Source organism: Mesorhizobium delmotii, from assembly GCF_900149755.1.
GTDB classification, from domain to species: Bacteria; Pseudomonadota; Alphaproteobacteria; order Rhizobiales; family Rhizobiaceae; genus Mesorhizobium; species Mesorhizobium delmotii.
This window is the reverse complement of the sequence record NZ_FUIG01000018.1, coordinates 87,803-145,344: the sequence shown is the minus strand read 5'-3', so window position 1 is coordinate 145,344 and position 57,542 is coordinate 87,803. Positions and strand designations below refer to the sequence as shown.

Annotated in this window: 49 protein-coding genes, 1 tRNA gene and 1 pseudogene; 28 read left to right on the top strand and 23 right to left on the bottom strand. The window is 62.5% G+C overall.

The genetic code is table 11. The features are described 5' to 3' along the window. Positions 1 to 551, top strand: a 551-nt coding sequence (locus tag BQ8482_RS10870) for a zinc-binding dehydrogenase (RefSeq protein WP_165848510.1), incomplete at its 5' end; no start/stop codon positions are given. 4 nt (positions 552 to 555) lie between these two features. Here BQ8482_RS10870 and BQ8482_RS10865 read toward each other — a convergent pair. Then, positions 556 to 999, bottom strand: a complete 444-nt coding sequence (locus tag BQ8482_RS10865; RefSeq protein ID WP_165848509.1) for a MarR family winged helix-turn-helix transcriptional regulator — start codon at positions 997 to 999, stop codon at positions 556 to 558. 144 nt (positions 1,000 to 1,143) lie between these two features. On the opposite strand from BQ8482_RS10865, the gene hmgA reads away from it, so the two are divergent. From hmgA to BQ8482_RS10830, 6 genes are all read left to right on the top strand, one after another. After that, on the top strand, positions 1,144 to 2,457 hold the full coding sequence (hmgA, locus tag BQ8482_RS10860; protein WP_123147624.1) for a homogentisate 1,2-dioxygenase: 1,314 nt from the start codon (positions 1,144 to 1,146) through the stop codon (positions 2,455 to 2,457). After that, positions 2,454 to 3,344, top strand: a complete 891-nt coding sequence (locus BQ8482_RS10855) for an MBL fold metallo-hydrolase (protein ID WP_123147623.1) — start codon at positions 2,454 to 2,456, stop codon at positions 3,342 to 3,344. Before hmgA ends, BQ8482_RS10855 begins: the two co-directional genes overlap by 4 nt. A gap of 87 nt (positions 3,345 to 3,431) precedes the next feature. Beyond that, complete coding sequence (locus BQ8482_RS10850; RefSeq protein ID WP_123147622.1) at positions 3,432 to 4,445, top strand: fumarylacetoacetate hydrolase family protein; 1,014 nt, start codon at positions 3,432 to 3,434, stop codon at positions 4,443 to 4,445. Between the two features lie 344 nt (positions 4,446 to 4,789). After that, positions 4,790 to 5,338, top strand: coding sequence for a DinB family protein (locus BQ8482_RS10840; RefSeq protein ID WP_123147620.1), 549 nt, complete (start codon positions 4,790 to 4,792; stop codon positions 5,336 to 5,338). Positions 5,339 to 5,389: 51 nt separating this feature from the next. Beyond that, a complete protein-coding gene (locus BQ8482_RS10835) occupies positions 5,390 to 5,635 on the top strand; it encodes a BrnT family toxin (protein ID WP_123147619.1) in 246 nt (81 codons plus the stop codon). Further along, positions 5,632 to 5,943, top strand: coding sequence for a BrnA antitoxin family protein (locus BQ8482_RS10830; protein WP_123147618.1), 312 nt, complete (start codon positions 5,632 to 5,634; stop codon positions 5,941 to 5,943). Before BQ8482_RS10835 ends, BQ8482_RS10830 begins: the two co-directional genes overlap by 4 nt. A 66-nt stretch (positions 5,944 to 6,009) precedes the next feature. Here BQ8482_RS10830 and BQ8482_RS10825 read toward each other — a convergent pair whose 3' ends face one another. Both BQ8482_RS10825 and hppD read right to left on the bottom strand, forming a co-directional pair. Next, positions 6,010 to 6,252, bottom strand: a complete 243-nt coding sequence (locus BQ8482_RS10825) for a type II toxin-antitoxin system Phd/YefM family antitoxin (protein WP_425294089.1) — start codon at positions 6,250 to 6,252, stop codon at positions 6,010 to 6,012. A gap of 33 nt (positions 6,253 to 6,285) precedes the next feature. Next, on the bottom strand, positions 6,286 to 7,398 hold the full coding sequence (hppD, locus tag BQ8482_RS10820) for a 4-hydroxyphenylpyruvate dioxygenase (protein WP_123147616.1): 1,113 nt from the start codon (positions 7,396 to 7,398) through the stop codon (positions 6,286 to 6,288). A 141-nt stretch (positions 7,399 to 7,539) separates the two neighbouring features. On the opposite strand from hppD, the gene BQ8482_RS10815 reads away from it, so the two are divergent. Then, positions 7,540 to 8,007 (top strand): Lrp/AsnC family transcriptional regulator, encoded by a 468-nt coding sequence (locus BQ8482_RS10815; RefSeq protein ID WP_029354039.1) that lies wholly within the window; start codon positions 7,540 to 7,542, stop codon positions 8,005 to 8,007. A gap of 1 nt (position 8,008) precedes the next feature. On the opposite strand, the gene BQ8482_RS10810 is transcribed toward BQ8482_RS10815, so the two are convergent. The 4 genes from BQ8482_RS10810 to aztA all read right to left on the bottom strand — a co-directional run bounded on the left by BQ8482_RS10810 (position 8,009) and on the right by aztA (position 11,194). Beyond that, positions 8,009 to 8,347 (bottom strand): protein tyrosine phosphatase family protein, encoded by a 339-nt coding sequence (locus BQ8482_RS10810; protein WP_123147635.1) that lies wholly within the window; start codon positions 8,345 to 8,347, stop codon positions 8,009 to 8,011. A 222-nt stretch (positions 8,348 to 8,569) separates the two neighbouring features. Next, positions 8,570 to 9,490: a zinc ABC transporter substrate-binding protein AztC gene (gene aztC / locus BQ8482_RS10805; RefSeq protein ID WP_123147615.1), complete on the bottom strand. Its 921-nt coding sequence runs from the start codon at positions 9,488 to 9,490 to the stop codon at positions 8,570 to 8,572. A gap of 22 nt (positions 9,491 to 9,512) precedes the next feature. Continuing rightward, complete coding sequence (aztB, locus tag BQ8482_RS10800) at positions 9,513 to 10,388, bottom strand: zinc ABC transporter permease AztB (RefSeq protein WP_123147614.1); 876 nt, start codon at positions 10,386 to 10,388, stop codon at positions 9,513 to 9,515. Then, positions 10,388 to 11,194, bottom strand: a complete 807-nt coding sequence (gene aztA / locus BQ8482_RS10795; RefSeq protein WP_095496141.1) for a zinc ABC transporter ATP-binding protein AztA — start codon at positions 11,192 to 11,194, stop codon at positions 10,388 to 10,390. The genes aztB and aztA overlap by 1 nt, the downstream gene beginning before the upstream one ends. A gap of 222 nt (positions 11,195 to 11,416) precedes the next feature. Here aztA and BQ8482_RS10790 point away from each other — a divergent pair, with 222 nt between their 5' ends. After that, positions 11,417 to 11,761 carry a RidA family protein gene (locus BQ8482_RS10790; protein WP_123147613.1) on the top strand — a complete coding sequence of 115 codons (345 nt, stop codon included), beginning with the start codon at positions 11,417 to 11,419 and terminating at the stop codon, positions 11,759 to 11,761. Positions 11,762 to 11,928: 167 nt separating this feature from the next. Here BQ8482_RS10790 and hutC read toward each other — a convergent pair whose 3' ends face one another. Together hutC and BQ8482_RS10780 are read right to left on the bottom strand one after the other, a co-directional pair. Further along, positions 11,929 to 12,675 carry a histidine utilization transcriptional repressor HutC gene (hutC, locus tag BQ8482_RS10785; protein WP_165848508.1) on the bottom strand — a complete coding sequence of 249 codons (747 nt, stop codon included), beginning with the start codon at positions 12,673 to 12,675 and terminating at the stop codon, positions 11,929 to 11,931. Beyond that, a complete protein-coding gene (locus tag BQ8482_RS10780; RefSeq protein ID WP_123147611.1) occupies positions 12,672 to 14,024 on the bottom strand; it encodes a formimidoylglutamate deiminase in 1,353 nt (450 codons plus the stop codon). Before BQ8482_RS10780 ends, hutC begins: the two co-directional genes overlap by 4 nt. Before the next feature lie 100 nt (positions 14,025 to 14,124). Between BQ8482_RS10780 and hutI the strand changes: the two genes are divergently transcribed. From hutI to BQ8482_RS10740, 8 genes are all read left to right on the top strand, one after another. Further along, complete coding sequence (gene hutI, locus BQ8482_RS10775) at positions 14,125 to 15,360, top strand: imidazolonepropionase (RefSeq protein ID WP_123147610.1); 1,236 nt, start codon at positions 14,125 to 14,127, stop codon at positions 15,358 to 15,360. Continuing rightward, positions 15,357 to 16,892, top strand: coding sequence for a histidine ammonia-lyase (gene hutH / locus BQ8482_RS10770; RefSeq protein ID WP_123147609.1), 1,536 nt, complete (start codon positions 15,357 to 15,359; stop codon positions 16,890 to 16,892). The genes hutI and hutH overlap by 4 nt, the downstream gene beginning before the upstream one ends. Positions 16,893 to 16,956: 64 nt before the next feature. Further along, the gene (gene hutG / locus BQ8482_RS10765; RefSeq protein WP_123147608.1) at positions 16,957 to 17,775 is read left to right on the top strand and encodes an N-formylglutamate deformylase; all 819 of its coding nucleotides are present in this window, start codon (positions 16,957 to 16,959) and stop codon (positions 17,773 to 17,775) included. A 40-nt stretch (positions 17,776 to 17,815) separates the two neighbouring features. After that, complete coding sequence (hutU, locus tag BQ8482_RS10760; protein ID WP_123147607.1) at positions 17,816 to 19,486, top strand: urocanate hydratase; 1,671 nt, start codon at positions 17,816 to 17,818, stop codon at positions 19,484 to 19,486. An 8-nt stretch (positions 19,487 to 19,494) separates the two neighbouring features. After that, the gene (locus BQ8482_RS10755; RefSeq protein ID WP_123147606.1) at positions 19,495 to 20,082 is read left to right on the top strand and encodes a HutD/Ves family protein; all 588 of its coding nucleotides are present in this window, start codon (positions 19,495 to 19,497) and stop codon (positions 20,080 to 20,082) included. 246 nt (positions 20,083 to 20,328) lie between these two features. Then, positions 20,329 to 28,890, top strand: coding sequence for a glycoside hydrolase family 94 protein (locus tag BQ8482_RS10750; protein ID WP_123147605.1), 8,562 nt, complete (start codon positions 20,329 to 20,331; stop codon positions 28,888 to 28,890). Between the two features lie 360 nt (positions 28,891 to 29,250). After that, the gene (locus BQ8482_RS10745; RefSeq protein ID WP_123147604.1) at positions 29,251 to 31,023 is read left to right on the top strand and encodes a glucan ABC transporter ATP-binding protein/ permease; all 1,773 of its coding nucleotides are present in this window, start codon (positions 29,251 to 29,253) and stop codon (positions 31,021 to 31,023) included. 220 nt (positions 31,024 to 31,243) lie between these two features. Then, positions 31,244 to 32,008 (top strand): heme ABC transporter permease, encoded by a 765-nt coding sequence (locus tag BQ8482_RS10740; RefSeq protein WP_123147603.1) that lies wholly within the window; start codon positions 31,244 to 31,246, stop codon positions 32,006 to 32,008. Between the two features lie 94 nt (positions 32,009 to 32,102). Here BQ8482_RS10740 and BQ8482_RS10735 read toward each other — a convergent pair whose 3' ends face one another. Then, entirely contained in the window at positions 32,103 to 33,161 is a 1,059-nt protein-coding gene (locus tag BQ8482_RS10735) for a D-TA family PLP-dependent enzyme (protein WP_123147602.1), read from the bottom strand. A 150-nt stretch (positions 33,162 to 33,311) separates the two neighbouring features. Between BQ8482_RS10735 and BQ8482_RS10730 the strand changes: the two genes are divergently transcribed. Beyond that, a complete protein-coding gene (locus BQ8482_RS10730; RefSeq protein WP_123147601.1) occupies positions 33,312 to 33,998 on the top strand; it encodes a D-lyxose/D-mannose family sugar isomerase in 687 nt (228 codons plus the stop codon). A 19-nt stretch (positions 33,999 to 34,017) separates the two neighbouring features. On the opposite strand, the gene BQ8482_RS10725 is transcribed toward BQ8482_RS10730, so the two are convergent. Genes BQ8482_RS10725 through BQ8482_RS10695 form a run of 7 tightly spaced genes read right to left on the bottom strand, consistent with a single transcriptional unit; the run spans position 34,018 to position 40,279 of the window. Continuing rightward, positions 34,018 to 34,293 (bottom strand): hypothetical protein, encoded by a 276-nt coding sequence (locus BQ8482_RS10725; protein WP_165848507.1) that lies wholly within the window; start codon positions 34,291 to 34,293, stop codon positions 34,018 to 34,020. Next, positions 34,290 to 35,186 carry an RDD family protein gene (locus BQ8482_RS10720; RefSeq protein ID WP_123147599.1) on the bottom strand — a complete coding sequence of 299 codons (897 nt, stop codon included), beginning with the start codon at positions 35,184 to 35,186 and terminating at the stop codon, positions 34,290 to 34,292. The genes BQ8482_RS10725 and BQ8482_RS10720 overlap by 4 nt, the downstream gene beginning before the upstream one ends. Continuing rightward, positions 35,173 to 36,204, bottom strand: a complete 1,032-nt coding sequence (locus tag BQ8482_RS10715; RefSeq protein ID WP_123147598.1) for a stage II sporulation protein M — start codon at positions 36,202 to 36,204, stop codon at positions 35,173 to 35,175. The genes BQ8482_RS10720 and BQ8482_RS10715 overlap by 14 nt, the downstream gene beginning before the upstream one ends. Beyond that, positions 36,201 to 37,511 (bottom strand): DUF58 domain-containing protein, encoded by a 1,311-nt coding sequence (locus tag BQ8482_RS10710; protein WP_123147597.1) that lies wholly within the window; start codon positions 37,509 to 37,511, stop codon positions 36,201 to 36,203. The genes BQ8482_RS10715 and BQ8482_RS10710 overlap by 4 nt, the downstream gene beginning before the upstream one ends. Further along, positions 37,508 to 38,464 (bottom strand): AAA family ATPase, encoded by a 957-nt coding sequence (locus BQ8482_RS10705; RefSeq protein ID WP_123147596.1) that lies wholly within the window; start codon positions 38,462 to 38,464, stop codon positions 37,508 to 37,510. Before BQ8482_RS10705 ends, BQ8482_RS10710 begins: the two co-directional genes overlap by 4 nt. Continuing rightward, positions 38,451 to 39,656: a DUF4350 domain-containing protein gene (locus tag BQ8482_RS10700; RefSeq protein WP_123147595.1), complete on the bottom strand. Its 1,206-nt coding sequence runs from the start codon at positions 39,654 to 39,656 to the stop codon at positions 38,451 to 38,453. Before BQ8482_RS10700 ends, BQ8482_RS10705 begins: the two co-directional genes overlap by 14 nt. Beyond that, the gene (locus tag BQ8482_RS10695; protein ID WP_244602730.1) at positions 39,653 to 40,279 is read right to left on the bottom strand and encodes a DUF4129 domain-containing protein; all 627 of its coding nucleotides are present in this window, start codon (positions 40,277 to 40,279) and stop codon (positions 39,653 to 39,655) included. The genes BQ8482_RS10700 and BQ8482_RS10695 overlap by 4 nt, the downstream gene beginning before the upstream one ends. A gap of 47 nt (positions 40,280 to 40,326) precedes the next feature. Between BQ8482_RS10695 and BQ8482_RS10690 the strand changes: the two genes are divergently transcribed. Both BQ8482_RS10690 and BQ8482_RS10685 read left to right on the top strand, forming a co-directional pair. After that, entirely contained in the window at positions 40,327 to 41,196 is an 870-nt protein-coding gene (locus BQ8482_RS10690; protein ID WP_244602729.1) for a glycerophosphoryl diester phosphodiesterase membrane domain-containing protein, read from the top strand. Between the two features lie 54 nt (positions 41,197 to 41,250). Continuing rightward, positions 41,251 to 41,829 carry a hypothetical protein gene (locus BQ8482_RS10685; RefSeq protein ID WP_244602728.1) on the top strand — a complete coding sequence of 193 codons (579 nt, stop codon included), beginning with the start codon at positions 41,251 to 41,253 and terminating at the stop codon, positions 41,827 to 41,829. Between the two features lie 156 nt (positions 41,830 to 41,985). On the opposite strand, the gene BQ8482_RS39105 is transcribed toward BQ8482_RS10685, so the two are convergent. After that, entirely contained in the window at positions 41,986 to 42,393 is a 408-nt protein-coding gene (locus BQ8482_RS39105; RefSeq protein ID WP_244602727.1) for a hypothetical protein, read from the bottom strand. Between the two features lie 67 nt (positions 42,394 to 42,460). On the opposite strand from BQ8482_RS39105, the gene metH reads away from it, so the two are divergent. Then, positions 42,461 to 46,270, top strand: a complete 3,810-nt coding sequence (gene metH / locus BQ8482_RS10675; protein ID WP_123147592.1) for a methionine synthase — start codon at positions 42,461 to 42,463, stop codon at positions 46,268 to 46,270. Between the two features lie 251 nt (positions 46,271 to 46,521). Here metH and BQ8482_RS39100 read toward each other — a convergent pair whose 3' ends face one another. Beyond that, entirely contained in the window at positions 46,522 to 46,680 is a 159-nt protein-coding gene (locus tag BQ8482_RS39100; RefSeq protein WP_244602726.1) for a hypothetical protein, read from the bottom strand. Here BQ8482_RS39100 and BQ8482_RS10670 point away from each other — a divergent pair. The 4 genes and pseudogenes from BQ8482_RS10670 to BQ8482_RS10650 all read left to right on the top strand — a co-directional run bounded on the left by BQ8482_RS10670 (position 46,606) and on the right by BQ8482_RS10650 (position 52,115). Beyond that, on the top strand, positions 46,606 to 47,376 hold the full coding sequence (locus tag BQ8482_RS10670) for a class I SAM-dependent methyltransferase (RefSeq protein WP_342210940.1): 771 nt from the start codon (positions 46,606 to 46,608) through the stop codon (positions 47,374 to 47,376). The two genes, BQ8482_RS39100 and BQ8482_RS10670, sit on opposite strands and share 75 nt — an antisense overlap. A gap of 508 nt (positions 47,377 to 47,884) precedes the next feature. After that, positions 47,885 to 50,497, top strand: a complete 2,613-nt coding sequence (locus BQ8482_RS10665) for a bifunctional diguanylate cyclase/phosphodiesterase (protein ID WP_123147590.1) — start codon at positions 47,885 to 47,887, stop codon at positions 50,495 to 50,497. A 75-nt stretch (positions 50,498 to 50,572) separates the two neighbouring features. After that, positions 50,573 to 50,950, top strand: a pseudogene (locus tag BQ8482_RS10660) (vitamin B12 dependent-methionine synthase activation domain-containing protein); the annotation flags it as partial. Positions 50,951 to 51,854: 904 nt separating this feature from the next. Next, positions 51,855 to 52,115 carry a hypothetical protein gene (locus BQ8482_RS10650; protein ID WP_133254740.1) on the top strand — a complete coding sequence of 87 codons (261 nt, stop codon included), beginning with the start codon at positions 51,855 to 51,857 and terminating at the stop codon, positions 52,113 to 52,115. Positions 52,116 to 52,218: 103 nt separating this feature from the next. Here BQ8482_RS10650 and BQ8482_RS10645 read toward each other — a convergent pair whose 3' ends face one another. Continuing rightward, complete coding sequence (locus tag BQ8482_RS10645; RefSeq protein ID WP_123147588.1) at positions 52,219 to 52,443, bottom strand: hypothetical protein; 225 nt, start codon at positions 52,441 to 52,443, stop codon at positions 52,219 to 52,221. A gap of 206 nt (positions 52,444 to 52,649) precedes the next feature. Next, the gene (locus BQ8482_RS40535; protein WP_425294092.1) at positions 52,650 to 53,138 is read right to left on the bottom strand and encodes a hypothetical protein; all 489 of its coding nucleotides are present in this window, start codon (positions 53,136 to 53,138) and stop codon (positions 52,650 to 52,652) included. Between BQ8482_RS40535 and BQ8482_RS40530 the strand changes: the two genes are divergently transcribed. Next, complete coding sequence (locus BQ8482_RS40530) at positions 53,022 to 53,261, top strand: DUF982 domain-containing protein (protein ID WP_425294091.1); 240 nt, start codon at positions 53,022 to 53,024, stop codon at positions 53,259 to 53,261. The two genes, BQ8482_RS40535 and BQ8482_RS40530, sit on opposite strands and share 117 nt — an antisense overlap. Before the next feature lie 149 nt (positions 53,262 to 53,410). On the opposite strand, the gene BQ8482_RS10630 is transcribed toward BQ8482_RS40530, so the two are convergent. Both BQ8482_RS10630 and BQ8482_RS10625 read right to left on the bottom strand, forming a co-directional pair. Further along, positions 53,411 to 53,484 (bottom strand) — tRNA-Gln (locus BQ8482_RS10630). 328 nt (positions 53,485 to 53,812) lie between these two features. Continuing rightward, the gene (locus BQ8482_RS10625; RefSeq protein ID WP_123147585.1) at positions 53,813 to 54,745 is read right to left on the bottom strand and encodes a lysylphosphatidylglycerol synthase domain-containing protein; all 933 of its coding nucleotides are present in this window, start codon (positions 54,743 to 54,745) and stop codon (positions 53,813 to 53,815) included. Positions 54,746 to 55,263: 518 nt separating this feature from the next. Here BQ8482_RS10625 and BQ8482_RS10620 point away from each other — a divergent pair. Further along, entirely contained in the window at positions 55,264 to 56,670 is a 1,407-nt protein-coding gene (locus BQ8482_RS10620; RefSeq protein WP_123147584.1) for a Ppx/GppA phosphatase family protein, read from the top strand. A 79-nt stretch (positions 56,671 to 56,749) separates the two neighbouring features. Beyond that, positions 56,750 to 57,460 (top strand): RlmE family RNA methyltransferase, encoded by a 711-nt coding sequence (locus BQ8482_RS10610; RefSeq protein WP_123147583.1) that lies wholly within the window; start codon positions 56,750 to 56,752, stop codon positions 57,458 to 57,460. Positions 57,461 to 57,542: the final 82 nt, after the last annotated feature.

The following is a 57,542-nucleotide window of genomic DNA, read 5'->3' as shown; positions in this document are numbered from 1 at the left end:
TGTCCTTTGATCTCGTCGGCGAGGACGTGCTGGTCACCGGCGCCGGGCCGATCGGCATCATGGGTGCTCTGGTGGCGCAGTGCGTCGGCGCGCGAAAAGTGGTCATCACCGACATCAACCCGGTGCGGCTGGCGCTGGCGAAAAAGCTCCGCGTTCAGCATGTGGTCGACGCGTCGAAGGAGAAGTTGCGCGATATCATGCCGGCGCTCGGCATGACCGAAGGTTTTGACGTCGGCCTCGAAATGTCGGGTGCGGCACCCGCCTTCCGCGACATGATCGACGCCATGAACAATGGCGGCAAGATCGCCATTTTGGGCATCGCGCCGACCGGCTTCGAGATCGACTGGAACAAGGTCATCTTCAAGATGCTGCATCTCAAGGGCATCTATGGCCGCGAAATGTTCGAGACCTGGTACAAGATGATCGCACTGGTGCAGGGACCGCTCGATGTCAGCGGCCTGATCACCCACCGCATCGGCATTGACGACTTCCAGATGGGGTTCGACGCGATGCGCAGCGGCAATTCGGGCAAGGTGGTGATGGACTGGTGAGCGCCTAATCCTTGCTCAGAGCCTTCTTGAGCGCAACCAATCCGTTTGTGATCGCGGTGCGCTCGCCAGCGCTGAGTTTTGCCAGCAATTCCCGCTCGAACGCCTTCGCCAGCGGCACCATTTCGCGATAGGCGGCAAGGCCCGCTCCAGTCAGCGTCAGATGCTCGATGCGGCGGTCTTTTTCATCCGGTGTTCGCGTGATCCAGCGGCGCCGTTCGAGCTCGGCGACGGCGCGCGAAACCTTGGTCTTGTGCATGGCCGACTGTTCGCCGAGCGCTGTTGCGGTCATGCTGCCGTGCTGGCCGAGACCGGCCAGCGTTCGCCATTCGGGCCGCGTCAGGCCGTGGCGATCTTTGTAAATCCTGGAGAATTCGCGGCTGACAGCGTCGGCGAGCCGGTAGAGCCTGTAGGGCAGGAAGCTTTCAAGTTCGAGGATTTCCGGTTCCATGTTCCGCGTCCGCGCAGCATGCATTGCTGGTTGATAGTTACATTTTCGATGGTTACAAATGAAACCAGTTTGGTCAATTCCGGAGCGCCGCGCGTCCTCGTGGACGCAAAAGACGCTCTGGCAGTGTGAATCCGGGAGGAAATCATGGCCTTTTCCTACATGCCGGGGTTCGGCAACGACTTCGAAACTGAAACCTTGCCTGGTTCGCTGCCGCAAGGGCGGAATTCGCCGCAGCGGCCGGCCTACGGTCTCTATGCCGAGCAGCTTTCGGGCTCGCCCTTTACCGCGCCGCGCGGCACCAACGAGCGTTCCTGGCTCTATCGCATCAGGCCGAGCGTCAGGCACACCGGCCGCTTCAAGGCGGCGACCTATCCGCTGTGGAAGAGCGCGCCGAATATCGGCGAACACGAACTGGCGCTCGGCCAATATCGCTGGAATCCGGTGCCGATGCCGAAGGAGCCGACCAACTTCATTGCCGGCATGCGCTCGATCACCACCGCCGGCGACGTGCTTGGCCAGACCGGCATGGCGGCGCATGTCTATGTCGCCAACCGCTCGATGGTCGACGACCATTTCTTCAACGCCGACGGCGAGTTGCTGGTCGTGCCGCAGGTGGGGGCGCTGCGCTTCGTTACCGAAATGGGCGTCATCGAATTGCGACCCGGCGAGATCGCGGTGCTGCCGCGCGGCCTCGTGTTCAAGGTCGAACTGGTCGATGAAACAGTGCGCGGCTATGTCTGCGAGAATTACGGCGCGAAGCTGACGCTGCCGGATCGTGGCCCGATCGGCGCCAATTGCCTGGCCAATCCGCGCGATTTCAAGACGCCTTGCGCCTGGTTCGAGGACAAGGAGACGCCGTGCCGGCTGATCGTGAAATGGTGCGGCCAGTTTCATGTCGCCGAACTCGACCATTCGCCGCTGGACGTGGTGGCGTGGCACGGCAATTATTCGCCCTATAAATATGATCTTGCAACGTTTTCGCCGGTTGGCGCGATCCTGTTCGACCATCCCGATCCGTCGATCTTCACGGTGCTGACCGCGCCGAGCGGCGAGGAGGGCACCGCCAACATCGACTTCGTCATCTTCCCGCCGCGCTGGCTCGTGGCCGAAAACACGTTCCGTCCGCCCTGGTACCACCGCAACATCATGAGCGAGTTCATGGGCCTGATCCACGGCCAGTACGACGCCAAGGAGGAGGGCTTCATTCCCGGCGGCATCAGCCTGCACAATCTGATGCTGGCCCACGGGCCTGACGCGTCTGGCTTCGAAAAGGCCTCGCGCGCCGAGCTGAAACCGGTCAAGCTCGACAACACCATGGCTTTCATGTTCGAGACGCGATTCCCGCAGATGCTGACCCGCTACGCCGCCGAGGTTGAGACCCGGCAGGAGAATTACATCGACTGCTGGGCCGATCTGAAGAAGCGCTTCAACGGCACGCCCGAGGGCGACTGGTCTTGAGCGCTGATCCTACGCGAGATCGGCTGGTGCTGCTGGGCTCGAAGGGCGGCCCGGCGCTCCGGCCGGGCGGGCCGTGGCCAAGTTCGTCGCTGCTGGAGATCGGCGGCCGCACCATCGTCGTCGATTGCGGGCTTGGTGTGACGCGCGGCCTGGCCGACGCCGGCATCAGCCTGAAGGCGCTCGACCTGGTCTTCATCACGCATCTGCATTCCGACCATGTGCTGGAACTCGGTCCGCTGATCCACACCGCATGGACGGCGGGTCTGGCGACACCGGTCAGTGTGTTCGGCCCGCCCGGCACCGGCCACTACTGGCAGCGTTTTTGCCAGGCGATGGAATTCGACATCGAGATACGCATCGCCGACGAAGGCCGGCCGGATATTCTCGACATGGTTTCGATCATCGAATTCGGCGAAGGCCGGGTGGTGGAGGAGCGTGGACTGAAGGTTTCGGCGCTGCGCGTCGACCATCCGCCGGTGACCGACTGCTTTGCGCTGCGCTTCGAACATGCCGGACAAAGCGTCGTGTTCTCCGCCGATACGGCGTTCTTTCCGCCATTGGCCGATTTTGCCAAAGGCGCCGACATCCTCGTCCACGAGGCCATGTTGGAAGAAGGCATCGAGCGGCTCGTCGCGAAAACCGGCAACGGCGCGCGGCTGAGGGAACATCTGCTCGCCAGTCACAGTCTTGCCGGTGAGGCGGGGCGCATCGCCACCGACGCCGGGGTCAGGCGACTGGTGCTCAACCACCTCATTCCGGCCGACGATCTCGAGATCGGCGAGGCCGATTGGATCGCCGCCGTCAGGAAAACATGGGCCGGCGACTTGACGATCGCCCGCGACGGCCTTGTTGTGGGGCTGGAGGATGATCCCGAACCGGACCGCTAGCGAAAGTGAGAACCGGTTTTCGGAAGAGATCAGGCGTAGAACAAAAATTCAAAGCGGCACCAAAGCCGCACCAGGAGAGGAAACCGCATGAAGCTTGCCACATTGAAGGACGGGTCGCGCGACGGAAAGTTGGTCGTCGTCTCGCGCGACCTGACGCGCTTTACCGATGCCTCGTTTCTGGTGCCGACGCTGCAAGCGGCGCTCGACGACTGGAGCCGGATCGCGCCGCATCTCGCCGCCATGGCGGAATCGCTGGAGAACAATGCGGTGCCGTCAGCGCGCTTTCACGAGCATGACGCCCATTCGCCGTTGCCGCGCGCCTATCAATGGGCGGATGGCTCGGCCTATGTGAACCATGTCGAACTGGTGCGGAAGGCGCGCGGCGCCGAGATGCCGGCAAGTTTCTGGACCGATCCGCTGATTTATCAGGGTGGTTCGGACAGTTTCATCGCGCCACGTGATCCGATCCGGGCGGCCGACGAGGCTTTCGGCATAGACATGGAAGGGGAGGTCGCCGTCATTGTCGATGATGTCCCGATGGGAGCAAGCCTGGATGAGACGCGGGCCGCGATCCGGCTGGTCATGCTGGTCAATGACGTCACGCTGCGTTCCCTTACCGCGCCAGAGCTTGCCAAGGGTTTTGGCTTCTTCCAGTCGAAACCGTCCTCGGCCTTTTCGCCGGTCGCGGTAACGCCGGACGAACTCGGCGATGCCTGGGATGGCGGCAAGGTCAGCCTGCCGCTGCTGGTCGACCTCAACGGCAAGCCGTTCGGCCGGGCTAACGCCGGCGTGGACATGACTTTCGATTTTCCGGTGCTGATCGCGCATGCCGCAAAAACCCGGCCGCTGGCCGCCGGCACCATCATCGGTTCGGGGACGGTCTCCAACAAGCTCGACGGCGGTCCGGGCAAGCCTGCCTCGGCGGGCGGCGCCGGCTATTCCTGCGTTGCCGAACTGCGCATGATCGAAACGATCGAGGCCGGCGAACCGACAACGCCGTTCCTGCGCTTTGGCGACACGGTACGCATCGAGATGAAGGACAGGACCGGACATTCGATTTTTGGTGCGATCGAGCAGAAGGTCGAGAAATACGCAATTTGAAGCAATTCTATATCTAGCGTCGTTCCGAAACGCTGGCAGGATCAGGATGCCGTACACTGCTACTTATCTCTGGTTTGTGGGAATTTGCGGCATCGCTACTGCCTGGCTTCTAATTTCGGCAATCCGACGTTGCCATCAGGTTGAGGACCGATCTGAAAGACTCCGCAACTTCAGCAGCGTTGCGCGTCGGGCGAAGCTTATTTACGTCGCTTTGAACCGGGACGTTGGAAGCGATGTTGAAACGCAAGCGCTGCGGCGTGGCATGATCGCTCGTCTGCTAGCCATAGGTGCTATCGGTATTGCTGTGAACTTGATTGCCTGGGCTGGTTGGGCGAGTATGTGACGTGGACCTGCTGGACCATAATCGCCGCATGGCACGCAACAATCTCTGGTCGAACGACCGGCTCTACCGCGCCGTGCTACAGCTTGAGCCCGGTGAATTCGAAGCCGAGCGAACCAGCTTCTTTCCCTCGATCAAGGCAACGCTCAATCACATCCTGGCTGTCGATCATCTCTATCTCGATTTTCTCGAGCAGGGTGGCGTTGGCGCCGCGGCCCATGACGATTTCGTGCCTTTCGATGAACCACCAGCGCTGTTTGCCGCCCAGGTCGCGGCCGACCGGGGGCTGATCGCCTTCTGCGACGGTCTGTCGGCGGCCGATCTAGACCGCCGTGTCGTCACTGACCGGCGCGAGGACGGAAAAATACCGGAGCGGATCGGCGATCTGCTCGCCCACCTCTTCATCCACGACATCCATCATCGCGGCCAGGTGCACGCCATGCTGTCCGGCACATCGGTGAAACCGCCGCAGCTCGACGAATTCTTCCTCGACTATGATCTGCAACTCAGGAAAGCCGAGGTCGAGAGGTTGGCAATTAATGGCGGCAATTAATTGTAGTTACGAAAATTCTTGACTTAATTATTGTAGGTACATAAATTTCGGATGAAGATCGTCTGGGACGAACCGAAACGGTTGGCCAACATCGAGAAACACGGGTTGGATTTTGCCGCGCTGGATGACGAGTTTTTTCTTGCCTCGACAATCCGGACGGCAAAAGCTGGTCGTCTCATCGCAATTGGCCGGATCGTCGATGGCGTCGTTGCCGTGGTGTTTGCCCGGCTCGGCTCCGAGGGCATCTCGATAATTTCGATGCGTCCCAGCCCGGCTGAAGGAAGGGCTGTTCGATGACAAAACGTAAGTTGCAGACAAAGTTCGAACCGGGGCGCGGCTATAGCAAGGAAGATTGGGATGCCGTTTCGGACAATCCGGAATGGACAGAGGAGGATTTTCGAAACGCTCGTCCCTTCGCTGAAGTTTTTCCGGACCTCGCCGAAAGCATTCGCCGTTCGCGCGGGCGGCCGGCGCTCGACAATCCGAAGAAGCAGGTGACGCTTCGGCTCGATAGTGACGTGGTCGCACGCTTTCGTGCCGGCGGACCCGGCTGGCAGAGCCGGATCAACGACATTCTTCGCAAAGCCGCCGGCCTCACCAAGTAAACTTCGGCGCTTGGAGCTTGCTCCTCCGCTTACCGGTGCGACGTCACTGATTGGCGCACGTGTCCATCATTTGTCGTAGTCGCCCCATTCAGGGCCGAGTTCGTCAAAGTCGTCAGCGATGCGGATCTTGCCTTTCAAGGCGCCAATGCGAGGCAGGTGTTCGGCGGTTGCCGGCGGCACGAGGCGAGCCGCGACTTTGCCGTAGCGCGTGAGCACGATCTCCTCACCGGCTTCCGCACGCCTAACGAGTTCCGACAATTTGGCCTTGGCCTCGGCGACAGGAATATTCATGGCTAGAATCTGAGCCACAACTGCTCCAACCGCAAGAGGTTAGGCCGCTGCCTATTCCGCCGCCTGCACCTTCAGCACGCCGCGTCTGATCTGGTCCTGCTCGATCGATTCGAACAGCGCGCGGAAATTGCCCTCGCCAAAACCTTCGTCGCCCTTCCTCTGGATGAATTCGAAGAAGATCGGGCCGATCACGGTTTTTGAAAAGATCTGCAGCAGGATCTTGGTCGTGCCGCCGTCGACCACGCCTTCGCCGTCGATCAGGATGCCGTGCTTTTTCATGCGCTCGATCGGCTCGTCATGGCCGTGCACTCTGTTATGGGACATGTCATAATAGGTTTCGGGTGGGCCGGGCATGAACTTCAGCCCGTTGGCGGCCAGCCTGTCGGTGGCGCCGTAGATCTCGTCCGTACCGACGGCGATGTGCTGGATGCCTTCGCCATTATACTTCTTCAGATATTCGGCGATCTGGCTGGTCTCGTCCTTGGATTCGTTCAGCGGGATGCGGATCTTGCCGCAGGGCGAAGTGATGGCGCGGCTGACCAGTCCGGTGATCTTGCCATCGATGTCGAAGAAATGGATCTGCTTGAAGCCGAACAGGTCGCGATAGAAATCCCACCATTTGTCCATGTTGCCGCGGTAGACATTGTGGGTGAGGTGGTCGAGATAATAGAAGCCGACGCCTACCGGCTTCGGGTCGCGCGCGCCCAGCCAGTCGAACTCGGCATCGTAGGCCGAGCCCTTTTCCCCATAAGTATCGATGAAATAGAGCAGTGAACCGCCGATGCCGACGATTGCCGGCACGTCGAGCGTTTTATCGGCGCCCTCATAGGGCGTCGCGCCCTTGGCGACGGCATGGTCGAACGCATGCTTGGCATCGACGACCCGCCAGGCCATGGAGGAAGCGCAGGGGCCGTGCTTGTCGGCGAATTTCATCGCATGCGAGCCGGGTTCGGCATTGACGACATAGTTGATGTCGCCCTGCCGCCAGACGGTAATGTCCTTGGTGCGGTGCTTGGCTACCGGCACATAGCCCATGCGGGTAAAAAGCTCGGCGAGCTTTTCCGGTTCGGGATGCGCGAACTCGACGAATTCGAAGCCGTCGGTGCCGGCGGGATTGGCCTTGCTGATCTTTGCGGGCGGTGCGTCGTGTGGGAAGGGGCCCATGGTGTTGTCCTCCAAAAAGCTCTGTGGCCGGAAAGGGCCATTTCCGCATAATCATAGCGCGGAACGGGCGCATGGTGCTTGCATTCAAACGCTTTAAATGATCGAGTGATGCGCCAACTGTGCACGTATGGAGAAGATTCTATGGATGATGCGCGCATCGACCAGTTTGACCGCAAGATAATGGCTCTATTGCAGGGCGACGCACGGCTGACCAACAACGATTTGTCGGAACGGGTGAACCTGTCGGCGTCGCAATGTTCGCGCCGCCGCCAAAGGCTGGAGGAGGACGGCTACATCAGGGGTTATCGCGCGGTGCTCGACCGCGACAAGCTCGGCTTCTCGCTGGTCAACGTCATCTCGGTGACGCTGGCCACCCACAACCGCGACAATGCGCAGCGCTTCGGCGAACTGGTGGCGCGGCTGCCGGAAGTGCAGGAGGCGCACGCGCTAACCGGCGAGATGGACTATATCCTGAAGGTGGTGACGCCGGACCTGAAGTCGCTGTCGGAATTCGTCAACGGCGTGCTTCTGCCGCACGAATCCGTGCAGCATGTGAAGACGGCGATCGTACTCGAAACGCTGAAGGAAACCGGCGCGCTGCCGATCTAAATTAGCCCTTCGACTGCCGGATCAGCCCGTAAAGATTGGTGCAGCGTGCGCCGGAACGGCAATAGGCGAAGATCGGGCCTTCGAGTTCGTCGAGCGCCTTGGCCTGGTCCCCGACATTCTCCGCCGTGATCTGGCCGCTGATGACCGGGATGTAGCGGAAAGCAAGCCCGGCAGCTTCGACCGCTGCCTTGACACTGTCCGCTGATGGCTGGCCGGGCTGCTCGTCATCCGGCCTGTTGCAGATGACGCTCTTGAAGCCGGCGGCCTTGATGGCGGCTACCTCGTCGGGCTGAATCTGGCCCGAGACCGAATAGTCCTCGCTGATCTGACGGTATTCCATGGTGGTCCTCGCAATGTTCGATGCCTGCTGGCCAGGGGCGGAGTTTTGCCACTCCCAGGCCTGGGCGGCAATCCGCGCAAAAAGAATTCCCGCTGCGCAGATAGACATTCTCATGCGGGAAATCCAGCCGGGCTACCTACAGCACCGCGTCCTTGGATCCACAAAGGACGCTGTAGCATTTTGTTGCCTACACGTGCGCAAGCCGACCAAGTGGACGGCGTCTCAGCCTCCGAGTATCGCGCCTTTGATCTGGGCGATGTTGTTGTGCATCAGGTCGATATAGGTCGAAGCCGGGCCGTCGGGCTGCGACAGCGCGTCTGAATAGAGCGTGCCGCCCACCTTGACCCCGGTCTCGCTGGCGATCTGCTCGATCAGCCGCGCGTTGGCGATGTTCTCGACGAAGACCGCCGCCGCCTTGTCCTGCTTAACCTGGCTGACCAGCTTGGCGACGTCCGCAGCAGACGGCTCCGACTCGGTCGACACCCCTTCGGGGGCCAGGAAGGTGAGGCTATAGGCCTTCTCGAAATAGCCGAACGCGTCATGCGAGGTGATGACGACGCGTTTCTCTTGCGGGATCGACTGGATCGCCGTCTGCACTTCGCGCTCGAGCGCGTCGAGCTTCTCGGTGTATGCGGCTGCATTGGCCTTGTAGCTGCCGCAACCCTCGGCGTCGGCGGTGCAGAAGGCGTCGGCGATGTTCTTCACATAGATCTTGGCATTGGCGACCGATTGGAAGGCATGCGGATCGGTGTCTTCGCCTTCAGCGGCGTCGGCATCGGCGAATTCGGGTTTGAAGTTGATCGGCGTGACGCCTTTGGTCAGAACGGCGATTGTTGCGTTAGTGGCGCTGGCGTCGACCAGGCGCTGCAGAAAGCCTTCGAAATGCAGGCCATTGACCAGCACCACATCCGCACCCGCCATGGCCACCGCGTCGGCCGGACTCGGCTCGTAGACGTGGGCATCGCCGTCCGGCCCGACGATGGTGGTCAGATTGATCCGGTCGCCGCCGACATTTTTGGCAAAATCGGCAATGACCGTGAAGCTGGCGACCACTTTCAACGGCTCCGCGAGGGCCGATGATGCGCCAAAGGCGCTTAATGTTATAACGCCCATTGCCAAGGCGGTGCGGATCGATTTCAGCATGGAGAGCTCACCTCTGTTGGGATCAGGCGGTTCTGTGGCGGTGATGGATAATACGGGCGCGCAGGATGCCGCGCGTGCCGAACAGGATCGAGGCAAAATAGACGACGCCCGCAGACAGGATGATCGCCGGGCCGGATGGCAGCGACACGTGGTAGGACAACAGCAGCCCGGCGACGCAGGAGGCAAAGCCGATCAGCACCGCCAGCACGCACATCGGCTCGACGCGCATGGTCCAGAAGCGGGCGGCGGCCGCAGGCAGCATCATCAGCCCGACGGATAGCAGCGTGCCGAGCGCCTGGAATCCGCCGACAAGGTTGAGCACGACAAGGCCGAGGAAGATGAAATGCACCGGGCTGCCCAGCCGGCTGACCGAACGCAGGAACAGCGGATCGAGACATTCGGCGACCAGCGCCCGCCAAAAAATGGCGAGGTTGACCAGCGTGACCAGCACGATGCCGCCGATCAGCGTCAGCGCTTCATTGTTGAGCGCCAGCACGGTGCCGAACAGCACATGCATGAGATCGACGCTGGAGCCGCGGATCGATACCATCAGCACACCGATGGCGAGCGAAATCAGGTAGAAGGCCGCCATCGAGGCGTCCTCGCGCTGGATGGTGAAACGCGAGACGGCGCCGGCGCCAAGCGCGACGATGATGCCGGCAATCAACCCGCCGATGGTCATCGGCAGGATCTCCAGCCCATAGAACAGGAAACCGGCGGCAGCACCCGGCAGGATGGCGTGGGCCATGGCGTCGCCGGAAAGGCTCATGCGCCGCAGCATCAGGAAGACGCCGACGGGGCAGGCGCCGAGCGACAGCATCAGCGACCCGGCAAGCGCCCGCTGCATGAAGGCGAAATCGGCGAACGGAGCGATGAGAAGACCGTAGAGCGTTTCCATCATGCTGCCCGCGGCCCGGAGCCGTGATGATGGTCGTGCCCATGGTCGTGAGCGTGACCACCATGCTTGTGGTCGTCGGGCTCGCACCAGGGCGCGTTCTCCTCCCAGGCTTCGTGGAAGCGGCGCGCGCGCAACAGGTTTTCCGGCCGCAGCGTTTCCTTGGTCTCGCCCCAGGCGATCGGCTGGCGCGCCAGCAGCAGCGTCTCGGGGAAATTCTGGCGCACCAGATCCAGGTCGTGAACGACCACCATGATAGTGCGCTCCTCACCATGCCAGCGCTTGATCAGTGCGATCAGGTCGCCGACGGTCTTGGTGTCGACGGCGTTGAACGGCTCGTCGAGCAGGATGAGATCGGCATCCTGCAGCAGCACGCGGGCAAACAGCGTACGCTGCAACTGGCCGCCCGACAGCGTGTCGATCGGGCGCTTCTCGAAGCCGCCGAGGCCGACGGCCATCAGCGCCTGGCTGACCGAATCGCGATCTTCCCTGGTGTAGCGGCCGAGCAGCCCGCGCCGTGGCCACAGCCCGAGCGAAACCAGATCGACGACCCTGGCCGGAAAGGAGCGGTCGAGCTCCGACTGTTGCGGCAGATAGGCGGCGCGCACGCCGGGCGCCCGGACAACCGTTCCGGCCATCGGCTTCAACACGCCGACGATACCCTTCATCAGGGTCGACTTGCCCGAGCCGTTGGCGCCGACGACGGCGGTCAGCGATCCCCGGTGGATCGTGCCGTCGAGATGATGGATTGCCGGATGGCTGTTGTAACCCAGAGTCAGGTCGCTGAAGGTCAGGCAGGTTTTGGTCATGTGACGATCCGGGGGCACGACTGGTACGGCGGCGGCGATTGGATATGTGATGTTATTACATTAGTCAACAAGTCAATCGGGCGGAATTGCGGCGACTAAACCATTTGGCGTGTCCTGTTTGGCCCCATGCCCTGCTGGCTCAAGAGGATTCACTCAGTCGACCTTGCCCCCGGCAGACGGCGACTCTAAAGAGGCGCAACCGACAAGAGAAGGAAACATCCCATGAGCATTCGTCGCATCGATGTTGGCCCGCGCATGAGCCAGATCGTCATCCACGGCAATACCGTCTATCTGGCCGGTCAGGTCGGCGAGCCGGGCGGAAACGTCGGCGCCCAGACGAGGGACATTCTGGCGGCCATCGACGAATTGCTGGCCAAGGCCGGCACCGACAAGACCAAGATCCTGCAGGCGATCATCTGGCTGGCCGACATGAGCACCTTTCCAGAGATGAACGCGGAGTGGGACAAGTGGGTGCCGCAGGGCCATACTCCGGCCCGCGCCACCGGCGAGGCCAAGCTTGCCGGGCCGGAATATCTGGTCGAGATCATCGTTACCGCTGCCATCTGAGATGCGGCTCTTAACCCTCCCCCTTGAGGGGAGGGTCGCGGAGCAAATGCCGCAGGGCGGCATTTTGCGAAGCGGGGTGGGGTCGGTGCAACCTCGCCGACCCCACCCCGTCTCGCAGTCTCTGCTTCGCTCCGACTGCTCGCCGACCCTCCCCTCGAGGGGGAGGGTTACCCCTGCGACGGCGTGAACCGCGCGACCAGCGTGTGGCTCTCGGCCGCATAGGTGAAACGGACATGGGTGACGGGGTGCTCGGCGCTCCATGTCCGCCGCTCGACCACCAGGCACGGTGCGCCGGCCTCGATATCGAGTGCGGCGGCAATGTGTCCGTCGGCGGCAATAGCGCGGATGCGGTGCTCGGCGGCACTCCACGGCACCCGGGCGATCAGCCACGGGCCGGGCGCTATGGCATGAAACTCCTCGTTGGCGGCCTCGGCCACGGCGGCCAGGTTGATCAGCCGCTGTTCGTGGGCGAACGGCCGCTTGCCGGCGAAATGCCGGCATTCCAGCGCCAGCACCGGTCCGTTGGAGTCGAGTTCCAGCAAGGCGCGATCCTCGGCGTTGCTGCGCCTTTTGTGGCGCGCCACACGCTCGTAGCGATAGAGCAGACCGAGCGCCTCGACCTCGATCCTGATGTCGTGGATTTCCAGCACCGCGGCTTGCGACTGCGGCCGCCGGACAAAGCTGCCAGAGCGGCGGCGGCGCTCGATCAGCCCGGCTTTGGCAAGCTGCGACAGCGCCTTGTTCACCGTCATGCGCGAACATTTGTACTCGGCCGTCAGTTCGTGCTCGAACGGGATGCGGTGGCCAGGCGCCCAGGCGCCGGACAGGATCCGCTCGCTGATGTCGGACAGGATGCGCTGATGCAGCGAGAGAGATTCGCCGAGGTCCACATCCAATGCCTCAGTCATGCTCATCCCGAAAGCGCCGTCATCACTTTGCGAAAACGCTCGGCAATGGCATCGCGCCTTGCATGCCTGCCGCCGCTGACCAGTTTCTTGCCATGCACCCAGACGCAATCGATATTGGCGCCGTTGGCGAAGATCCAGGCATCGAGCACCGCATCGCCCGTCTTGCTGGCCAGCGAGGGATGCTTGCCATCGAGCGACACGAAATCGGCTGAGGCACCAGCGGCGATCTGCGAGGGCCCGGCGCCAAGCGCCGCACTGCCGCCGTCGAGCGCTGCATCGAATAGCGCGCGGCCGGTCGAACCGCCCGCCACCGCCAGCACGTTGCGGGCGCGGTGGGCGAGGCGCTGCGAATATTCGAGCTGCCGCAATTCGTCCGCCAGGCCGATCAGCACGTTGGAATCGGAGCCGACGCCGAGGCGGCCGCCATGTTGCTTGAACAAAGGTGCGGCAAAGGTGCCGTCGCCGAGATTGGCCTCGGTGATCGGGCAGAGGCCGGCGACTGCTCCGCTTTTCGCCATGGCCGCCGTCTCGGTCTCGGTCATGTGGGTGGCGTGGATCAGGCACCAGCGGTCATCGACCTTGGCATTGGCGAGCAGCCATTCGACCGGCCGCGCCCCGGACCAGGCAAGGCAGTCCTCGACCTCCTTCACTTGCTCGGCGATATGGATGTGGACCGGTCCGCCCGGTACCATTGTCGCGATGTTTTCCAACTCCTCCCGTGTCACCGCGCGCAGACTGTGTGGGGCGACGCCAACGACGCCTTGATTCAAGGTGCGAACGGATTCGCGGCATTTCTCAACAAGCCGCGAGAACCGATTCACATCGTTGATGAATCGCCGCTGGCCTTCGTTCGGCGCGGCGCCGCCGAAAGTGGAATGCGCATAGAAGACCGGCAGCAGCGTCAGCCCAATGCCGGTGTCGGCAGCTGCGGCAGTGATGCGTTCGGCCATTTCGGCGATGTTGGCGTAGGGCTGGCCGTCGCGGTCGTGATGCAGATAGTGAAACTCGCCGACGCGTGAGAATCCAGCCTCCAGCATCTCGACATAGAGCTGCGCGGCAACCGCCTCGACCTGGTCCGGCGTCATCGACAGCGCAAATCGGTACATCACCTCGCGCCAGCTCCAGAAACTGTCGGCGGAAGGGCCGCGCAGCTCGGCAAGGCCGGCCATGCCGCGCTGGAAGGCGTGGCTGTGCAGGTTCGGCATGCCTGGCAGGAGGATGGCATGGCGTTCGTCGCCGGGCTGGGATGCAGTGTTCGGCTCGACAGTAGCGATGCGGCCTTCACTGACGACGATCCGGGCATTGGAATGCCAGCCGTCGGGCAGAAGCACCTGTTCCGCAAAGATCGCCGTCACGTTTTTCTCTCCGATTCCCTGTGTCCCGTGCAATGATATCACTTGCAGTGTGTTTCAATATGTATATACATAATTGCCGCCGATTGAAACGGAAAAGATAATGGCTGGAGAGAGCAAAAGCCGGGCAGGGGAGGTTCGCCTCTGGCGCAATGCGCGCCTGGCAACCATGGCTGAAAGCGTCGCCGGACTTGGCATCGTCGAACACGGTGCAATCGCCGCACGCGATGGCGTGATCGTCTATGCCGGCCCGGAAGCCGACATGGCGGCAGCACTTTTGCAAGACGCCGAGATTGTCGATTGCAGGGGCCGCTGGATCACGCCCGGCTTGATCGACTGCCACACCCATCTGGTCCATGCCGGCAACCGTGCCAACGAATTCGAGATGCGGCTGGCCGGCGCCACCTATGAAGAGGTCACCAAGGCCGGCGGCGGCATCGTCTCGTCGGTCAAGGCGCTGCGCGCTGCCAGCGAGCACGAACTGGTTACGCAGTCGCTGCCGCGCCTCGATGCGCTGATCGCCGAGGGCCTCACCACCATCGAGATCAAGTCGGGTTACGGGCTCGATCTCGAAAACGAGCAGAAATCGCTGCGTGCCGCGCGGCTCCTGGGCGAACATCGTCCAGTCACAGTAAGGACGAGCTTCCTCGGGGCTCACGCGCTGCCGCCCGAGGCGAAAGGCGACAAGGACGCTTTTATCGACCGGGTCGCAAAAGAGATTTTGCCGGCCGTCGCTGCCGAGGGCCTGGCCGATGCCGTCGACGGCTTTTGCGAAGGCATCGCCTTTTCGCCCGAGCAGATTTCTCGCGTGTTCGACGCGGCGAAAGCAGCAGGCCTGCCGGTCAAGCTCCATGCCGAACAGCTGTCCAATCTGCATGGCGCGGAACTCGCCGCACGATATGGCGCGCTATCGGCAGACCATCTCGAATACACTGACGAAGCGGGTGCGGCGGCGATGGCGAAGGCAGGAACCGTGGCGACGATCCTGCCCGGCGCCTATTATTTCATCCGCGAGACCAAGAAGCCGCCGATCGGCCTGTTTCGCCAGCACGGCGTCAGAATGGCGGTCGCCACCGACTGCAATCCCGGCACTTCGCCGCTGACCTCGCTACTGCTGACCATGAACATGGCGGCGACTCTGTTCGGTCTGACCGTCGACGAATGCCTTGCCGGTGTCACCCGCGAGGCCGCACGCGCGCTCGGACTGCTCGGAAAAACCGGCACGCTGGAGGCTGGAAAATCAGCCGACATGGCGATCTGGGACATCGAGCGCCCGGCCGAGCTCGTCTACCGCATGGGCTTTAACCCGCTGCATGCCCGCATCTGGAGAGGACGATGAGCGAACTCAAACTCAAGCCGGGCAACACGACGCTGGCCGACTGGCGCGAAATCTATCGTGGCGCCGTGCCGAAGCTGGACGCTGCCTGCCGGCCAAAAATCAAGGCCAGCGCCGAGGCGGTTGCGCGGATCGTCGACCGGGGTGAGCCGGTCTATGGCATCAACACCGGCTTCGGCAAATTGGCCAGTGTCCGCATCCCCGCCGCCGACCTCGAGACCCTTCAACGCAACATCGTGCTGTCGCATGCTGCCGGCGTCGGCGAGCCTATGCCGGTTGCGATCACCCGGCTGATGATGGCGCTGAAGCTGGCCAGCCTGGCGCAGGGCGCTTCCGGCGTGCGGCCGCAGACGATCGAATTGCTGGAAGCAATGCTGGTCAATGACGTCATTCCGGTGGTGCCGGCGCAAGGCTCGGTCGGCGCCTCCGGCGACCTTGCTCCGCTGTCGCATATGACCGCGGTAATGATCGGCGTCGGCGAATGTTTTACCCCGCATGGCCGGTTCCCGGCCAAGGTCGCCTTTGTCTCGCACGGGCTGGAGCCGGTCACGCTTGGCGCCAAGGAAGGGTTGGCGCTGCTCAACGGCACGCAGTTCTCGACCGCCTACGCGTTGGCCGCCCTGTTCGACACCGAAGTGCTCTACCAGTCGGCGCTCGTCACCGGTGCGCTTTCGACCGATGCCGCCAAAGGCTCCGACGCCCCCTTCGATCCGCGCATCCATCTCCTCAGGAAGCATCCTGGCCAGATCGAGGCGGCCGAGGCGCTGCGCAACCTGATGGCCGGCAGCGCCATCCGTGAATCGCACCGGGTCGGCGACGAGCGCGTGCAGGATCCGTACTGCCTGCGCTGCCAGCCGCAGGTGATGGGCGCTGCGCTGAGCGTGCTGCGCCAGGCCGCCGACACGCTGGGCACCGAGGCCAACGGCGTCACCGACAATCCGCTGATCTTCGCCGAGGACGACACCGCGCTTTCCGGCGGCAATTTCCATGCCGAGCCGGTGGCCTTCGCCGCCGACATGATCGCACTCGCCGTCTGCGAGATCGGCTCGCTGTCGGAGCGGCGCATCGCCATGCTGGTCGACCCGGCGCTGTCCGGCATGCCCGCATTCCTGACGCCGAAGCCCGGGCTGAATTCAGGTTTCATGATCCCGCAAGTGACGGCGGCAGCACTCGTCTCGGAAAACAAGCAGAAGGCGTATCCGGCCAGTGTCGATTCGATCCCGACCTCGGCCAATCAGGAAGACCACGTCTCGATGGCAGCACATGGCGCGCGCCGGCTGATCGGCATGGTCGAGAATGCGACGGCGGTCGTCGGCATCGAATTGCTGGCCGCCGCGCAAGGCTGCGATTTCCATGCGCCGCTGGCGTCGAGTGCGCCGCTCGAAGCGGTGCGCAGGCTGGTCAGGGCCGAGGTGCCGCATCTCGACAATGACCGGCATTTCCACCCCGACATGGAAAAGGCCATCGCCATGGTGCGCAGTGGCGCTGCGGTGAAGGCAGCGGGCGCGGTGGCACTGCCGGGAATTGCGTCGTGAGAGCGCACACGTCGATAGGTCGCGATCCTTCGCGCCGCAGAGCGCCAGCGCGGGGGGATTTCTCATGACTTTACCCTCCTGGCTCACCGTCACCCAAGGCACGGCACCCCTGCTGGTCTCGATCCCGCACACCGGCATCGATCTCGCCGGTCTTGAGGACCGGCTGGTGTCGCCCTGGCTCGGCCGCCGCGACGCCGACTGGTGGATCGACAAGCTCTATGACTTTGCCGAAGACCTCGGCGCGACGGTGGTGCATACGGCGATCTCGCGCACCGTCATCGACGTCAATCGTGACCCGTCCGGCGCATCGCTCTATCCCGGCCAGGCGACGACCGGGCTCTGCCCGACCGAAACGTTCGATGGCGATCCGCTTTATCGCGCCGGAGAGGAGCCTGGACCGCCGGAGGTCGACGAGCGCCGCGAAAAATACTTTGTGCCTTACCATGCCGCCTTGCAGGCCGAGATCGACAGGCTACGCGCCCTGCACCAGAAGATCGTCGTCTATGACTGCCACTCGATCCGTTCGGTGCTGCCGCGGCTGTTCGAGGGCACGTTGCCGGTGTTTAATCTCGGCACCAATGACGGCAAGAGCGCCGATCCGGCCTTGCAGGCAATGGTCGACGAGATCCTCGCCGGAACCGGCGAGACATACGTGGTGAATGGCCGCTTCAAGGGCGGCTGGATTACGCGCAATTTCGGCCAGCCGCAAAACGGCGTCCATGTGCTGCAGATGGAACTCTCCAACCGCGGCTATATGCGCGAGCCCGAGGGCAAGGGGACGCCCGACAATTGGCCGGTGCCTTACGACCCCGCTTTCGCCGCGCCGATCCGCGCTACGCTGAAGCGGATCCTGGAAAGCGCGATTGCCTGGGTCGGGCGCTGACGCTCCGCCGCACAGCTCATTCGAAAGGAAAAGTGACGCCATGACCGATCCTCGTCATAACATCCGCGAAGTCCGCAGCCCGCGCGGCAGCCAACTCAACGCCCGCACATGGCTGACGGAAGCGCCGTTGCGCATGCTGATGAACAATCTCGATCCCGACGTCGCCGAAAACCCCAACGAACTGGTCGTCTATGGCGGCATCGGCCGGGCGGCGCGCACCTGGAACGACTTTGATCGCATCGTCGCCTCTCTGAAGACGCTTGGAGATGACGAGACGCTTCTGGTGCAGTCCGGCAAGCCGGTCGGGGTGTTTCGGACTCACACCGATGCGCCGCGCGTGCTGATCGCCAATTCCAACCTCGTGCCGCACTGGGCGACATGGGAGAAGTTCAACGATCTCGATAAGAAGGGCCTGATGATGTACGGCCAGATGACGGCCGGCTCGTGGATCTACATCGGTACGCAAGGCATCGTGCAGGGCACCTACGAGACCTTCGTCGAGGCCGGCCGCCAGCATTATGGCGGCAATCTCAGGGGCAAATGGATCCTGACCGGCGGCCTCGGCGGCATGGGCGGCGCCCAGCCGCTGGCCGCGGTGATGGCCGGCGCCTGCTGCCTGGCGGTCGAATGCGATCCCGACCGCATCGATTTCAGGCTGCGCACCCGATATGTCGACGAACGCGCCGACACGCTCGACGAGGCGCTGGAAAAGATCGAGCGCTGGACCAGGGCCGGCGAGGCGAAATCGGTCGGTCTGGTCGGCAACACCGCCGACATCGTGCCGGAACTGGTGCGGCGTGGCGTGCGCCCCGACTTGGTCACCGACCAGACGTCGGCGCATGATCCGCTCAACGGCTATCTGCCCAAGGGCTGGTCGCTCGCCGAATGGCGCGAGAAGCGCGCCAGCGACCCGAAGGCGGTCGAAAAGGCGGCGCGCGCGTCGATGCGCGAACATGTCGAGGCGATGGTGGCGTTCTGGAACGCCGGCGTGCCGACGCTCGACTATGGCAACAACATCCGTCAGGTGGCGAAAGAGGAAGGGTTCGAGAACGCCTTTGCCTTCCCGGGTTTCGTGCCGGCCTACATCCGACCGCTGTTTTGCCGCGGCATCGGCCCGTTTCGCTGGGCAGCCCTCTCAGGCGATCCCGAGGATATCTACAAGACCGACGCCAAGGTCCGCGAATTGACGCCCGGCAACACCCACCTGCACAACTGGCTCGACATGGCGCGTGAGCGCATCGCGTTCCAGGGTCTGCCGGCGCGCATCTGCTGGGTCGGTCTCGGCGACCGCCACCGGCTCGGCCTCGCCTTCAACGAGATGGTGGCGAAGGGCGAGCTCAAGGCGCCGGTGGTCATCGGCCGCGATCATCTTGATTCCGGCTCGGTTGCCTCGCCGAACCGCGAGACCGAATCGATGAAGGACGGCTCCGACGCCGTGTCCGACTGGCCGTTGCTCAATGCGCTGCTCAACACCGCCTCCGGCGCAACCTGGGTATCGCTTCATCATGGCGGCGGCGTCGGCATGGGTTTTTCGCAGCATGCCGGCATGGTCATCGTCGCCGACGGCACACGCGAAGCGGCCAAACGCCTGGAGCGGGTGCTGTGGAACGACCCCGCAACCGGCGTCATGCGCCACGCCGATGCCGGCTATGACATCGCGATCGACTGCGCCAGGGAGCACCAACTCAACCTGCCAGGCATTCTCGGCTGAGCCGCGCCTTGCGCATTCTCAGGGCAGCCGAATACCGGTCTATGCCGTGGAAGAACGGCGGCGGGGTGACGACGGAAATCGCCGTCTCGCCCGCAGGTGCTGCGCTCGACGATTTCGACTGGCGCATCTCCATGGCTCGCGTTGAAAGCGGCGGGCCATTCTCCGGGTTTGCCGGAGTGGACCGAACCTTGGCCGTGCTGGAAGGCGAAGGGATCATCCTTGATATCGCCGGCCGCCCGGCGGCTACGGTGACCAAAGCTTCCGCCCCACTTTCCTTTCCGGCCGATGTGCCGACGCAAGCGGCGCTGATCGCCGGTCCGATCACCGATCTCAACGTCATGACGCGGCGCGGACGGATGACCCACGCCGTCGAACGGGTTGTGATTTCCGCTCCGATGGACATCCAGTCGGCGGCCGATACGACCCTCATCCAGTGTTTTGACGGCGAGATCACGATTGCCGGCGCGGCGCCTGTCCGCATCGGGCCGCGCGACACGCTGTTGCTCGGGCCGGACGCCCTAAAATGGCGCCTGGAGCCTGCCCGAACGGCGACGCTGTTCGTGATCAGCATCGAACGGGTTGCTGCAAACGATTAACGCCTGTTTCGAAACATGATCGCAACACCGGCGAAATTTGCCGTAAGCTCAAGCCCACATCACGAAAAAGCCCGAATCCTTCCGTCGATCAAGTCCCGACGGCAGCGAGGGGATGATCGTCTGAAAGTTGTGGTGGGAAAACAAACTTTCGGCCCATGTTTCGATGCAACCAATTGCATTTGAATCGGTTTTAGGGACATTGCCGTGGCGGTGACGCTGCTACGCGTCCCCCATACGGAATTTTCAATGAATATCCAGACGAATCCCACCCAAATGGAAAAAACGAGCGCGGGCTTCCCGGCCATTACAGAAGAGCCGATACGCTCCAATTTCCTGCCGGAAGAGCGCCTGCGCACGTTGGGTGCAAGCCTCGCCAAGGGTGACGTCAAGGATCTGTTCGGCCTGGAGTCGTTCGATTTCCAGCCACGCGTCCGCGACAGCGCCAGCAAGATCCTCGAAGTCTACCGCTCGACCAATGCCGCGCAGGCGAGAGGCGAGACGATCACGCCGGCGGCGCAATGGCTGCTCGACAACAACTATCTGGTCGAAGAAACCATCTTCCAGGTCAAGCGCGACCTGCCGCGCCGTTTCTATCGGCAGTTACCGACCCTGAAACTGTCCGACGGCGCCAGCGTGCCGCGCGCCCTTGCGCTGGCCTGGACCTATGTCGCGCATTCGGACAGTTCCGTCTCAGCGACCATGTTCAAGGCGATCGTCGAAGGCTTTCAGTCCGTCGAGCCACTGAAGATCGGCGAACTCTGGGCGCTGCCATCGCTTCTGCGCTTCGTTCTGATCGAAAATCTTCGCCGGATCGCGGTCCGGGTCAGTCGTACCCGCCAGATGCGCCAGATTGCCAACGAGGTCGCCGACCGCGTGCTGGCGATCGACGACAGCGCCGACCGTCAGGCGATCCTGTCGAACTACGTCGCCCATGCACAGGACACCACCTTTGCCACCCAATTGCTCTACCGCCTGCGCGACGGGTCGCAAAATGCCGGCAGGGCGTTGGAATGGCTGGAGGGCGAGCTTGAAAAGTCCGGCTCCGATGCCGAGGAAATCATCATTAGCGAGCATCGCACGCTGTCCGGTGGCAATGTAACTACCGGTAACATCATCCGCGGCCTCAGGCTCATCAACGATATCGACTGGACGGTTTGGTTCGAAGGTGTCAGCCGCATCGACACCTTGCTGCGCGAGCGCACCGATTTCGCCGCACTCGATTTCTTCTCGCGCGACCAGTACCGGACCGCGATCGAGGAGTTGGCGCGCCGCTCCGATCGTTCCGAATTCCGCGTCGCTGAAAAGGCGATCGAACTCGCCGGCCATGCCGCTGTCGCCGATACCACCGTCACCGGTCCGACCGTTCACACCGACGTCGGGTTCTTTCTGGTCGGCCCGCGCCGCCTGGAACTGGAAAGGGCGATCGGCTATCGGCCGACCATCAGCGTCACGACCAAACGGGCGTTCCGCAAGACCGGATGGCTGGGCATTGTCGTGCCGGTGTTCGCGCTGACGGTCCTGCTTCTGGTCCTCTCCGGCAACGCCCTTGCCAATCTCGGCCTGGCCATACCGTCGATCGTCTTGATGCTGGCGCTGTTTGCCGTGCCGGCCAGCGAAGGCGCGCTTGCCTTCTTCAACACCGTCGTATCGTTGTTCCTGAAGCCCACCCGCCTCGTCGGCTACGACTACAGACGCGGCATGCCGCCCGAGGCGCGCACGCTGGTGGTGGTGCCGTCGCTGATCGGCTCGCGCGACGACGTCGAGGAGAACATCCGCAACATCGAAGTGCATCACCTGGCCAACACCGCGGACGAAATCCATTTCGCTCTGCTTTCGGACTGGCCGGACAGCAAAACCGAAATCGATGCGGCGGATATTGAGATCCTCCAATATGCTCGCGACGAGATCGCACGGCTGAACGCCCGCTATCCCAGCGAAGGCGCGCCGCGCTTCTACGTCCTGCATCGCCGGCGGCTCTACAATGAATCCCAGGGCGCCTGGATGGGCTGGGAACGCAAGCGCGGCAAGTTGCACGAACTGAACCTTCTGCTGCGCGGTGACAGCGACACCACCTTCCTGCCGCTGGATGTGTCGTTGCCTGAAAACGTCATCCATGTGATGACGCTGGACGCCGACACGCGCACCACCCGCGATGCCGTCGCCAGTTTGGTTGGCAAACTTTGCCATCCGCTCAACCGCCCGCATTACGATACGGCAAAGCGCGTTGTCACCGCCGGCTACACCATCCTGCAGCCGCGCATCACCGCCTCGCTGACCAGCGGCGACGACGCGTCCTTCTTCCAGCGCGTCTTTTCCGCCAATCGCGGCCTCGATCCCTACGTATTTGCCGTCTCGGATATCTACCAGGACGTCTTCGGCGACGGCTCCTTCACCGGCAAGGGCCTCTATCACGTCGACGCCTTTGAAGCGGCGCTGAAGGGCCGCATCGAAGAAAACACCATCCTCAGCCACGATCTGCTCGAAGGCGCCTTGGCACGCGCGGCGCTGGTCACGGACGTCGAACTGGTCGAGGACTATCCGACCCGCTATTCGGTCGACGCGTCGCGCCACCATCGCTGGGCACGCGGCGACTGGCAGCTTCTGGGCTTCATTTTCGATCCACGCTCCGGCGTGCCGGCGCTGTCGCGCTGGAAGATGATCGACAATCTGCGCCGCTCGCTGACGCCGATCTTCTGGGTGATGGCGGCGATCGCCGGCTGGACGTTGCTGCCTTTCACGCAGGCCGCGCAATGGCAGGCGCTGTTGATCCTCACACTGTTCATGGCGCCGACATTCGACATCGTCCACGCCATCCTGCCGAAAAGCGGCGACCAGACGCCGCGCGGCCATTTCTCGGCGCTGGCGCGCGACGTTGTGTTCGGCACCGCCCTGGTAGCGCTGAAGATCGTGCTGATGGCGCATCTGGCCTGGATGATGGGCGATGCCATCATTCGCACGCTTTACCGTTTGTTCGTCACTCGGCAGAACCTGCTCGAATGGCGCACTGCCTCGCAGGCGCACAAGAACGGCGACAACGATCTCGGCTCCTATTACGGCATAATGTATGGCGCAGTGATTGTCGGCGTGGTCGGTCTTGCCATCCCGGTTCTGGCCGATTCCACCGGAGCTTTCGTTGCCTTCTTCTTCGCGCTGTTCTGGATCGGTTCGCCGGCCTTCGCCTTCTGGATCAGCCGCTCAGCCGAAACCGAGGACCGTTTGCGCATATCGGCGGCTGACATCCATGCGCTGCGTACGGTTGCGCGGCGCACATGGCATTATTTCGAGACCTTCGTGACGGCCGAGCATCACAATCTGCCGCCCGACAATTTCCAGGAAAGTCCGGCGCCTGTCGTGGCGCCCCGCACCTCGCCGACCAATATCGGCGTCTATCTCCTGTCGGTGATTTCGGCGCGCGATTTCGGCTGGATCAGCCTGTCCGACGCGACCACCCGCATCGACGCGACGATGTCGACTATCGAGAGCATGCCGCGTGAGCGCGGCCATCTCTTCAACTGGTATGACACGACGACGCTGAAACCGCTCTATCCGCTCTACATTTCCGCCGTCGATAGCGGCAATCTTGCCGGCCATCTGGTGGCGGTGGCGGCCGCCTGCGCCGAATGGGCGGAAGCGCCTGCGGTCCACCTTCAGGGCGACTTCGAGGGTATCCTCGATACGGTGACGATCCTCGACGAAAGCCTGGCGGAGTTGCCTGACGACCGTCGCCAGTTGCGGCCGTTGCGCCAGCGGCTCGCCGATCGCCTCGACGGCATGCGGCGGGCGGTCGAATCGATCAAGGCACAACCCGAGATGGCATCGATCCGAACCATCAACCTGGCCGTTCTGGCCGGCGAGATTCGCAAGCTCGCCATCGCCATCCATACCGAGGCCGTATCGACACAGAGCGACACCATCGCCGACTGGGCGGCGAGACTGGAAGCCACCTGCGAAGCGCATGTCCATGACGCGCATAGCGACGACAATGCCGTCGAAGCCTTGCGGGCCAAGCTTCTTTCGTTGCGCGAGCGCACGCGTCGCTTCGCCTTCGAGATGGATTTCTCTTTCCTCATGCGGAAGGAACGCAAGCTTCTGTCGATCGGCTACCGGGTCGAGGAGCATCAGCTCGACGAAAGCTGCTACGACCTCCTGGCTTCCGAGGCGCGGCTGACCAGCCTGTTCGCCATCGCCAAGGGCGATCTGCCGACGGAGCACTGGTTCCACCTCGGCCGGCCGATCGTCGAGATCGGGTTCAAGGGCGCGCTGATGTCCTGGTCAGGCTCGATGTTCGAGTATCTGATGCCGCCGTTGGTGATGAAGGAGCCGCAAGGCAGCATCCTCAACCAGACCAGCAAGCTCATCATCAAGCGTCAGATCCAGTACGGCCGCTCGAAGAACGTGCCCTGGGGGATTTCGGAAGCGGCCTACAATGCCCGCGATCGCGAACTGACCTACCAGTACACCAATTTCGGCGTGCCCGGGCTGGGCCTAAAGCGAGGTCTTGGCCAGAACACGGTGATTGCGCCTTATGCGACCGTGCTGGCGGCGCAGTTCACCCCGCGTGAATCGGTGCAGAACCTGGCCAGGCTGAGGCGGCTCGGCGCCCTTGGCCGGCACGGCTTCTACGATGCGGTCGATTTCACGCCGCAGCGCGTGCCGGAGGGCACCGACCATGTCGTTGTGCTGAACTACATGGCCCACCATTCCGGCATGTCGATCGCCGCCGTTGCCGACGCCATCTTCGAAGGACGCCTGCGCGACCGCTTCCACAGCGATCCGGTGATCGAGTCGGCCGAGTTGCTGCTGCAGGAAAGGGCGCCGCGCGACATCCCGACCGCCACCGTCAGGACCGAGGCCGACGAACGGTCGAAGGACGAAACGGAAGTCGAGAGCCCCGATACGCGCATCGTGCTCGATCCGCTCAAGGCGCTGCGTTCGACCAGCGTCATGTCCAACGGCCGCTACTCGGTCATGGTCACCGCGACCGGCTCCGGCTATAGCCGCTGGGGCGAGCTTGCCGTCACGCGCTGGCAGCCGGATCCAACCGAGGATCGGCTTGGCTCCTATATCTTCCTGCGCGACGCCGGCACCGGCGACTGGTGGTCGGCCACCGCCGAGCCAAAGCGTGCCACCGACGAAGAAGTGCAGACGCTGTTCTCCGACGACAAGGCGAGTTTCATCAAGTCGGTGGGATCACTGCGTTCGGAGGTCGAATGCATCGTCATCTCGGAAGGAAACGGCGAAGGCCGGCGGGTGACGCTCTACAATGACGGCCCCGTCGATCGGCATATCGAAGTGACCTCCTTTGCCGAACTGGTGCTGGGCTCCGACGCATCCGACAATGCGCACCCGGCCTTCTCGAAAATGTTCGTGGAAACCGAAATCGCTGCGAATAACGGGGCGATCTTCGCCACAAGACGCAAGCGGGAAACGGACGAGCCTGATGTCACCATGGTGCATTTCGTCACCGACCCGTCTGGGTCGACGCGCGACGCCGAAGCCGAGACCGACCGGCGAGCCTTCATCGGCCGCGGCCGCACCATTGTCGCGGCCGCCGCCTTCGATCCCGGCGCCAAGCTTGGCGGCCATTCCGGCTTCACGCTGGATCCGGTCGCAGCACTTCGCCGACAGGTGCGCGTGCCGGCCAACAAGAAGATATCGCTGACCTTCTGGACTGCCGTCGGCGCCAACCGTGCCGAACTCGAAGATGCCATTGCGCGGCTCGATCATCCGGAAGCCTTCGCCCGCCAGGCGATGCTCGCCTGGACCCGCTCACAGGTGCAGACCCGTCATCTCGGCCTCAGCCTTGCCGATGCCGCCAATGTGCAGAACCTGGCGCGCTATCTGATCTATCCTGATCCGTTCCTGCGCCTTCCGGCCGAATCGATCGCTTCCGGGCTCGGCAAGCAGTCGGGCCTGTGGCCGACCAGCATATCCGGCGACTTTCCGATTTTCCTGGTCAGGATCGGCGATGTCGCCGATCTCGAAATCGTTGCCCAGGCGCTCCGCTTCCAGGAATATATGCGCGCCCGCGGCATGATGATCGACTTTGTCGTCGTCAACGAGCAGGCTTCATCCTACGTGCAGGATCTGCAACGGGCAGTCGAGACGCTGTGCGAAAACAGCCGCCTGCGCGGCAAGGAACTCGGACCCCGCCAGCACATCTTCGCGGTGCGCCGCGATCTGATGGACGAGACGACCTACAAGACGCTGCTCGCCGTCGCCCGCGTCGCCCTGCACACGCGAAACGGCACCATCTTCGATCAGATCGAGCGCGCCGAGGCCGCTGCGCTGCAAGCGCGGGACGCTTTGCAGCCGACAGGTGCAGCAGCGCTTCGTGAACCGTCTCCGCCGGCGCCACAGACATGGGCTGCCCAGGCCTCGGTCGAAGGCGGCGCCGACGGCAGCGGGCTCAACCAGTGGAACGGCTTTGGCGGCTTCGAAGGCGATGGACGCCACTATGTCGTGCGCCTTGCTGGCCGGCGCATGACGCCGCAGCCCTGGATCAACGTCGTCTCCAACGCCTCGTTCGGTTTCCATGTTTCGGCTGAAGGCGCTGCCTTCACCTGGAGCCGAAACAGCCGTGACTATCAACTGACGCCGTGGGCGAACGACCCGGTCACCAACCGGCCCGGCGAGGGCATCTATATTTACGATCATGCCAACGGCCGGGCGTTCGCGCCGCTGGCCGCAGTGGTGCGCGATCCCGCCATGACCTACGAAACATGGCACGGACAGGGTTTTTCGACCTTCCGTTCGAAGCGCGGACCGCTGTCGATGGACCTGACCCATGTGGTGGATCCTGTCGATCCGGTGAAAATCTCCCGATTGCGCATCCAGAATTCGGGTTCGGTGCCGGCGCGCCTGCGCGTTTATGCCTACGCGGAATGGGTTCTTGGCAGCCATCGTTCGCGCACGGCGGCGACCATCGTTCCATCCAGGGATGCTGCGACGGGCGCGTTGCTGGCGCAAAATCCCTACGGGCTCGACTTCAGCGAGCGGGTCGCCTTCCTGGCCGCCGACGGCGCGGCACACTCGGTGACGGCCGACCGCGGCGAGTTCATCGGTCGCCACGGCACCAGCGAACTTCCGCATGCCGTGCTCAGCGGCGCAAGCCTGTCGGGCCGCGTCGAGGCGGGCGACGATCCTTGTGCTGCAATTGCACGCGACGTCGACATCCCTGCCGGCGGCGACGTGACGCTGCTGTGGCTGCTCGGCGATGCAGCCTCTGCCGAGGAAGCCAGCGCGCTGGTACAGCATCATTGCAGCAAGGATTTCGATCAGCGGCTGGCTGACAATGAACGCACCTGGCGAGGGTTTCTCGACACCATCCAGGTCGAGACGCCGGACAAGGCGCTCAACGCAATGGTCAACCACTGGCTGCCCTATCAGAGCCTCGCCTGCCGCATCCGCGCTCGCTCGGCGTTTTACCAGGCGAGCGGCGCCTTTGGCTTCCGCGATCAGTTGCAGGACACGCTGGCCCTGCTTGTCCATGATCCGAAACTGGCGCGCGACCAGATCATTAACGCGGCGCGGCGGCAATTCCCCGAAGGCGACGTGCAGCATTGGTGGCTGCCGCGAACCGAGGCAGGCGTCCGCACCATGATTTCCGACGACGTGGTCTGGCTCGCCCATGCCACGGCACACTACTTGCAGGTGACCGGCGATACCGCGATCCTCAGGGAACAACTGCCCTTCATCGACGGGCCGCCTCTGGAAGAAGGCGAGCACGACGCCTTCTTCACTCCGGAGATATCGAAGAAGACCGCTTCACTCTATGATCATTGCGCACGCGCACTTGACCTTGCCATCAAGCGCAGCAGCTCCGCCGGACTGCCGCTGATCCTCGGTGGCGACTGGAACGACGGCATGAACCGTGTCGGCGAGCACGGAAAGGGCGAGAGCGTCTGGCTGGGCTGGTTCCTGCTGAAGACGCTGGGCGACTTTGCACCTGTCGCCAAGGCGGAAGGCGATACCAAGCGCGCGCAAGCCTGGACAAAACACGCCGACGTGCTGAGGCGGGCGCTGGAAAGCACCGCCTGGGATGGTGAATGGTATCGTCGCGGCAGTTTCGACGATGGCACGCCGCTGGGGTCGCGCGGTTCGCAGGAGTGCAAGATCGACTCGATTGCCCAGTCGTGGAGCGTGCTGTCGGGAGAGGGCGATCCGGCGCGGTCGACGACGGCGATGCAGCAGGCATTGAAAATGCTCGTCGACGACGAGCTCAAGATCGTCAAGCTTTTCACCCCGCCCTTCTCCAGGACGGAACAGAACCCAGGCTACATCAAGAGCTACCCGCCGGGTGTCCGTGAAAACGGCGGCCAGTACACCCACGCGGCGACATGGTTCGTCATTGCGCTCGCCGAAATGGGGCGCACCGACGACGCCTACCGCTGTCTCTCGATGCTCAACCCGGTCAACCACGCGCTCGACGAAGCCGCTGCCGAGCACTACCGCGTCGAGCCTTATGTCGTCGCGGCCGACGTCTACGCCGGGCAAGGCAAGGGCGGCCGCGGCGGCTGGACCTGGTATACCGGCTCGGCCGGCTGGCTTTACCGCGCGGCGGTCGAGGGCATCCTCGGCATTGAGCGCAGGGGCGAGCGCATCCAGTTCAGGCCGAAACTCCCCAGCCATTGGGATGGTTATACAGCAACGCTCAAGGTGCTGGGGGCCGAACTCAGGGTTCGCGTTGTCCGCGACGCCAAGGTCAAAGCCATCTCGCTTGAGGTAGATGGTAAAAAGACGAAGGCTTCGTCTTTCGAACCGAAAGCCGGCGACAATGCTGAGGTGGTCGTCAGGATACCGGCGTAGTTTCAAGGATTTGGAGCGTCTTTGCACGTCTTGGGGGCGCGCGTTGTTTAAGCGTGCTCTAGAAATTCTATTGCGCATGAGCTCTCCAAAAAGCCGATGCAGGCTTTTGTGATCCGTACATAACCAGTTGCTGATTAAAATTGCGGCAGTGCTTGCAGCCTGCCACGATTCTGCCGCAAGGCTGACATTTTACCTTTTTTCTCAAACCGTTAGGTGATCACGACAGATTTCGCAGCGTCGCCATCTTTTGTTCGCGAATTGGGAACTGAAGGGGTACACGAGCATTGTTTCGCGACACGTCAACAGGTACGAGTCAGAAAATGATGCAGTGCACAATAACAATTTGCCGGAGTAGCTGAAGTGTCCCTTCTGCAGATCTACTGGAGAGCGCTTGGTTATCTCGCCGCCGACAGGAAACGCGTAGCGTTTATCTGCGGAGCGAATGTCGCGCTTGCCATTATCGCCATCCTTGAGCCGATCATGTTCGGACGGGTGATCGATGCTATTTCGGACGGCGGCTCGGTCTTTTCGACGCTCGCCGTATGGGCCGGTATCGGCGTCTTCAACGTCGTCGCCTTCGTTCTGGTGGCGCGCGGCGCTGACCGCTTTGCCCATGCACGGCGCAGCGAGGTTCTTTGCCAGTCATTCGAGCGCGTGATCACCATGCCGCTTGCTTGGCATCATCAGCGCGGCACCTCCAATTCCCTGCATACGCTTCTGCGCGCGGTCGAGACCTTGTTCAGTCTCTGGCTCGAGTTCATGAGGCAGCATTTGTCCACCGTTGTCGCACTGGTTCTGCTGGTGCCGACGGCGCTCAGCATGGATATTCGCATGTCGATGGTCCTGCTGGCGCTGGGCGCGCTGTACGTCGGGATCGGGCGGCTGGTGATGCGTCGTACCAGGGAAGGCCAGGCGTCCGTGGAACGGCACTTTCACCAAGTGTTCGCACATGTGAGCGACTCGGTCAGCAATGTCGCCGTGCTGCAGAGCTACAATCGCATCGGCCACGAGACCGACGCCCTGAAGCGTTATGTCAAGAATCTGCTTGATGCCCAGTATCCGGTGCTCGACTGGTGGGCACTGGCCAACGCTCTGCACCGCCTGTCGTCGACCATTTCGATGATGGTCGTGCTGTTAATCGGCTCCTATCTGGTCATGCATGGCCAATTGCGTATCGGTGACGTCATCGCCTTTACCGGCTTTGCCACGCTGCTGATTGCCCGGCTCGACCAGATGTCGGCCTTCGCCAACCAGATTTCGGAAGCCAGGGCCAAGCTCGAGGAATTTTACCGCCTTGAGGACTCCGCGGCCGACGCCGCCGAGCCGGACGGGTTGCGTGATCTGGTCAACGTCACTGGTCATGTGCGTTTTGAAAACGTCAACTTCGAATTCGCCAATTCGGGGCAGGGCGTGAACGACGTGTCATTCGAGGTCCATGCCGGCCAGACCGTGGCCATCGTCGGTCCGACGGGCGCAGGCAAGACCACGCTCATCAATCTTTTGCAGCGCGTCTTTGCGCCGTCGAGCGGCCGTATCCTGATCGATGGCATCGATACCCGCACGGTGACCCGCAAGTCGCTGCGCCACTCGATCGCCACCGTTTTCCAGGATGCGGGCCTGCTCAACCGCTCGATCGAGGACAATATCCGGGTCGGGCGCGCCGAGGCGACCTATGATGAGGTCCACGCCGCCGCCAACGCCGCTGCCGCGCAGGATTTCATCCTGTCGAAGAGCAACGGCTACGATACGGTCGTCGGCGAACGCGGCGGACAGCTTTCGGGCGGCGAGCGCCAGCGTATCGCGATCGCGCGCGCCGTTCTGAAGGATTCGCCCATCCTGGTGCTCGATGAAGCGACCAGCGCGCTTGACGTCGAGACGGAAGACCGCGTCAAGGAAGCGATCGACGAATTGCGTCGCGGCCGCACCACCTTCATCATCGCCCACCGCCTGACCACCGTTCGCGATGCCGATCTGGTCGTGTTCATGGACAAGGGCAAGGTGGTCGAAATGGGTGGGTTCGCCGAATTGTCGATGCGCAATGGCCGCTTCGCCAGCCTGCTGCGCGCCGGCGGCCTGCTCAACGACGAGGAAGTCCGCCGCCTCAGCCGCACCATCACCGACGAGGCCGCCTGAGCGGCCAGGCTCGCCCTTCTCCCCTTGTGGGAGAGGGCGGCCGCGAAGCGGCCGGATGAGGGGTGCTCCAGCTTGGCACGGACGGCACTCCGTCCAGCACCCCTCAACCGTCTTGGCGCTGCGCGCCAATCCACCTTCTCCCACAAGGGGAGAAGGAAAGGCTTGGTGCGACACCGCCACTCGATTGCCCCAAACGCGTCGCCGGTTTATGTAAAGCCGCATGAGTGACCTGACTTCACGCCTCAGCGGCTGGATGGATTTCGCCAACCCGACGCGGTTTGTCGGTTTGGCCGACAAGGTGGTGCCGTGGCTTGCGACCATCGCCACACTCATCCTGGCCGCCGGGCTCTATATGAGCTTCACTGCGCCGGAGGATTTCCAGCAAGGCATCACCGTGCGCATCATGTATATCCATGTGCCCTTCGCCTGGCTGGCCATGATGTGTTTCACGCTGATGGCGGTTTTCGCGTTAGGCACGCTGGTATGGCGCCATCCGCTGGCCGACGTCGCGCTGAAATCGGCGGCACCCATCGGCGCCGTCTTTACAGCGCTCGCGCTGATCACCGGTTCGATCTGGGGCAAGCCGATGTGGGGCACCTGGTGGGTGTGGGACGCGCGGCTGACGTCGGTGTTCGTGCTGTTTCTGATGTATCTCGGCATCATCGCGCTGACGCGGGCACTCGATGACGCGGCGCGCGCCGCCTGGGCCGCCGCAATCATCACCCTGGTCGGCTTCATCAACATCCCGATCATCAAATTCTCGGTCGACTGGTGGAACACGCTGCATCAGCCGGCTTCGGTGCTCCGGCTCGGTGGGCCGACGATCGATCCCAGCCTGTTGCGGCCGTTGCTGGTGATGGCTCTGGGCTTTACCGTGCTGTTCTTCGCGCTGCACCTGATGGCGATGCGCACGGAAATCCGACGTCGCCGGGTCATTTCCATGCGCCGTGTCGCAGCGAGGCAGGCCGAACGGCAATCGGCCTGACCAATTCAGATTTGCCCGGCCCTTCGCAAGCTCAGGGCGTTCGAAGCTCGAAAAGCCAAGCAATTGGCTTTCCGTCGGCACCGCGCACCGATTCTCACCCCATGCGGCCGCGCGCCGCCACCGGCAGCGTCTCGAGCACCCGTTCTCCGGCGATCAGGTGGACCTCGTCGAACAGGTTGGTGACGACGCAGCAATGGTCAGGCACGACGCGCACGCGCTCACCGATACGCAGCCTGGCGTCGCCGGAAAGCGTGATGTTGCCGTGTTCCTCGCTGAGGCCGGTGACGGTGGCGCCCGGAACGCCCAGCAATTCGCCGAAATCGGGCAGCCCCAGCGTGTCGCTGGACAAGGCCTTGCTGCCGGCATCGAGGATGGCCCGTGTCGGCGTCGGATGGCTGACCACCGTCGACAGCACCGTCAGCGCGCAATCGTCGAGGCTTCCGACGCCTTTGGCGACCTGGTAGCGGTCGAGATAGATATAGGTGCCGGGGCGGTACTCGGTGATAACGGAAGCCTCGCTCGAGCGCCACATATCCGGCGTGCCGCCGCTGGAGATGCGTTGGCAGGCGAGGCCGGACGCGGCGAGCGCGTTGCGCGCATCGGCGAGCCACGCCTCGGCCTCGGCAGCGCGGCCTGCCGCCGGATAGGTCATCAGCCCGCCGAAGGCGAGTCCCTTGGCCTTGTCGATCTCTCTGGCCAATGCGACCGCCTCGCTGGCCGACTGGACGCCGCAGCGGCCCATGCCGGTGTCGCATTCCACCAGTACCTGTAGCGGCTGGCCTCGATCGGTGAAGGTGGCGTCGAGCCCGTTAAGCGTTTCCATGCTGTCTGATGTAACCGACAGCGTCACACGGCCGTGCAGCGCCTTGAGGCGCTCCAGCTTGGCCCTGCCCAGAATGTTGTAAGGCAGAAAAATGTCGGTGAGGCCGGCCTCGGCCATCACCTCGGCTTCACCGATCTTCTGGCAGGTGATGCCGACCGCACCCCCTGCGATCTGCTTCTTTGCCCAGTAAGGCAGTTTGTGGGTCTTGATGTGCGGCCTGAGCTTCAGCCCTTGGCGGTCGGCGTGGGCCTGCGCCCGCGCGATGTTGGCTTCGGCGCGGTCGACATCGATCAGGATCGCCGGCGTATCGAGGTCATCTATGCTCAGCATGGAATGCCACCATCAGGAAACTGGTTGCCGTTATGACCTTGATCGAACCGGATGTCATGAGGCCAGCTCATGCAGTTTACGTCGACACCGGATCGGCGTTCGGCTATTCGGTTTGGGGATCGCCTAGGCCGACTGGAAGGAACCACGATCATGAAACGCTCCGCTATCAACGACATCATCCGCGACGCCGATGCCTTCATCCGCTCGTTCGGCTACATCATGCCGCCCTTCGCCTATTGGACCCCGGAACAGATGAAGGCGCGTCGGCAGGATTCGTCGGCCATCTTCTCCTCCCGGCTCGGCTGGGACATCACCGACTACGGCCAGGGCAAGTTCAACGAGCTCGGCCTCTTCCTGTTCACCGTTCGCAACGGTCGCTACGAGGACATGAAGAAGGGCATGGGCATGCTCTATGCCGAAAAGATCATGATCTCGCGCAAGGATCAGCTGTCGCCAATGCATCGCCACAACATCAAGGCCGAGGACATCATCAACCGTGGTGGCGGCAAGCTGGTGCTGGAACTGTTCATGCACGATCGCGATGGCGGCATCGATCCCAAGGCCGAGGTATCGGTGCCTGTCGACGGCACCACTCACAGGCTGCCGGCGGGCGGGCTGCTGAAGCTCGACCCAGGCGAGAGCGTCACATTGCTGCCGGGCGTCTGGCATGCTTTCTGGGCCGAAGGCAAGGATGTGCTGATCGGCGAGGTTTCGACGGTCAATGACGATCTCACCGACAATGTCTTCCGCGAGCCGATCGGCCGCTTCGCGGACATCGACGAGGACGTCGCGCCGCTGCACCTGCTCGTGTCGGACTACGAGAAGTGGGTGGGTTAGGAGGCAGCCTTGCTGCCTTCTAATTTGCTCGATTGAGGAGCGCGCGGCGTCTGCGCATTTCGGCGATCAGGCGAGGAACATCCTGACGCGCGGCGGCCATGAAATCCTGGTCCGCGACCATCGCGCCGGTCATTTCGATGTCCTCGCCGCGGTCCGCCCCTTGGCCGGTCTGGATGAAACTTGAGCCGCCAAGAAAGTCCCGGCCCTCGACCCATGATTTCCACGGGCCAGCTTGGGCCGCGGCAGCTCGGGTTTCCATCTCTTGAAGTTCAAGCTCGGATAGAGATGTGTTCATGGCAGCCTCGTTGGTCCAGCGTTGCTACCGCGCGCGTGCTTGTCGGCCTTGCGGGTGCCGAGAAGAAGCTTGCGTTCGAGATGCGCCCTGAGATCCCCGTAATACGCCGTCAGGAACGGGCGGGCGTCATGCGCCTGCGGCGTTGAGCCGATCTTGCGTCCGATCGTTTCAGCCACCGCCCGCAGCGCGAAATAGTCGTCGCGGCGCAGCACCTCCTCCAGCTTGTGCAGTTCGGCGATGCCATAGGCATCGAGCTGCGCGTGGCTGAACTGAAAAGTCTTGGCGACCGGATCCTGCCTTGCCGACAGATCTTCCATCAGCGTGCGCTTAGGCGCCTCGACGACCCAGGTTCCCGCCAGGAGGTCGCCAATCCGCAACCGGTCGCGATTGAAAAGCGGGAACAGGGCGAACAGCAGCGCCCACACCAGTCCGAAAACTGTCGTCAGCGTATCGGCGACGCCCATCCCACTCCGTCCGGCGATAATCGACAGCGGCAGAAAGACTTCGATCTCGCGCATCAGGTTGCGGGCGATGACCTGATCAACCGACAGGCCGGCTCCGTTGCGCGATGCCACCCTGATGCCGACGATCCGCTTGCCGGGCGTCGACGCGCGCCGGCCCGCCTCGAAGGCGATGAAATAGACGTTGCGCAGAAAAAAGATCGCGATGATCCAGACGATGAAAAGCGGCTGCATTTCATCAAATCCAAGGCCTCTCACCCCGAACAGCGCGACAATCGTGACCGCGATTGCAGCCGTGGCGATAAACACGACATCGAGCAGGAAAGCGGCGGCCCGTGTGCCGGCGTCGGCCAGCTTTATCTGGAGATCGACACCTTCAGGCGTGATCAGCGATCGCATTGTCGCCAGCGCGGAGCGTCTAACGGTCGCCATTGCGCACCATCTGGAACAGGTAGAAATAGCCGATCCACAGTGCGAGCATGCCGCCGCCAATGGCATAGCGGGTGACATCGCTGGTGATTGTCTGCCTGCCAATACCCTCGAGCAGTCCGGCAAACAGCAGCATGACCGAAACGCCGACCATCGCGGTCGCCGCGACGCGTCCGGCATGGGCGGCTGCCGTCATACGGGTCAATTCGCCGGGAAAGGCGATGCGCGTGCCGATGCGCATGCCGGCAGCGCCGGCCAGCGCGATGGCGAACAATTCGGTGGTGCCGTGAATGGCCAGCCAGCCGCCAAGTTCCATGCCAAGCCCCTTTGCCCAATAGACTTGGAACACCGCACCCAGCATGCAACCGTTGAACAGCATCAGCAGCACCGTCGGCGCGGCGAAGGCAAATCCAAGGGCGAAGGCCAGGATTGCAACCTGGACGTTGTGGGTGAAAAGATAAGCGGCAAAGCCTGAGAGAAAGCCGTTGTCGCCATCATAAAGCATCGTGCGCAGCAGCTCGGCAGAAGCGTCGGGGCCACGGCCGGCGGCCAGGCCCGACGGGATGATCGCGTCGAACCAGCCCTTGTCGGACGCTACCAGCCAGGCGCCGGCGCCGATGCCGACAAACATCAGCGCCACCGACACCAGCGTCTCGCGCCACAAATCGCGGATGGCGCCGGGCCAGTCGTGCAGGAAGAAATCGCCAACACGCTGCCGTAGTCCGCGGCGTGCCCCATAGAGATAGAAATATCCTCGCAGCGACAGGGATTCGAGATAGGCGATCAGCGCGCTGTCGAGGGATGTCGCCCTCGCCACCGAAAGCGAAGACAATGCCGAACGGTAGAGCAGCGGCAGCGACAGCAGTTCTTCTTCCGACAGCGCCCGCGGCGCGCGTTTCTCGACACGGGCGAGAAGCGCCTCGAACGCCTTCCAGTCGGGCTCGCGCTCCCGACGGAAGCTGGCCAGCGACTGGCGTACGGCGTCACCGCGTCCAGCATCGCCGGGTACTGGCGCAGTCACAACAAATCCTCCCGCTTGAAATGCAGGTAGCGCTCGACCAGGGCCGGCCCCAGCCTTTGATGATCGGCTTCGATCACATGCGCACCAAGCAGCCGCAACCGGCCGATGACGACCTGCCTTTCGCGCAAAAGCCCGCCGGCGACGACGGCGCGAGCGACATCCTCGCTGGACAAAGGCGGCATGTCGGCCAAGCTCTCCAGCTCGACATCCCTCATCATCATGAACAGCACCAGATGCCGCTCGGTGAGCCGACCGACGGTGCGCAGCATCAATTCCGCACTGATCGGATCGACGAAGTCGGTGAAGATGATCACCAGCGAGCGCCGGTCGAGCCGTGCCGCAAGCGTGGTCAGCGCCAGGGTGAAATTGGTCTCCTCGTTGGAATAGTCGATCTCCGCCGCCCGCTTCTGGATCATCGCGAAGCTGGCAGAGCCGCGCACCGCGCCGCTGGCGACACGCGGCCGCGCATCGAAGCCGAACAGGCTGACCATGTCACCGCCCTTGAGCGCAATGAACGCCGACAGCAAGGCGGCCGCCACCGCCCGGTCCACCTTCGGCACGCCGTCGACCGGCTCGCACATCAGGCGTCCGCTGTCGATGGCCAGCACGATGTTGTTGTTCTCCTCGATGCGGAACTCGCGCGCCAGAAGCCTGCCGTGGCGGGCGCTGCGCTTCCAGTCGATCATTCGCCGGCCCATGCCGGGCTGATAATCCTTGAGCGCCTCGAATTCCCGGCCCTGTCCGGCCCGGCGCTGGGCGTGCCCGTCGGGCAGGGCCTCGCGCTGCAGCAGCGTGATCGCTTGGTCGCGGGCGCTGCGGACGTCGGGCAACACTGCCACCTTGCTTTCCATCGGCAGGACGACCTGATTCCAGACCAGTCCGAACGGCCCGCGCCATCGCACCCACAGACGATCTAAGCTGGCGATGCCGCGCCGCAGGGCCTGGAACCGCAGGTCGAGCGATCCGCCATCACTTGTGGGAGCCAGGGGTCCGCCGGTTCCGCCGATCGGCGCCAGGCGCTCATCATGACCGACGCGCGCCTCCAGGGTTCGCGTCCGGCTCGCAAAACAGGCGTCGACGTGGACGGTGAACTGCCCGCCGACGCCGACCTGCGGCGGCGCGTGGAGGCTGGCGGCCAGCGATTTCCGCCCGCGTCCTGCCGCAGCGTCCACCGCCAGGAACGCGAGCAGCAGGCAGATCCACAGCAAGCCGAGGTACCACAACGACGGCAGCGCCAGCGCGACCAGGAAGGCCGGGACCGCGCCGGCTGCAGCCGTCCAAACCGCTCGGCCGCTCGGATAGATCAACGCGGCACTTCCGTCTGGTCGACCAGGTCGGAGACGATCTGCTCGACGAGGCGGCCATCGATCTGCGCGGCCGGGGAAAGGATAACGCGATGGCGCAGCGCCGGCACCGCCAGCGCCTTGACGTCGTCTGGGATCACATAGGCGCGCCCGTCCAGCGCCGCCCGCGCTCGTGCCGCCCTGGCCAGCATGGCGCCCGCGCGTGGACTGGCGCCAACCTCCAAATCGGCGCTGTCGCGGGTGGCGCGCACCAGCGCCGCGATATAGTCGACGACGTCGTCGACAAGGGTCACGGAGCCGACGGTTTCGAGTGCCTTCTCCAGCGTCTTGCGGTCCGTTTGAGCCTTGATGCCGTATTGCCCGATGTCATGCGAGGCGGAGCCGCCGCCGTGATGGATGATGATGGCCCGTTCCTCCTCGGGGCTGGGATAGCTGACCCGGTGCTTGAACAGGAAGCGGTCGAGTTGCGCCTCGGGCAGGGGATAGACGCCCTGATGCTCGATCGGGTTCTGGGTCGCGACCACCATGAAGTTACGGCCCAGTGAATGCGTGGTGCCGTCGAAGGTGACCGCGTGCTCCTGCATCGCCTCCAGAAGTGCTGCCTGTGTCTTGGGTGGCGTGCGGTTGATCTCGTCGGCAAGCAGAAGGTCACAGAAGATCGGACCGCGCGTCAGCGTGAACTGTCCGGTCTGGAAATTGTAGATGTTCGATCCGACGATATCGCCAGGCATCAGGTCCGGCGTGAACTGGATGCGCCCGTAGGCGACACCCAGGGCCTGGGCGAAGCAGCGCGCGGTCATTGTCTTGGCCGTGCCAGGAGGGCCTTCCAGCAGGATATGCCCGCCGGCGAACAAGGCGATCAGCATCAGGTCGACAGTGTCGTGCTGCCCGGTGATCGCCTTGGCCACTTCTTCCCTGATCCGTGTCGCCAGGGCCTTCACATCATCGACGTTCACCGAGCCTCCTTGCCGTCCAATCGTGCAGCTGTTCCGCTGCCTCCTGCATTTGCGTTAGATTTTTCGCCTCGCCGGCGGCTTGCGCCCGCGCGGTGAATCCGCTGGCTTCGTCCTTATCGCGAGAATCGAGCCAGCGGTCGAGCGCTTCTCCCTGCAGCCCTTGCGGCGCTCCCAGCAGTGCGCCGGCGCGTACCCGCATCAAGGCCGCATAACGGCCTCCCAGTTCCTCGAGCCGCCCGGCGCGCCGCAACAGCATCGCCGTCGTGTCCACCAGCGCGCGCTTGCCAAAGGCAATAGCGCGCAATTCGGCGCGCGGTGGGCCGAAACGGCCGAGGCCGTGCAGGAAAGCCAGCACCGCCGCAGCCAGGATCGTCAGTGTCAGCGCCAGAAACGGCGGTTCGACCAACAGCTTGGCAAGATCATATTTTCGCCCCGCGCCATGCAGCGTGAGATCGAACATGACCGGGCCCTTTTCGGGTTGCAGCAATGCAATCAGGTCGAGCGCGGCTGCCGCCTTGTCGGGATTCCCAAGCGCGGCGTTGTTGATCAGGTCGGGGTCGGTCAGGACATAAAAAGGCTTGCCATCCACTTCGGTGAGCACAGCCTTGTCGTTGCCGGCTGCTATGATTGGATGCTCGTCCGACACCCACTGCAATTCGTCGGGGGCGGCAACGAGCCGGCCTTCGATGTCGAGTTGCCGCACCGTACTGTGGCCGACGCCGATCTTTGCATTGGCGATCCGGCCGAGCCACTGGTTCACCACCGCATCGGGCAATCGCCCGAATTTCATCTTCCATCCTTCGTGCTCCTCCAGCGGCAATGTCTGCCATTTGGGCAGCACGAAGAGGGTATCCAGGTCCTGCCGAAGTTCGAGGATGTGGTCGAGCGCCGCGGGATCGCTCTCGGGCGAAATGGTCACGATCAGCAACATGTCGGTGGCGAGATCATCCTCGGTCCGCGCCATCGAAGTCGGGTTGCCGGTGAGCCGCAACCATTCCGCCAGACCGGCATAGCCGACGCCGCTTTTCGACAGTGGCGTCGCGCCGCCGTTGCCGGGTTGCCGGAAGTCGGGAGCATAGGTGGACAGCAGGAAGAAGCCCGCTGCCGCAAGTAGGCTGGCGAAAATGCCCCAGAATAGCGTTCTTCGACTGAACGGTTCCTGTGCTGCGGGTTCGGCCGTCGCAGCACTCATGTCCAGGCATCCCGGAAGACGAAACGCTCATAGGCGCCGCGTGCCTCCCGCCAGCCTTCGTCGCCGACGGGCCGGCGTGCGAACAGCGCGGCTTCGACAATGCGTGCGATCTCGGTAAACGCCGCGCGGGCCTTGGCGGGAACCGAAGCAGCAGCGGCGATGTCGCGCGCCGTGAGCGACGGGCGCAGGAAGTCTGGCAGCCGGCCGGCAATATCGGCAACGCTGCGGCGAAGCAGGAGATGGACCGCTTCGTCGTAATCGCCTCGCGCGGCAAGCGCGTCGGCTTCCGACAGCAGGATCTGCGCGGCGCCGGCGTCGGGACGCCATGCTTCCTCCGCCTCGGTTTCGCGCCTCGCGCCCTGCCACGGCAGGCGCCAGGCGATACCTTTCATCTCGAGAAAGACCAGGAGCAGGATGATCGCGGCACCTGCTATCACCGCCCCCCAGAACAGATAGATCATGTAGGGGCCGAGTGACGACAACAGTTCCAGCAGCGGCTTCAGCCAGTCAGGCGGCTGCGGCGGCACATAGGCCGGCAGGTCGAACTGGATCGACTTGTCCGAGATCAACTGCTCATGCGCTTTTGCTGGCCATTCGGCTTCCGCTGTGCCTGGCTGTGCCACTGCCAACCGCTCCCCTGCAACCTGTGGTTCCCCAGCCGACACTGACAATGCACAACGGCAATTGCAAGTGGACTAGACGCCGACCTCCAATGTTGGCACATTTAATGCGGGGATCACCAGCCGATACGCGGCGATTGAGCGGGGGACGCATCATGGTTTCAACGACATTGGAACGGCCGGACAAGTTTCGCATCGGCAGGGTTTTCAACGACAGCTTTGCTGTCATCAGCCGCAATATCGGTCTTTGCCTCGGGCTGGCAGTGCTGTTTTCAGGCTTGCCAACGTTGCTCTACCAGCTTTGGCTCTGGCAATGGGCAATCGGCACCGAGACAGGCACTCCGGAGTTCTCGGCCCAACGAGTTATCGTTACAATCTTTGTCGTGCTGGCTTCCATGGTGTTGGCAGCGATTTTGCAGGCGACGCTGGTGCGCGCGGCCATCGAGGATCTGAGCGGCAAGCGGCCATCAATGGGCGACAGCCTCAAGATGGCAATCCCACTCCTGCTGCCGGTGATAGGCATCGCAGTACTGGTCTCTCTGGGCGCGGGATTGGGCTTCATGCTGCTCATCGTCCCGGGCATCATATTATGGCTCCGCTGGTCGGTCGCCGTGCCGGTTCTGGTTCAGGAACGGCGGGGGGTGTTCGGCAGCATGAAGCGCAGTCGCGAGCTGACCAAAGGGAGCCGCTGGGCGCTGTTCGGATTCTGGGTTATCTTGATCATAGCCGTAATCGCCATCCAGCTTGTTCTGAGCCAAATCGTCATGGTCTTTGGCGTGACCACGGCTCTCATCCTGGATGCTCTGGTGAGATCCGTCGTATCCGTGGTGACCTCGGTCGCCCCGGCGGTCAGCTATGTCGAACTGCGTCAGGTCAAGGAAGGCACCAGCGTCGACGAACTGGCGGAAATCTTCTCATAGCGGCAAGGCCGCCCTCATCGCATCAGGATCGGCCTGGACTGGACAGGTTACATCATGTCTTCACTGACACTGGAACGACCGGACAAGTTTCGCATCGGCAGGGTTTTCAACGACAGCTTTGCTGTCATCGGCCGTAACGTCGTGCTTTGCCTAGGACTTGCGGCATTGTTTTCGGGTTTGCCGACTCTTGTTTTTCAACTTTGGGCGTTGAGACAGGACCCGGCCGTCCCCTTCGACCCGAGCACTTTCGGCGAGCAGAACCTGGTATTCGGCTATACCGCCGTCACGATGGGCGCCGGCCTTGCTTCCTATATCCTGTCGCTGTTGCTTCAGGCGTCACTGGTGCGCGCCACCATCGAGGACCTGAACGGCAAGCAGCCTTCGTTCGGTGACTGCATCGCGAAAGCAGTCTCCTTCCTCCTGCCGACGTTCGCCATTGCCCTGTTGGTTGGTTTAGGCGTGGGCCTCGGTTTTATGCTGCTGATTGTGCCTGGCATCATGTTGGCGCTGCGTTGGTCGGTCGCGGTACCGGCGCTGGTGCAAGAGCGGCTCGGCGTATTCGGCTCGATGGCCCGCAGCCGGGATCTGACCAAGGGAAGCCGCTGGGCGCTGTTCGGCTGTTCATTATCCTGATCATTATCGCCATTGCCATCGAGTTGGCGCTCGGCACTGTAGCCGCACTGTTTGGAGGGGGGATAGTGGGTGCGGTGGTGGACGCATTGGTGACGAGTGTAACGTCTATGGTGATGTCGATCGCCACCGCAGTCAGCTATGTCGAGTTGCGGCAGGTTAGGGAAGGCACCAGCGTCGACGAACTGGCGGAGATCTTTTCCTGACGCGAGAGGTCGCTCCCGCCTTCCACATCATGAACGAAGCGACATCCGCGTCGGAGACCTTGCCTGCGGTCACGTCGGCGATTGCCTGATCGACGATGGCCGCGCCCTCAATGACTTCGTCCTCGGTCAGCGTCAGCGGCGGCATGAATTCGAGCACGTTGGCCTTCAGCCCGACATAGGTGAAGGCCGCACCCAGTTCGTAACCGATAGATGATCTTGGCCGTCGTCGTCGCCGCGACCGGCTCGCGCGTCTCGCGATCGGGATGTTGTTGAGAGCGGCGCCGGTAGTGAAGACAGCGCAGGCGGGGTTGTAACGCCGGTGGGCAGCATTCCCCGCGGCAGGGGTGACAGCGGCAGACAAATCCCGTATATTGACATAAAGATGTCTTTATGTCGCTTAAACGCGGCTGTCGCCCTGAGGACGAAATATGTCGCAAAACCCTTCATCGCTGGACGACCTGTTCGGCCCAGTCGCGGCTAAGCCCGATGGCTCGGAAGTCCTTGCGGCACTGACGGCGGCGGCGCGCGAACGCATCCTCATCCTCGACGGCGCCATGGGCACGCAGATCCAGGGCCTGGGCTTCGACGAGAGCCACTTCCGTGGCGACAAATTCGCGGAGTGCGCCTGCCATCAGCAGGGCAACAACGACCTGCTGATCCTGACGCAGCCTAGGGCGATCGAGGAGATTCACTATCAATACGCCATCGCCGGGGCGGATATCCTTGAAACCAACACCTTCTCCTCGACCTCTATCGCCCAGGCGGATTACGGCATGGAGGACGCGGTCTACGCGCTGAACCGCGACGGTGCGCGGCTGGTGCGCCGGGCGGCGGTGAGGGCTGAGCAGCAGGACGGCAGGCGCCGTTTCGTCGCCGGTGCGCTGGGGCCGACCAACCGCACCGCCTCGATGTCGCCGGACGTTAACAATCCCGGCTACCGCGCCGTGACGTTCGACGAATTGCGCCTTGCCTATGGCGAGCAGTTGCGCGGTCTGATCGACGGCGGCGCCGACATCATCCTGATCGAGACCATTTTTGATACGCTGAATGCCAAGGCGGCGATCTTCGCCTGCAACGAGATCTTCATCGAGAAGGCCGTGCATCTGCCGGTCATGATCTCCGGCACGATCACCGACCTGTCCGGCCGCACGCTGTCCGGCCAGACGCCGACGGCGTTCTGGCATTCGGTCCGTCACGCCAACCCGTTCACGATAGGCCTCAATTGCGCGCTGGGCGCCAAAGCCATGCGCGCCCATCTGGACGAAATATCAGGCGTCGCCGAAACCTTTGTCTGTGCCTATCCGAATGCCGGCCTGCCCAATGAATTCGGCCGATATGACGAGAGCCCGGAATTCATGGCAGCGCAGATCGAGGATTTCGCGCGCGACGGATTGGTCAACATCGTTGGCGGCTGCTGCGGCTCGACGCCGGACCACATCCACGCCATCGCACAGGCGGTGAAGAAATATCCGCCGCGCGCTGTTCCCGCCGTCGAACCGAAGATGCGCCTGTCGGGGCTCGAGCCGTTCACGCTGACCGACGAGATTCGGTTCGTCAATGTCGGCGAGCGGACCAATGTCACCGGCTCGGCCAAGTTCAGGAAGCTGATCACGGCGGGCGATTATGCTGCCGCGCTCGACGTCGCACGCGACCAGGTCGCCAATGGCGCGCAGATCATCGACATCAATATGGACGAAGGCCTGATCGATTCGAAGAAGGCGATGGTCGAATATCTCAACCTGATCGCCGCCGAGCCGGATATCGCCCGCGTTCCCGTGATGATCGACAGCTCCAAATGGGAGATCATCGAAGCCGGCCTGCAATGCGTGCAAGGCAAGCCGCTGGTCAACTCCATTTCGATGAAGGAAGGCGAGGAGGCTTTTCTGCACCATGCGAAGCTCGTCCGCGCGTATGGCGCGGCGGTGGTCGTAATGGCCTTCGATGAGGACGGTCAGGCCGACACCCAGGCGCGCAAGGTCGAAATCTGCACCCGCGCCTACAAGCTCTTGACCGAGCAGGCCGGATTCCCGCCCGAGGACATCGTTTTCGACCCGAACATCTTTGCCATCGCCACCGGCATCGACGAGCACAACAATTACGGCGTCGACTTCATCGAAGCCGCACGGCAGATCACCGCGACGCTTCCCCATGTCCACATATCGGGCGGCGTGTCGAACCTCTCCTTCTCGTTCCGCGGCAATGAGCCGGTGCGCGAGGCCATGCATGCCGTGTTCCTTTACCATGCCATCCAGGCCGGCATGGACATGGGCATCGTCAATGCCGGGCAGCTAGCCGTTTACGACACCATCGATCCCGAACTGCGCGAAGCCTGCGAGGATGTCGTCAACAACCGCCAGCCGAAGGGCGGCGGTACGGCGACCGAACGCATGCTGGAACTCGCCGAACGCTTCAAAGGCACGGCGGGCAAGGAAGTGCAGGAGCGCGATCTCGCCTGGCGTGACTGGCCCGTCGAGCAGCGCATTTCGCATGCACTGGTCAACGGCATCACCGAATTCATCGACCAGGACACGGACGAAGCGCGACTTGCCGCCGAGCGCCCGCTGCATGTCATCGAAGGTCCTTTGATGGCAGGAATGAATGTCGTCGGCGATCTGTTCGGCGCGGGAAAAATGTTCCTGCCGCAAGTGGTGAAGTCCGCCCGCGTCATGAAGCAGGCCGTTGCCGGCCTGCTTCCGCACATGGAGGCGGAGAAGCTGGCGAACGCCGCCAATGGCGTCGACACCGGCGAGCGCCAGACCGCCGGAAAGATCCTGATGGCGACGGTGAAGGGCGATGTCCACGATATCGGCAAGAACATCGTCGGCGTGGTTCTCGCCTGCAACAATTACGAGATCATCGACCTCGGCGTCATGGTGCCGGCGGCGAAGATCCTGCAGACGGCGCGCGAGCTAAACGTCGACATCATCGGCCTGTCCGGCCTGATCACGCCCTCGCTCGATGAGATGGTGCACATGGCCGCCGAGATGGAGCGCGAAGGTTTTGACATTCCGCTGTTGATCGGCGGCGCGACGACCAGCCGCGTGCACACGGCGGTAAAAATCCATCCGCGCTATGCCAAGGGCCAGACGGTCTACGTCACCGATGCCAGCCGCGCGGTCGGCGTGGTGTCGGCACTTTTGTCGAACGAGACCAGGGGCGGCTATGTCGACAATGTTCGTGCCGAGTACAAAAAGGTCGCCGATGCGCATGCGCGCAGCGAAGCCGACAAGCAGCGCTTGCCGCTCGCCAAGGCGCGGGCCAACGCCCACAGGATCGACTGGGCGGCCTACGCGCCGCCAAAACCGTCGTTCCTCGGCCTGAAAGTCTTCGAAGGCTGGGACCTGGCCGAGCTCGCGCGCTACATCGACTGGACGCCGTTTTTCCAGACCTGGGAGTTGAAGGGCCGCTACCCGAAAATTCTCGACGACGAGGCGCAAGGGCCGGCGGCACGCCAGCTCTTCGAGGACGCCCAAGCGATGCTGGCCAAGATCATCGCGGAAAAATGGTTCGCGCCGAGGGGCGTCATCGGCTTCTGGCCGGCCAACGCCGTCGGCGACGACATCAGGCTGTTTGCGGACGATAAGCGATCGCAGGAACTGGCGACCTTCTTCACGCTGCGCCAGCAACTGACCAAGCGCGACGGCAAGGCGAACGTCGCCCTCTCGGATTTCGTCGCGCCCTTGGATAGCGGCGGGGCCGACTATCTGGGCGGCTTCATCGTTACAGCCGGCATCGAGGAGGCAGCGATCGCCGAGCGCTTCGAGCGGGCGAACGACGATTACTCGTCGATTATGGTCAAGGCGCTGGCCGACCGTTTCGCCGAAGCCTTCGCCGAGCGCCTGCACGAACGCGTGCGCAAGGATTTTTGGGCCTATGCACCGGACGAGGATCTGGCACCGGACGAGCTGATCGGCGAACCCTATCGCGGCATCCGCCCGGCGCCCGGCTATCCGGCGCAGCCCGATCATACCGAGAAAGCGACGCTGTTTCGCCTGCTCGACGGCGAGCGCAATGCCGGCGTCAGCCTGACCGAAAGCTTTGCCATGTGGCCGGGCTCCTCCGTGTCCGGCATCTACCTGTCGCATCCCGAAAGCTATTATTTCGGCGTCGCCAAGGTCGAACGCGACCAGGTCGAGGACTATGCACGGCGCAAGCGGATGCCGCTTGCCGAGGTCGAGCGCTGGCTCGGGCCGATACTCAACTACGTGCCGGCGCAGGGGCTGGATGCGGCTGCGTGAAATCGTGCCGCGAGGCTGATAGGGCGAGAAGCCGGCACCTCCATGACAGCAGCCTTGTCCTGATTGCGCGCTCGTTCTGCACAGACACGTGATTGGCACGTCTGCCTTGGCCAGGGCGGTGGTGAGCCTGGCCTGCAGCGGTGGTGCACCGGCCCGCCTCGGATTGACGCGCGCCACTTTAGCTGCAAAGTATATTAACGTTCTGTTTACCAAATATTAGTCTCGGCAGGGGGGGCAATTTGGAACCGTTTCTAGGTGCGAACCGCCTTAATTGGGATGATCGGGCCGAGCTGCATTCGACCGACACGACGGGCAGCTACCACATAGAAAATGTATTGGCTGGCGGATCCAATCTCTATGAGCTGGAAACGCGCGAGGTCGGTGACATTGTCGGCAAGGATATCGTCCATTTGCAATGCCATATCGGGCTCGACACAATCAGCTTGAAGAATCTGGGCGCGGGCAGCGTGACCGGCCTCGACTTTTCACCGACGGCGATCGCAGCGGCGCGGGATTTCGCTGCAAAGGCAGGCACTAATGTGCGCTTCGTGGAGGCGCCACTGTTCGAGGCAGTCGAGGCGCTCGGCCGAACCTTTGACATCGCTTACGTTACCTGGGGTTCGGTAAACTGGCTGGACGACGTGTTCCGCTGGGCGCGGGTGGTTGCCGATCTCCTGCGGCCCGGCGGCCGGCTCTATCTGGCCGAGGGCCACCCGTTGATGTTCCAGTGTGACCGCAAGGCTGCGGCGCTGGAGTTCAAGCATGACTGGCGAACGCCAATAGCTCGACCACTCGCATGGAACGAGGAACTCACCTATACCGGCGATGACCGCATCTTGAAACATCCTCGCTACTATGAGTGGATTCATCCGGTCAGTGACGTGGTGAACGCGCTGATTTCAGCTGGGCTGACGCTTGATTTTCTCAATGAGCATGACACCGTTTCGTGGCAGCACTTTTCATTTGCCGTGAGGGCTGGCAAGGATATGTACGCCTTGCCAGAGAACTCTCCCAAGATCCCAATGGCCTATTCCATTGGCGCGACGAAGCGTAGCGTCGGCAAGATACCATACCTGGTTACCCCCAAGGCGATTGAGGGCCACTAGTCCTGCTATTGATCCCGTTTTGCATTGTCATCTCGTCGATTTGATGCCGGAAAGTGAGCGCGGTTATCCCTCGACGGTGGGGATCGCCGAGCTTTTCCTGCTCGCAGCGGCGGTCGAGTCGACGCCGAGGGCAACCCATGCACCTTCAGCGACTGCAAGCAGTTCTAATGCAGGTCGCGCAAAAGTGCGCAGCGGTTTTGCGATAACGACATGCATAAAAACGAGAACTTAAAGCGCGTCGCATGAATCCATTCAAACGCGACGCGCTTTAAGGTGTCAGCCGGAGCCGCAGGTCGTGTCAACCACTCCGGCCACCTCAGGCGGTTGGAAAGTGCAAAAATTTTAGGACCCGTGAAGGTCAAAATTAAATATTGATAGCTAATATTCCTTGCTCGGGTTGGCCCGAGAACCTGAATAGCAGCTGAGGAATCGCCTATTGGCTCTTTTCCGCGCTAGGTTCGGCGGTATTAAGAAGGCTGTTTTCTCGTCGGCAAATATCCCGGCGGCAATGGCGGTGATAGTTATTGCCGTTGGCGCAGCGTTTGCGGACCACCAGAACAAAGTCGTCTCGGATCAAGCCGCCCGTGCGGATGTCCTGGCCAAGGTCAATCTTATCCGCGCCAAGCTTGAAGGTAACATCAACGGAAACCTTCAACTGGTGCAGGGGCTGGTCGCGACGGTCGTGACTGAGCCCTATATGGGACAGCAACGCTTCGCCTCGCTCGCGAGCAACCTGTTTGGCAGGGGCTCGCAATTGAAAAATATTGCCGGCGCGCCCGATCTGGTCATTTCACTGATGTACCCGATGGAGGGCAACGAGAAGGCGATAGGCCTCGATTACCGCAAGGACGAGCGGCAGCGTGTGGCCGCGCTAAGGGCGCGAGACGAGCGCGAGCTAATTCTTGCCGGTCCCGTCGACTTGAGGCAGGGGGGGCAAGGCTTCGTCGGTCGTATCCCGGTTTTTGTACGGAGTGCGGGCAACACCGAAAGGTTCTGGGGCATCATTTCGGCCGTTGTCGACGTTCAGCGCCTTTATAAGGCGAGCGGCCTGCTTGACGATGATCTCGGGATTGACATAGCGCTGATCGGTAAGGACGCTCTCGGTCCAAGTGGAGATCAATTCTTCGGCAATGAGCGCATCGGCAAAAGCAATCCGGTGACAGCCGACGTTCTGCTCCCGTCCGGTTCGTGGCGGATCGCAGCCATTCCCAAAAACGGCTGGCCTTCGACGCCCGACAACGCGTGGTTCTTGCGCGCAATCATGGCAGTGGCCGGGGCGCTGGTTGTGATCCCATTCCTGGTTACGGGTCGCCTGATTGGCGAGAGACAGCGCAACTATGCGGAACTGAGTCAATTGTCGAGACGCCTGGAACTCGCTCTGGAAGCGTCGGCTATCGGCGTTTGGGAACACGATCTCGCGACCAACGAACTTACGTGGGACGACCGCGTCAATGAAATATACGGCAAACCAACTGGGGAGCGCCGCGGTTACCTGGACTGGGCAGGAGCAATCCACCCGGATGATCTGGCTGGCGCCCACGCCGATTTCGACAGCGCGATGGCCGGTGGCGGGCCATATTTGTCGGAGTACCGGATTATTCGGCCGGATGGCGAGATTCGCCATGTCCGATCCAAGGCGACAATTTACCGGGCCGCAAACGACACCCCAAAAATGATTGGCGCCGAATGGGATGTGACAGCCGATGTCCTGCTGAACAAGGACCTGGTTCGCGCAAAACAGCTTTCCGAGTCGAAAAATGCAGAACTCGAGTCGGCCAAGGCGCGCATAGAGCACATTGCACTCCACGATTCGCTGACCGGTTTGCCCAACCGGCGTTACCTCGACCAAGTGCTGGAAGATTACGCTGCAAACGCCAGGCGCGCCGGCGGGTATGCGGCACTGCTTCACATAGATCTGGATCGGTTCAAGCACATCAACGATACGCTTGGCCACGCCGCAGGCGACGCAATGCTTGTTCACGCGTCAGCTGTCCTCCGATCCAAGGTCGATGGTGAGGGATTCGTCGCTCGGATCGGAGGAGACGAATTCATTGTCCTGTGCGTGGCGCATGACGATATCAAGCAACTGGGGCTGCTCGCTGACCGCGTTATCAGCCAGATGCGAGAACCGGTCTACTATCAGGGCCATCGATGCCGTTTTGGCGTGAGCGTGGGAATTGCAGTCGATAACGGAAAAGATGTCGAAGCCAAACACCTGCTGGTTAACGCTGACATCGCGCTCTACCGAGCAAAGAGGCGTGGGCGCAATCGATACGAATTCTTCACCGAGCCGATGCAAAGCGAAATCGTCGACACAAAACGGATTGCCGACGAAATTCTCGGCGGCCTTGAGCGCAACGAGTTCATTCCCTTCTACCAGCCGCAATTTGACGCAAAAACGCTCGAAATTGTTGGGGTTGAGGCGCTGGCGCGATGGAGACATCCTGAGAAGGGAATATTGGCGCCCGATGTCTTCCTGAGGATTGCGGAAGAACTGAATGTCGTCTCGATCATTGATCGAACCATATTAGACCAATCGCTTTTGGATTTCGAGGGATGGTCTGCTGCGAATATTCACATTCCGCGGGTATCAGTCAACGTTTCGGCGCGACGCCTTCAAGATGAGGAACTCATAAAGAGTCTGAGGAAGCTTAAAATCAAGAAAGGAACGGTTTCGTTCGAGCTCGTTGAGTCAATTTTCCTTGACGAAAATGATGATTTTGTCACCTGGAACGTTGAGCAGATAAAAGAACTCGGCATTGACGTAGAAATAGACGATTTTGGTACTGGTTATGCCTCTATAGTCAGCTTGCTCAAGCTGCAGCCTCGCCGGCTGAAGATAGATCGCCAACTGGTCATCCCAATTGTCAAATCGCCGCAACGAAGGCAGGTCGTCTCGTCGATCATTGAAATCGGCAAGTCCCTGGGTATCGAGGTCGTAGCGGAAGGTGTCGAGACGATGGAGCACGCACGGATACTCAAGAGCTTGGGCTGCGACATACTGCAGGGCCATGCCTTCGGGCATGCGCTGGATTCCGACGGACTAAAGGCCTTTGTTCGATCTCGGCGTTTGCGCACGGAACGGATTTTGGATGAACCGCTCCGGTTGGGTAGAGTATAAGCGCATACGCCTCACGTCACAGTGTAGCGCTTCGCTTGAGTCTTAGGATTTGGAGATTGGCCGATCACGGCAGAGGAGTTCTGGGGGCCTATGCACCCGATGAGACCCGGCCCCGGACGAGCTGATCGGCGAACCCTATCGCGGCATCCGTCCGGGACCGGCTATCGACGCAGCCCGACCACACCGAGAAGGCGACGCTTTTCCGCCTGCTCGACGGCGAGCGCAATGCCGGCGTCAGCCTGACCGAAAGCTTTGCGATGTGGCCCAGCTCCTCCGTCTCCGGCATCTACCTGTCGCATCCCGAAAGCTATTATTTCGGCGTCGCCAAGGTCGAACGCGACCAGGTCGAGGACTACGCGCGGCGCAAGTGCATGCCGCTCGCCGAGGTCGAGCGCTGGCTCAGGCCCGATACTCAACTATGTGCCGGCGCAAGGGCTTGACGCAGCCGTGTGAGGCGGGAAATTACGGTGCCTAACTGATGGGGCGAGGAGCCCCATGAATCATCAAGGGGCGTCGGAGGATCGTCGGTCGACCTCCTCAAACGCCGCTGAGAACCCGATCCGAATTGGTCAGGGCTTCGCCAAGACGGCCTACGGCTTGTTTCAGTGCCTTTTCCGCGGAATCCGTCAGCGATTTGGCGCCTCCCTCGCAAACGGCGCCAGCATCGCCTTGCGCGTTGCCTCTAAATTTAGCGGAGACGGCCCAGCGGCTTGGTTGCGAGGGGGACTGGCAGCTGGAGGCCGCTGGGCCTTGACCACCAGCGAGCGTAAGTGGAGGCGCTGTGGTGGCCTGACCAAAAACTTGCGCTCAAGGCAACGGAATAGCATCATTCGAACGAACACTGTGACGGAACCTATTGTTCTGTCGGCAGCGGCTCATGGTCAGAATCTGCATGGTGGAGCACCTGGCCGAGGTCACGCATGTCGAATGTCTGGCCACAGACGGGGCAGAACTGGAAATGCCCTGCTTCGTCGTTGGCCGGCGGCCCGTGGCGCCTGCCCTTGACGCCGGTTGCCGGGGTTGTTGGTTCGATCTCGTCTCACGTTGGTCAACACCGCGCTTTTGATAGGACGGCCCGACAGCCTATCGGGGGTGACCAGCGGGCCGCCGGGCCTAACCGGCGTGGGGGGAATGAGAGCGGCGCCGGCTGGGGTGGCATTCTAATCCCTTCATGCGCTACTGCTAATATAGTAAGGCGGATGCGGCATGCGAGATCCTTCTCCCATTGCAGGTGCCGGCTACCCCCAATCTCCAAGTTGATCAAACGACAGTTGCTCCCTTAGCCTGCAAAAATTTCAGGTGTCAGCAACGCCGGGTGTTGGAACCCGGCAATTGGGGGCAATTGGGGAGACGCATCATGACCGATCCCATCATGGACTTAGTCGAAACGGCCATCATCCCCGATGTCTTCATTTCAGGGATGGCCGACATGGAAAATTTGGGAGACGGGAATTTCCGGTGCATATTTTACAGCCGGCAGCGAGCGATCTACGAGCGTGGAAAGTTCGAACACGTGATTGTGTGCCGCCTCGTCATGTCGGCTGGCGCGGCTCATGCGATGCTGAAACAAATCGCACATGCCGTTGAACGAGGATCGGATAACACTGATGACCCATAAGCCGATGAAGGTGGTGGGTGGCAAAAAACGTGGTTCACCGAACGATTCGGGGGTGATTTTGTGAGCGACTGTCAGTCGCTCGCGGGGGTGGCCGGCGCCACGCTCAATCCTTTGCATCGTCACCGTCTTGCACAGAGCCATCGTTTTCATCTGCCGGGCTTTCTAACCCGGCTAGTTGCCGGTCGGCCATTTCTTTAGCGAGGCCCACCAGGGCATCGACCTCTTGCATCTGGTCCACGTGACCGCCATTGGCGACGCGTTTCCGGATCCTCTTCAGTTGGTCAGAGGTAAGTCGCAATATTCCGGCGATGGACAGCTTCTTGGCCACGCCTGTATCTCCTGCATCTCAACCCACGAGACAAGCAAGCGTTCCGGCTCGGCGGTAATTCCGCTGTGTAGAAGCCATAAGGTGCCTCGCAATGGGTCAATACGTCTGGCACCGCAATTGCATGGTCAAGTATGGGGGAATGGGGTGGAGGCCCGTCGCTTCGCAAATGTAGCGGCGGGTCTTCTACATAAAGGTCGCGCCCCAGCCTACACGTTGCCGTCCGTCTCGCTTTCCTCGTCTATCGTGCGCACAGGCAGATAGGCGTTGGTTTTCAGCCATTCGCGCAGCACGATCTGAATGAGGTCGGACCGACCAATTTTCATTTCAGCCGCGATGGAATTGAGCGCGTCCTCCGTTGAGGGCTCAAGCGGCACGCCTGAGACGTTCCTGAGCATCAATACGGCGCGACGCAGGATGATCTGTAGATCCGCGCGCGACATGTCCGCGATGCGATCGGCAGCGTTAGTCCGCGATGATGCAACCACCGCCATGGCCTTCGCGTTTAACCGCCTTAATCCTGGCGAGCGATAAAAATGGCGGCGTTTATTCCGATTACAGTCTACCTGAATCACAAGCCGATGGTGGTCGCTTCGATAGCCGACGCCGAGATGGCGCTTCAGCAACCATGGCCACTCGTGGAAAAGCCGTCCCGGCTTGAAGCAATCCGAATGATCGAGGAATGCCTGGCCGGACATTGCAGTCACCAAGCTGCGTTCGCTGCTTTCAAGGCGGCCGCATCTGAACAGGGACTTCTTAAGCGAAAGCGTCCAAGCGCAGGCCTTAAGAAGTTTGACGGGGTTGCTGAAGACCTGATGTAATGAGGTGGAACGGCCCGCTCCATGTTGCTATCGCGATTTCCCGCAACCCTTACCAATCGTTACAAATCAATGACTTACGTTGCTGTTCGTTACACGCCTTTAGCAACATGGTTTTTAGCCGTTTTGGTAGCTAAGTGCTTGAAATTACTTGGCTGGGGAACCTGGATTCGAACCAGGACTAACGGAGTCAGAGTCCGTGGGTCTACCGTTAACCTATTCCCCAGCAGGCGCGGTTGAAGAAAACCGCGGCGGCGATGGCGCCGCGCGTGCCTTGTAGCCGCCGCCGGAAAATAGTCAAGCCTGCCCAGCCCTTCAATCGGCGCAATTGCTTCAGGTTTTGACTTGCCCTCACTCTTGCCGGCGTTAGCGCTGCCCCTCACCCCGACCCTCTCCCCGTGAAGGACGGGGAGAGGGGGTCGCCAGCGTTGCGGCCGGGCCCGTTCTTCACGGGAAGAAGATGCCGGCAGGCAGATGAGGGGCCAGCGCCGACATCGACAACTCGTCCTCTCCAAAACGGCGCATCGTCAGTCCGAAGCGATTGCCCCGGCGTCTCAATTCTCCCTTCGCCCAAGCTGCGAGTGCTCAAAGTACAGCACGACGCCGAGCGCTATCAGCAGCGGGATGATTAGGTAGAACAGCCGGAACACCAGCAGTGCAGCCAGCACGCCGACCGGGTCCATGTGCGACAGGCCGGCGAGGAAGACGATCTCGAAGACGCCGAGCCCGCCCGGCGCATGCGAGATCTGGGCGATCGAGAACGACACCAGGAAAACGCCGAGCACGACGAAATAGCCGGGATTGCCGGCCGCCGGCAGGGCGAAGAAGATGATCGCCGCCGCCGCCAGCAATTCGATCGGGCCGATCAGCAATTGCCGCGCGACGATCGGCAGCGCCGGATAATGGACCTGAAAACTGCCGATCTTCAGCGGCCTGAGATGCAGCCAGCTGCCGAAGACGTATGCCGCCACCAGCAGCAGCATGGCGAGGCCCGCGGCTATGGTCAGGCCATGGTGCGGTACGCCGGAGAACCGGTCGATGATTTCAGGCTCGAAGACCAGCACGAGGCCGGAGACGAAGATCGTCGACAGCACGAAGGTGATCCAGCAGATCGCCACCAGGACGCCGACATCCTGCCCAGTGAGCCCCCTTGTGCCGTAGGCGCGGTAGCGGATCACCGCGCCGGAAAACACCGAGCCGCCGATATTGTGCGACAGCGCGTAGGTGGTGAAGGAGCACAGGGTAACGAACAACCAAGAGACCTTCTTGCCGATATGCAGGAGCGCTATGTGGTCGTAGCCGGCCAGCGACGCATAGGCGATGACCGAGCTCAGCGCGGCAAGCACCCAGCCGCGGGCAGGGATGGCGACGATGCCGTCCCAGACGTCGTCGAGCGAAATGCCGCGCAGCTCATGCAGCAGCAGCCACAGCGAGAAGACGACCGCCGCAGCGCCGACGACCGGCCAGAAATAGCGCCTCCAGTTCATGGCGTGACGATCATGCGCTGCAGCCCGGTTGCCCCTTTCCGGGTTCGCGTCAGGAAAACTGCCCGCGATTCCGAATGTCCATTCCCGCTATTTCAGAAATGCCTTATCGAAGCCGGCTATTCAACCGCGAAGGCGCGCTGCGGAGGGAGAAGGAAAGGCTGGCGATCCTTCGCGCCCCCCTCTGTCCTGCCGGACATCTCCCCCACTTTGGGGGGAGATCGGCCGTCACCGCCGCTTTCGCCAATCCCCACCGTCGCAGAAACGGGCGGAGCGCCAAAGCTGCCAATCTCCCACCTCGTGGGGAAGATGCCAAGTTTGGCAAAGAGGGCAGGACAGAGGGGGGCGCTGTCCCGCCATCATCGGGCCGAGCGGAGCGGCGGGACAATGCCGCCGACAAAATTCGGCCCCTGCGCTCTTGGTGATCCGGCCCGGCGCTGCTAGTCTGGCGGCAACTTAGAACACGTCAAAGCGCCTGCTGCGTCCGGTCTCCGGTTCGCGCGGCGCCGGAAGGAACTGAAGTGGAAGACCACGACACCGGCGCCGGCGCGCCGGAAGTGGGCGTGTCCAGGGCTTCGCCGCCGCCTTCGGGCCAGGCAAGCCCACCCGCCGTCCGGCACAATGGCCGCCCGGTGCAGCCTTGGTCCGGTCACGGACAGGCAGGCGACGCGTCCCAGCATCAGAATGGCCAGAATCAGAAGGCCGAGACCAGGAAGCGGCGAAAACGTCGGCGCGGCCGCAAGGTTTTCGTGCGCGATGACGCTCACCTCGCAGCGGCCGGACTGTCGGCGCCCGCAAGCAGCGCTCCAGCCAGCAGCGCTCCAGCCAGCCGCGCTCCAGCCACCCGCCCGCCCGAGGCGATCGTCGCGGCTTTGCCGTCAGTTGCGCTAAACAGGCCGGAGCAGGATGTCCGCCGCCCGGTGCAGGAACTGCCGGTGTTTGCCGCACTCGATCTCGGCACCAACAATTGCCGGCTGCTGGTGGCGGTGCCGACGCGCCACGGCCAGTTCCGCGTCATCGACGCTTTCTCGCGCATCGTCAGGCTGGGCGAGGGTCTCACCGCCAACGGCCGGCTCGGCCAGCCGGCGATGGACCGTGCGGTCGAGGCGCTGAAGGTCTGCGGCGACAAATTGCGCAGCCGCAAGATCAGGAAGGCCCGGCTGATCGCCACCGAAGCCTGCCGCACCGCCGCGAACGGCGCCGAGTTCCTCGACCGCGTCGAACGCGAGGCGGGGTTGAAACTCGAGATCATCGACCGCCAGACCGAGGCGCGGCTGGCGGTTTCGGGTTGCGGCTCGCTGGTCGACCGCGACACGCAAGGCGTCGTCCTGTTCGACATCGGCGGCGGCTCCTCGGAAATCGCGCTGATCGACCTCACCGGCCACCGCTCGCCGAGGCTTGCCAACCACATCGTCTCCTGGACGTCGCTGCCGGTCGGCGTCGTCTCGCTGGCCGAGCGCTTCGGCGGCCGCGCCGTCACCCGCGAGATCTTTGCCGCCATGGTCGAGGATGTGGCCGTGCGCTTGCACGCCTTTGATGGGCGCGACCGGCTGAGCCATGTGCTCGCCAGCCCGAAATTCCACCTGCTCGGCACCTCGGGCACGGTGACGACGCTGGCCGGCGTCCACCTTGACCTGGAACGCTACGACCGCCGCCGTGTTGACGGGCTGTGGATGAACCGCGACAGCGTCGACCGCATGGTCGAAAAACTGGTCGGCTGGGATTTCCAGCAACGCGTCGCCAATCCTTGCATCGGCGCCGATCGCGCCGATCTGGTGCTGGCCGGCTGCGCCATCCTCGAAGCAATCCGCGCAGTGTGGCCGTCGGAGCGGCTGCGCGTCGCCGATCGCGGCCTGCGCGAAGGCATCTTGAGCGAATTGATGGCCGACGACGGCGTCTGGCGCAACAATGGGCGTGGCAGAGCATGATCCCGAACCGAAGGACCGCGCCAGCGAAAAGTGGCAACCGGTTTTCGGAAAAGATCATGCTCAAACAAGAAGTCAGGCAATGACCAAGAAACCGCAAAAACCGGGCTCGGCCGGCATTCGCGTGCTGAAGACGCGGGTCAAGAAGAAAAGCGGCCTGAAGGAATCGTCGCGCCGCTGGCTGCAGCGCCACATCAACGACCCTTATGTCCAGCGCTCCAGGGCCGATGGCTACCGCTCGCGCGCGGCCTACAAGCTGATCGAGATCGACGACAAGCACCATCTGCTCAAGCCCGGCATGAAGGTGATCGACCTTGGCGCGGCGCCCGGCGGCTGGTGCCAGGTCGCCGCCGCGCGCACGAAATCGACGGCCGAACACCCGCATGTCGTCGGCATCGACTATCTCGAGATGGATGCGGTGCCCGGCGCGCCGGTGCTGTTGATGGATTTTCTCGACCCGCAGGCGCCGGAAAAGCTCGCCGAAACGCTGGGCGGCCAGCCGGACATCGTTTTGTCCGACATGGCGGCGCCGACCACCGGCCATCGCCGGACCGATCACATCCGCACCATGTATCTGTGCGAGGTGGCGGCCGATTTCGCCCTCTCGGTACTGAAGCCGGGCGGTCATTTCCTCGCCAAGACGTTTCAGGGCGGCGCCGAAAACGAATTGCTCGCCAGGCTCAAGCAGAATTTCCGCTCGGTCCACCACGTCAAGCCGCCGGCCTCGCGCGATGAGTCGGTGGAGCTTTATCTGCTGGCGAAGGATTTTAAGGGCGGAAGCGGCGCAGGGTAAAAATCGCCCTGTAGTGATCCTTCGCGCTCCCTCTGTCCTGCCGGCCATCTCCCCCTCAAGAGGGGAGATCGGACGTCATCGC

Bases quoted from the DNA above. Each gene is read 5' to 3' on its own strand.
- BQ8482_RS10810 (WP_123147635.1), bottom strand. From the start codon at position 8,347: ATGGAATACCGTCAGATCAGCGAGGACTATTCGGTCTCGGGCCAGATT.
- BQ8482_RS10750 (WP_123147605.1), top strand. From the start codon at position 20,329: ATGAATATCCAGACGAATCCCACCCAAATGGAAAAAACGAGCGCGGGC.
- aztC (WP_123147615.1), bottom strand. From the start codon at position 9,490: ATGCTGAAATCGATCCGCACCGCCTTGGCAATGGGCGTTATAACATTA.
- BQ8482_RS10650 (WP_133254740.1), top strand. From the start codon at position 51,855: ATGACCGATCCCATCATGGACTTAGTCGAAACGGCCATCATCCCCGAT.
- BQ8482_RS10835 (WP_123147619.1), top strand. From the start codon at position 5,390: ATGAAGATCGTCTGGGACGAACCGAAACGGTTGGCCAACATCGAGAAA.
- hutU (WP_123147607.1), top strand. From the start codon at position 17,816: ATGACCGATCCTCGTCATAACATCCGCGAAGTCCGCAGCCCGCGCGGC.
- BQ8482_RS10735 (WP_123147602.1), bottom strand. From the start codon at position 33,161: ATGCTGAGCATAGATGACCTCGATACGCCGGCGATCCTGATCGATGTC.
- BQ8482_RS10725 (WP_165848507.1), bottom strand. From the start codon at position 34,293: ATGAACACATCTCTATCCGAGCTTGAACTTCAAGAGATGGAAACCCGA.
- BQ8482_RS10720 (WP_123147599.1), bottom strand. From the start codon at position 35,186: ATGGCGACCGTTAGACGCTCCGCGCTGGCGACAATGCGATCGCTGATC.
- BQ8482_RS10690 (WP_244602729.1), top strand. From the start codon at position 40,327: ATGCACAACGGCAATTGCAAGTGGACTAGACGCCGACCTCCAATGTTG.
- BQ8482_RS10830 (WP_123147618.1), top strand. From the start codon at position 5,632: ATGACAAAACGTAAGTTGCAGACAAAGTTCGAACCGGGGCGCGGCTAT.
- BQ8482_RS10730 (WP_123147601.1), top strand. From the start codon at position 33,312: ATGAAACGCTCCGCTATCAACGACATCATCCGCGACGCCGATGCCTTC.
- BQ8482_RS39100 (WP_244602726.1), bottom strand. From the start codon at position 46,680: ATGGACGATATCCTTGCCGACAATGTCACCGACCTCGCGCGTTTCCAG.
- metH (WP_123147592.1), top strand. From the start codon at position 42,461: ATGTCGCAAAACCCTTCATCGCTGGACGACCTGTTCGGCCCAGTCGCG.
- BQ8482_RS10665 (WP_123147590.1), top strand. From the start codon at position 47,885: ATGGCGGTGATAGTTATTGCCGTTGGCGCAGCGTTTGCGGACCACCAG.
- BQ8482_RS10625 (WP_123147585.1), bottom strand. From the start codon at position 54,745: ATGAACTGGAGGCGCTATTTCTGGCCGGTCGTCGGCGCTGCGGCGGTC.
- hmgA (WP_123147624.1), top strand. From the start codon at position 1,144: ATGGCCTTTTCCTACATGCCGGGGTTCGGCAACGACTTCGAAACTGAA.
- BQ8482_RS10685 (WP_244602728.1), top strand. From the start codon at position 41,251: ATGTCTTCACTGACACTGGAACGACCGGACAAGTTTCGCATCGGCAGG.
- hutC (WP_165848508.1), bottom strand. From the start codon at position 12,675: ATGAGCATGACTGAGGCATTGGATGTGGACCTCGGCGAATCTCTCTCG.
- BQ8482_RS10850 (WP_123147622.1), top strand. From the start codon at position 3,432: ATGAAGCTTGCCACATTGAAGGACGGGTCGCGCGACGGAAAGTTGGTC.
- aztB (WP_123147614.1), bottom strand. From the start codon at position 10,388: ATGGAAACGCTCTACGGTCTTCTCATCGCTCCGTTCGCCGATTTCGCC.
- aztA (WP_095496141.1), bottom strand. From the start codon at position 11,194: ATGACCAAAACCTGCCTGACCTTCAGCGACCTGACTCTGGGTTACAAC.
- BQ8482_RS10790 (WP_123147613.1), top strand. From the start codon at position 11,417: ATGAGCATTCGTCGCATCGATGTTGGCCCGCGCATGAGCCAGATCGTC.
- BQ8482_RS10610 (WP_123147583.1), top strand. From the start codon at position 56,750: ATGACCAAGAAACCGCAAAAACCGGGCTCGGCCGGCATTCGCGTGCTG.
- hppD (WP_123147616.1), bottom strand. From the start codon at position 7,398: ATGGGCCCCTTCCCACACGACGCACCGCCCGCAAAGATCAGCAAGGCC.
- BQ8482_RS10815 (WP_029354039.1), top strand. From the start codon at position 7,540: ATGGATGATGCGCGCATCGACCAGTTTGACCGCAAGATAATGGCTCTA.
- hutI (WP_123147610.1), top strand. From the start codon at position 14,125: ATGGCTGGAGAGAGCAAAAGCCGGGCAGGGGAGGTTCGCCTCTGGCGC.
- BQ8482_RS40535 (WP_425294092.1), bottom strand. From the start codon at position 53,138: ATGTCCGGCCAGGCATTCCTCGATCATTCGGATTGCTTCAAGCCGGGA.
- BQ8482_RS10740 (WP_123147603.1), top strand. From the start codon at position 31,244: ATGAGTGACCTGACTTCACGCCTCAGCGGCTGGATGGATTTCGCCAAC.
- BQ8482_RS40530 (WP_425294091.1), top strand. From the start codon at position 53,022: ATGGTGGTCGCTTCGATAGCCGACGCCGAGATGGCGCTTCAGCAACCA.
- BQ8482_RS10700 (WP_123147595.1), bottom strand. From the start codon at position 39,656: ATGAGTGCTGCGACGGCCGAACCCGCAGCACAGGAACCGTTCAGTCGA.
- hutH (WP_123147609.1), top strand. From the start codon at position 15,357: ATGAGCGAACTCAAACTCAAGCCGGGCAACACGACGCTGGCCGACTGG.
- hutG (WP_123147608.1), top strand. From the start codon at position 16,957: ATGACTTTACCCTCCTGGCTCACCGTCACCCAAGGCACGGCACCCCTG.
- BQ8482_RS10865 (WP_165848509.1), bottom strand. From the start codon at position 999: ATGGAACCGGAAATCCTCGAACTTGAAAGCTTCCTGCCCTACAGGCTC.